This is a genomic window from Solibacillus sp. FSL W7-1324 (genome assembly GCF_038008025.1).
GTDB lineage: Bacteria > Bacillota > Bacilli > Bacillales_A > Planococcaceae > Solibacillus.
This window is the reverse complement of record NZ_JBBOYH010000001.1, coordinates 991,716-1,049,386: the sequence shown is the minus strand read 5'-3', so window position 1 is coordinate 1,049,386 and position 57,671 is coordinate 991,716. Positions and strand designations below refer to the sequence as shown.

Genomic DNA, 57,671 nt, shown 5'->3' with positions numbered 1-57,671 from the left:
TTTCCAGCACCATTTTTTTCCGTTTTCCCAATTGCCATATTTAAAAAGTTTGAAAATTGACCTTGCTGTTCTTTTAAAGTGACAGATTTTTTTCGGTATGGCTCCCATTCTCCATTTACCTGTTTCGCTCTCGTTGTATCAACATTGGCAATATTGGAGGAGATGACATCCATGCGTAAACGCTGTGATGTTAATGCAGAAGCCGTTGTATTCATGCTGTGAAAAATCGACATCACTATCTTCCTCCCTTAACAACATTATTCAATGTTGAAAATTTACTGCTGACACGATCTATAAGCGCATTATAATAAATTGTATTTTCAGCTAACTTTGCTTGTTCAGCATCCATATTTACCGCATTACCATTTGCTCTGCTGCGGAAGTTTTCATTCGAATACACACCGCTGCCCCCAATATTAATCTTGAAATCATAATGTCTCGCATCTGTGCGATATGCAGGAATCGTTGCTTGCTTAGCATCATTTAATACATCTTTGAAGCTTACTTCTTTTGTTTTGTAGTTCGGTGTGTCAACATTCGCTATATTTTGTGCAATTGTTTTATTTTTCAATGTTGCATAAGAAAGTCCTTTTTCAAGGCTACTTATTGTCCCGCCAAATAAATCCAAATTTCTCACCTCGTTCATATTTCGCTAAAATTTGCGCGCCAAAACTCAATAATACAATTGTAATTAGATTAAACCTTAGTGTCTATCGACTTTAGACCCTTTCGAATAGTCTTTAAGAACTATTTTAACTTGTAAAAAATAACAGTTAACTATATATTAAACCGAATATTTTTCGACATTGCCCTTTATCAGTCATTTTTGGCCTATCTAAACATTTTTACTATCAAAAAGTTATTATACTAATCTTAAGTCGTAATTATTAGCATCCTGAAATACTATTTATTTCCTTAAACATCATACATTAAATCCCTTTATATTAGTATTCATATACTTACATTTCATAAATTTGTAACAAATCGTTTGTCATATGAATTTTATCATCATTTAGGTATAAAAGATATTTATTTTTTCAGAACAATAACGACGATATACCTAATTATACATTCAAATTCAAAAAATTTCTCGTTTAGTGTATTTTTATTCGACATTTTTCCGCATTTCCTTAATAAAAAAAATTAAAAAAAAGCAAGGAGGAATGTCCTCCTTGCTTTACCTGAATGTCTCTTACTTCATTTTAATTTCTGCTAATGCGTTCAGGAACTTATCGTTTAATACTTTAATATATGTTCCTTTCATACCTAAAGAACGCGATTCAATAACACCGGCAGATTCTAGTTTACGTAATGCGTTTACGATAACTGAACGTGTAATCCCTACGCGGTCAGCGATTTTAGAAGCAACTAGTAATCCTTCATTGCCATCTAACTCTTCAAAAATATGCTCGATTGCTTCAAGCTCAGAATAAGATAATGAATTGATCGCCATTTGAACTACCGCTTTAGAACGTGCTTCTTCTTCAATCTCTTCTGATTTTTCACGTAAGATTTCCATACCTACTACTGTTGCACCGTATTCAGCTAAAATTAAATCGTCATCTTCAAACTGATCGCTGATACGCGCTAACATTAATGTACCTAAACGCTCACCGCCACCGATAATCGGTACAATTGTCGTTAAACCAGATGCAAATAGATCTTTATTTTCAATTGGGAATGCAGTGTGTTCATTGTTAATATCTAAATTTGAAGAAGTTTCAGTAATATTGAATAAGTTTTGTGTATATTCTTCAGGGAATTGGCGCTGTTCAAACATTTTCTTAATACGCTCATTCTCGATTTGTTGGTGAATTGAAATACCAAGTAATTTACCTTTACGGCTTACGATAAATACATTACTTTCGATAATATCGCCTAAAGTATTTGCCATTTCTTTAAAGTTAACTGGTTTACCAGCAGATGCTTGTAACAATGCATTGATTTTTCGTGTTTTTGTTAATAAATTCATTTCTGTTTCCTCCTACGGAACGTTTTAATTCACTTAATATTCTAAAGGTTTTTACAATTTAAAGATACTAATTCAACTTATACTTAAAGAATAAATTGCGATAAATCTTTGTTTTTTACTATATTCGACAATTTTTGATCGACATAGTTTGGTGTAATGTCGATATGAGCCGGAGCGATTTCCGAAGCTTCAAAAGAAAGTTCCTCAAGCAAACGCTCTAAAATCGTGTGCAGTCGGCGTGCACCGATGTTATCTGTCTCCTGGTTTACTTCCGTCGCAATTTCCGCAATTCGTTCAATCGCTTCATCTGTAAAGTTCAGCGTAACACCTTCTGTTTCAAGCAATGCTTTATATTGCAATATTAACGATTGGTCCGGTTCTTTCAAAATACGAACAAAATCGTCTTTCGTTAATTTTTCAAGTTCAACACGAATCGGGAATCGTCCCTGCAATTCCGGAATAAGATCGCTCGGTTTTGATATATGGAAAGCTCCTGCTGCAATAAAGAGCATATAGTCCGTTTTTACAGTGCCGTATTTTGTCGTAACTGTGGACCCTTCCACAATTGGTAATATGTCACGCTGAACGCCTTCACGTGATACTTCTGCCGAAGATGAACCTTTGCTTGCAATTTTATCGATTTCATCAATAAAAATAATGCCCGCCTGTTCTGCACGCTGAATTGCTTCACTTGACAACGCATCTGTATCGATCAGCTTATTGGCTTCTTCCTGTGTTAATAAACGACGCGCATCCTTCACTTGGACTTTGCGTTTTTTTGTCTTTTTCGGCATTAAATTAGATAGCATATCCTGCATACCATTTGCATTATCCATATTCATACCAGGCATTGCATCAAATAGTGATGGCGCATTTTCTGTTACTTCGATAGTTACCCATTGTTCTTCTAACTTTCCGTCTTTTAAATCCTGGGCTATTTGCGCACGTCGTGTACGAATTTCCGGTTCATCCTGGTTTGATGTTTCTTCCTGAGATGAATCTTTTTGACCGAATAGCATTTCAAAAGGATTTTGCGTAAGCTTTTCCTTCACTTTTGAAGGTACAAGTAATTTAACGAGTACATCATTTGCATTCCGTTCCGCCTGATCCTTTACCTTTTCGAACATTTCGTCCTTCACTAGACGACGTGATGCTTCTACCAGATCGCGTACCATTGACTCGACATCACGACCAACATAGCCAACTTCCGTGAACTTTGTCGCTTCGACTTTAATAAACGGAGCATTCGTCAGTTTTGCGATTCTGCGGGCAATTTCTGTTTTACCTACCCCAGTAGGCCCAATCATTAAAATATTTTTCGGAATTACTTCTGTTTTTAATTCTTCGCTTAATAAAGAGCGGCGGTACCGGTTACGCAGCGCAACTGCAACTGCACGTTTCGCTGTTTCCTGGCCAACAATATGACGGTTTAATTGTTCCGTAATTTGTCTTGGTGTTAAATTGATCGCAGTCATTACAATACCTCCAAGATAATATTATGGTTTGTAAACACACAAATATCCGCAGCGGTCGTCAGCGCAGCCTCTGCGATTTCTTTTGCCGATAAATGATCGCCCGCATGTTTTTTTAATGCTCTTCCAGCTGACAATGCGTAATTCCCACCTGAACCTATTGCTAAAATACCATCGTCCGGTTCAATTACTTCACCTGTCCCTGAAACTAGAAGCAATGTTGATTTATCCATAACAAGCAGCATCGCTTCCAATTGACGGAGCATTTTATCACCGCGCCATTGCTTTGCTACTTCTACTGCTGCTCTTTGCAGGTTACCATTATATTCATTCAGTTTTGCCTCAAACATTTCGAATAATGTAAAAGCATCCGCAACAGACCCTGCGAAACCTGCCAATACTTTCCCATTAAACAGACGTCTGACCTTACGTGCCGTATGCTTCATTACAACTGTATTTCCCAATGTTACCTGACCATCCCCGGCCATTGCACATTCACCATTGTGGTGAACAGCGAAAATCGTTGTCGCATGAATTTGACCCATTCTTTATTTCCTCCTTAACTATGCTCGCGGATGACTATTCATATATGTCTTTCTTAAAGCTTCCTTCGTTACATGAGTATAAATTTGAGTTGAAGATAAATTAGCGTGCCCAAGAAGTTCCTGGACTGTACGCATATCTGCCCCATTATTCAATAAATGCGTAGCAAATGTGTGTCGCAACATATGTGGATAAATTTTCGTATGCATACTGGCATTGTCGATCATCTCACTTAATATATAACGCACACCACGGGCAGTAAGTTCGCCACCGCGCATATTGACAAAAACTTTCTGATGATTTTCCTTCTTCATTAAAATCGGACGTACTTGATCTATATAACGTTTAAGTGCATCATGCGCATATTGGCCAAACGGAATAATCCGCTCTTTTCGGCCTTTCCCCATTACACGGACGATATTGTAATGAAAATCGATATCCGTCAGTTCAAGACTGACACACTCGCTTACACGCATTCCAGTTGCATAAAGAAGTTCCAACAGCGCCATATTACGAATCTGAATCGGCTCATCGCCTTCATTTTTCTCGAATAGTTCCTTCAATTCTTCCTCATAAAAAAAGCTCGGTAATCGCTCTTCCTTTTTCGGATGATAAAGTGAACGAAACGGAGCATCATCAATATTCTGTTCTCGATTTAAAAACCGAAAAAAAGAACGTATCGATGAGATTTTCCTGGAGATTGAAGTTCTTGCTTTTTGTTCATCATAAAGCTTTGTTACATATAGACGTGCATGGATATATTCAACTTCTGTAATTTTTTGTATACCTTCAGCATGCAAAAATGCAAAAAATTCTTCTAAGTCAGAAGTATATTCGCGAACAGTATGTAGGGAAAAGTTTTTTTCTAGATGCACGTAGCGAATAAATTGATCTAGCTGGTTTTGCAAATTTTCATCCATCGTATATACCCCCTGTGATTACAAAAGAGAAATGATGTTGTATGAATAAATATGTTTATTTTCCTACTAAAAAAACACACATATTGACACTATACCTATTATGAATACTTTTCAAGTAAAATTTACTGGAGTTATTCAACTTCTTTGTATTATTCGACAAATTTCGCAATATGATGTCAAGTAATACTTAAATTATAGTCACATATTATTAATTAACGCAAAATTAAAAGCCCCTAAAGTATAACAGTCTTTAAGGGCTTTTCGCAATTAAATTGCCTGATTATTAATAAAATTCTGAATTGCTTCCAATGCGCGGTTAGCGTGGCGTTCAGCCCGCTCCGGCTTAGATTTGATGCGCTCGCCAAGTTCCGGGAAAATTCCGAAGTTTACATTCATCGGCTGGAAGTTTTTCGCATCTGTATGTGTAATGTATCGAGCCATTGCACCTAATGCTGTTTCATGCGGGAAGTAAAGCAACTCTTGGCCTAAAGCCATGCGCGCCGCATTAATCCCTGCAATCAGACCACTGCCGGCAGACTCTACATAACCTTCAACACCTGTCATTTGACCTGCGAAGAACAGGTTTGGACGTGCTTTCAACTGATATGTCTGTGTCAGCACTTTCGGTGAATTGATGAACGTATTACGGTGCATTACACCATAGCGTACAATTTCCAAGTTCTCTAAACCAGGAATCATCGAGAAGACACGCTTTTGTTCCGGCCATTTTAAATGTGTCTGGAAACCAACTAAATTATATAGTGTTCCCGCTGCATCATCTTGTCGTAACTGAACAACAGCATATGGACGTTTATCCGTTTTCGGATCTTCCAGACCAACCGGTTTCATCGGTCCAAATGTCATTGTTTTTTCTCCGCGTGCAGCCATTACTTCAATTGGCATACATCCTTCGAAATACTTTTCTTTTTCGAATTCTTTTAGCGGTGCACATTCTGCGGTAATAAGCGCTTCACGGAAAGCATCGAATTCTTCTTTCGTCATTGGACAGTTCAAGTATGCTGCTTCACCTTTATCATAGCGTGATTTCAAATATACTTTATCCATATTGATTGAATCTTTTTCGATGATCGGTGCTGCCGCATCATAGAAGTACAAATAGTCTTCTCCTGTAAGGCCCTGAATTTGCTTTGCCAAAGCTTCAGAAGTTAAAGGACCTGTTGCGATTACTGTAATGCCTTCCGGAATTTCAGTTACCTCTTCATTGATTACTTCGATTAACGGGTGGTTTTTCACTTTTTCAGTTACAATGCCAGCAAATTCGTGACGGTCTACTGCCAAAGCACCACCGGCAGGTACAGAGCTGTTGTCTGCCGCTGCAATAATAACTGAGTCCAATCTACGCATTTCTTCTTTAATTACACCGACAGCATTTGTCAGTCCGTTTGCACGTAATGAGTTTGAGCATACAAGCTCTGCGAATTTATCTGTATGATGTGCCGGTGTTTGTTTTACTGGGCGCATTTCATATAAACGTACGTTCACACCGCGCTTCGCAATTTGCCAAGCTGCTTCTGAACCGGCTAATCCTGCACCAATTACATTTACTACTTGTTGTGTCATTTTTGTTACCTCTTCATTTTATTGTGACGGTGTTTCTTCATAATCACATTCACTGTTTGTACACTGAATTTGAACACCTTTTTTCAATTTCTTCTCTACTAATAATGCACTACATTTCGGACAAGGTCTACTAATTGGCTTATCCCATGATACAAAGTCACATTCCGGATATTGGTTGCATCCGTAAAAAATTCGCTTTGTTTTGGATTTACGTTCCACAATTTCCCCTGTCTCACATGAAGGACATTTAACGTCAATCGGTTTTACAATCGCTTTTGTATTGCGGCAATCCGGGAAATTTGAACACGCCATAAATTTCCCGTAACGTCCTAGCTTGAATACCATTGGCGCACCGCACTTTTCACAGTCCTCGCCAGCAGGCTCATCTTTAATTTCGATTTTTTCCATTACTTCATCCGCATATTTCACCCGCGGCTCAAAGTCTTTGTAAAATTCATCGATGACATTTACCCATTGTGTAATGCCTTCTTCGATTTCATCAAGATTATGCTCCATCTGTGCGGTAAACTCAATGTTGATGATTTCCGGGAAAAATTCCAATGTTGCCTGATGAACGATTTCTCCAAGTTCAGTCGGCACAAAGCGCTTCGCATCAAGTTGCACATAACCGCGCTTTTGGATAGTATCCAGTGTTGGGGCATATGTCGATGGACGGCCTATACCTAGCTCTTCCAATGTCTTTACTAGACGCGCCTCTGAATAGCGTGGAGGTGGCTGAGTGAAATGCTGCTTCGGTTCGATTTCAAGCGATTTTACTTTATCGCCGATTTCCATTTCAGGTAAAAGTTTATTCGTTTCTTCTTCCTGATCGTCTGTACCTTCAATATAAAGCTTCATAAATCCGGCAAATTTCACTTGAGACCCGTTTGCGCGGAACAGTACATCATTGTTTTGCAGATCTACTGTCACGGTATCGAGTACAGCTGGTGCCATTTGACTTGCGATAAAGCGCTCCCAAATCAGACGGTACAATCGCAGCTGATCACGGCTTAAAATGGCTTTAAGCTCTTCAGGTGTGCGCATTGCACTCGTTGGACGGATCGCTTCATGGGCATCCTGTGCATTTGCTTTTGCTTTCGCCTGTTTTTGTTCACCGGCAATGAAATCTTTGCCGTATTTCGTTTCGATATATGACTTAGCCTCTGCTTTCGCCGTATCGGAAATACGTGTTGAATCGGTACGCATATACGTGATTAATCCGACAGCGCCCTCTTTTTTGCTGAGCTCAATACCTTCATAAAGCTGCTGTGCAAGCATCATTGTTTTCTTGGCACGGAAATTTAATTTACGTGCGGCTTCCTGTTGAAGTGAAGAAGTCGTAAAGGCTGGTGAAGCATTACGCTTCCGTTCCTTTTTTACAACATTCATTACTTCAAATTCCGAGCCTTTTACACCTTTTAATATCTCTTTTACTTGCTGTTCATTTGTTAATTTAATTTTTTCTTTGCCGTTTCCATAATATAAGGCATCGAATTGTTTTTTATTTTTTTCAAAGCTTCCTTCGATAGACCAGTATTCTTCCGGCTCGAAGTTTTTAATCTCATTTTCACGGTCAATGATCAGACGCAGTGAAACGGATTGTACACGTCCTGCCGATAAGCCCTTCTTAACCTTTTTCCAAAGAATCGGACTAATATTATAGCCTACTAGACGGTCTAAAATACGACGTGCTTGCTGTGCATCGACTAAATCCATATTAATTGGCCGCGGGTGCTTGAAGCTCTCTAAAATTGCTTCTTTCGTAATCTCGTTAAATACGACACGACAATCCGAATTAATATCAATGTTTAAAGCAGTGGCTAAATGCCAGGCAATTGCTTCCCCTTCGCGGTCTGGATCGGCTGCGAGATAAATCTTTTTCACTTTTTTAGCCGCTGTTTTCAGGTCCTGTAGTACAGGACCTTTACCGCGAATCGTAATATATTTTGGATCATAGTTATTTTCGGTATCGATTCCCATTTGACTACGTGGTAAATCACGTACATGTCCAATCGAAGCTTTTACTTTATATTTTTTTCCTAAATATCGTTCAATTGTTTTCGCCTTTGCAGGTGATTCAACAATTACTAAATAATCTGCCATCTGTTGTCCTCCTTATAGAGGTATAGTTATTTTTCTTATATTTACTCACATGAAGCTATCCATGTATGTCAAAGCTTTTCCTGTTGCAAAATGTATAACAGATTGGCTAATATTGCAACTTTTTTTCAACGCAATTTTGAAAACAACTGGATTTCCTCTAAGATTTGAAAGCCGTCCCACACTGGAATCGCGCCTTCTTTTATTAATTTATTTGTCCCTCGTGACTGCTCGCTAAAAATATTTCCCGGTACCGCAAAAACATCTTTTCCTTGTTCAAGCGCAAGCTCTGTTGTGATGAGTGTCCCGCTTTTCAGTGCGGCTTCTGTTACGACAAGCGCTTCGCTTAAACCACTGATAATACGGTTTCGTGCAGGGAAATGCCATTTTTGCACACTTACATATGGTGGATATTCTGTTACGAGTAAATGTTCCTGTGCCATATATGCATTCAACTCTTTATTTTGAGGTGGATAACTATGAAAAAGGCCATGACCTAAAACACCTATTGTCTTTCCACCATATCGGATTGTTGCTTCATGTGCAAGTCGGTCCGCACCTTTCGCAAGTCCGCTCACTATGACATATTGCTCGCGTATTAGCGGTGGTAGAAGGATATTCAATACATGCTCACTATAGCTGGTTGCCGCCCTTGAACCGATGACCGCAATCATTTTCGGTCTGTTCAGTAACTGAATATCGCCTTTTGCATAGAGAACAGCAGGTGCATCGTACAATTCTTTTAAGCGTTGTGGATATAATGGATTCGTGTAGGGGATAGCGATAATATTATGTTGGTCATAATAAGCAGTCATCGACCTTGGTATGAGCTCTTTATAATGTTTGATGAGCTGTGAGGCTTTTTCTTCTTTTATATTTAGCTGAACGGCTAAAAATTTTGGCGAAATATGCAATATTTCGTCGAAATCATCTGTGATTTTCATTAAATTTCGGACTTTTTTCCAGGAGAGAGGAAGAATATAATGCAGTTTCATTAATTGTTCATTTGTTGGGTTGGTCATTACTACACTCCTTTTTAATAGAAGAAATTCAGATGACCGCGGTTTTATTTGTGAGGTAAGCATTGTGTAAAACATAGTATGGCCGATGAATTCGGGCACTTATTCGTCCATCGGTCCCAATGATGGAGACATACGAAAAAGATGTAGCGAGGCGACCGCTACATCTTTCATTTTAATGTGTTTTACAAGCTTCGTACAAGCCTTTTTCTTTGATTACTTTAATCAGTGTTTCACCGATTACAGAAGGCGTCGGAGCTACTTCAATACCTGCTGCATTCATTGCTTTGATTTTCTCAGCAGCTGTTCCTTTACCGCCGGAAATAATGGCACCTGCGTGACCCATACGTTTTCCTGGAGGAGCTGTTTGACCACCGATGAAGCCTACTACCGGTTTGTTCATGTTTTCCTGAATCCATTCAGCAGCTTCTTCTTCAGCTGTACCACCAATTTCACCAATCATGACAACTGCATAAGTTTCAGGATCTTCATTGAATGCTTTTAAGCAATCGATAAAGTTTGTCCCATTTACCGGGTCCCCACCGATTCCAACCGCTGTTGTTTGACCGATTCCCGCTTGAGACAGCTGGTGTACCGCTTCATACGTCAATGTACCAGAACGTGAAACGACGCCTACATGTCCTTTTGTATGGATGTATCCTGGCATGATACCGATTTTACATTCATCAGCTGTAATAACACCTGGACAGTTTGGACCAACTAAACGCGTTTTCTTGCCTTCCATATAGCGTTTAACTTTTACCATATCAAGTACCGGAATATGTTCTGTAATACAGATTGTCATATCCAGATCCGCATCAACTGCTTCGATAATTGCATCAGCCGCAAATGGTGCCGGTACATAAATAACAGATACGTTTGCACCTGTCGCATCGACTGCTTCTTGTACTGTATTGAAAACCGGAACACCTTCGATTTCAAGACCGCCTTTACCTGGTGTTACACCTGCAACGATTTTCGTTCCGTATTCAAGCATTTGTTTTGTATGGAAAAGGGCTGTTTCCCCAGTAATCCCTTGTACGATTACTTTTGTCTCTTGATTAATGAACACACTCATGCCGTTACCCCGCCTTCAGCTTCAACTAATTTCACGATTTTTTGTGCGCCGTCTGCCATTGAGTCAGCTGCCACAATGTTTAAACCAGATTCATTTAACAACTTTTTACCTAGCTCTACGTTTGTTCCTTCTAAACGTACTACTAATGGAACTTCTAAACCGACTTCTTTTGCAGCTGTAATAACCCCTTTTGCAATGATATCGCATTTCATGATTCCACCAAAAATGTTAACGAAAATTCCTTTTACATTTTTGTCCGATAAAATGATTTTAAAAGCTTCTGTTACTTTTTCGGCTGTTGCACCGCCCCCAACATCAAGGAAGTTAGCGGGTGATCCGCCGTAGTAACTAATCGTATCCATCGTCGCCATGGCAAGACCTGCACCATTTACCATACAGCCGATATTGCCGTCTAACGAAATATAACTTAAATCATATTTAGATGCTTCAATTTCTTTTGCATCTTCTTCATCAAAATCGCGTAATTCTACGATATCTTTATGACGATATAAAGCGTTTGCATCAAAGTTGAATTTTGCATCAAGTGCCACTACCTGGTCATCCCCAGTTACAACTAGCGGGTTGATTTCTACTGTTGATGCATCTTTATCGATAAATGCTTTGTAAATACCAAGCATTAACCCTACTGCTTTATTTACTAGCTTAGCAGGAATATTCATATTGAATGCCATACGACGTGCCTGGAAAGCATTTAATCCCGTAACCGGATCAATAATTTCTTTGAAGATTTTTTCCGGATTTGTCTCCGCTACCTCTTCAATATCCATTCCGCCTTCTTCAGAACCCATCATTACTACTCTAGAAGTTGCACGATCTAATACTAAACTTAAGTAATACTCTTTTTTAATGTCCGAACCTTCTTCTATATAAAGACGTTTTACTTCTTTACCGTCTGGACCTGTTTGGTGAGTTACTAAAATTTTGCCTAATAATTCTTTAGAGAAAGAGCGAACTTCATCAAGGTTTTTGGCAATCTTAACGCCCCCTGCTTTACCGCGACCCCCTGCATGAATTTGTGCTTTTACTACTGTTACGTTTGAACCTAGCTCTTTTGCTGCTTTTACTGCTTCTTCTGGTGAAAACGCTACACTTCCTCTTGGAACTGCTACACCGTATTGTCTTAATATCTCTTTCCCTTGATACTCATGGATATTCATGATACATCCTCCCATCGGACATTTGGAAATTATTCTACTAACATAATCTATTTTAAACAATTATTCAGATAATGTCTATATTTGTCACACAAGCATTTTTTAGTTTACTTTATGTCAAAATATTCTTTGTATAGATATTTTCTAATTTTCCGAAAGATATTCTCTACTTAAATACTGGATTTATTTTTATAAGTTAACTTTTGCTTTTCATCCAAATGATAAATAAAGGCAAATACCTCGGCAACCGCTTGATATAATTCTTCCGGGATCGACGTGTTCAAATCAAGCTGGCCTAACAGCTCCACCAGGTTCGGGTCTTCATAAACAGGTACTTCATGCATCGCTGCTTTTTCTAAAATATTTTCCGCAATTTTTCCTTTACCTTTTGCAACGACTGTCGGACCATTGCTTTTTTGAGGATCATAGGAAAGGGCAATCGCTTCTTTTCGGACATATTTTTTTTCGGTCATACGCGGATATCCACCCCTCCTTGCTCATCTTCCTGCTGATTTGACAATTTTGTGACAGTTTTTCCTGCTTGATCTCCAAAAGGCTTGATAAACAATCCGGATAAGGTATATTCCTTTTCCAGCAATCCTGTCTTTAGTGTTCCTTTCAATGAAGTCGCCAATGATTCCAAATTCGGCATATCATTATAGATATTAATTGTGACAACACGGTTCTGTACTTGCATATCAATTACTGTCTGCTGCAATGTTTCCATATTTAAATAGAATAGAATGCGCGCAAAATTGGCATCGATTTTGCCATCTTCTTTCATGCGGCCGTTCCATTGCAATGTCGCATCCATTCTCTTGCCGAAAAAATCCAGCGGCACTTGCATGACAAGCTGATGCTGATGCCCGTTTTCCCCTGACGTGAGCTGCATTCCATTTAGTCTGGACATCACCGTCTCAGCAGCATCTCTTATAGCAACCGGTGTTTGGTTATCCTGAAGAAGCGCTAATAATTGCGGCTTTATTTGCTGGGCAATTGCCTGTATATCCCCTGCCTTATTTGCCAATGCCGCCTCATAGCTGACGCCCAGCCCTTTTAACACCGTCTTTATCGCCTGTTCCATTGCACGGCTATCAACCGCAGCCTGTACTTGACCTTCTGCTTGAGTGAGGGTACTTTGCATCAATGGTTGTGGACTATCGGCCGTCACTTTTACTAAATTGCGCAACAGCTGATCGGCATTCGGTAAATTCGCATCCGGCTTCAGTAATGTAAGCAATTGATCCTTCGCGGCCTGTCCTTGATCATTTTGCATAAATAATCGCGTACTCACATTTTCACTGTATGCGTTTGTCAGTTGCTGCCGCAGTTGATTTACCAATGCTTCCACTGCCGGCTTTGAAGCGGGAATTTGTTCAAAACGTGATAATAATTGCTCTAATTGCTGTTTTTGAGTTGTAGATAGTAAGCTTTCATTACTAATCCATGCTTTTACTTGTTCTAACATCGGCTTTATTTGTTCAGGACTTGTTTGTCCGAGCTGTTGCAGCAGTTGTCCTGCCGAAGCCTGTACCGGGTTCACAGACTGCTGGTTTCCTTGCTGATTAACCGTTTGCCAATTTTGCAAAGTGGCATTTTGCGGTAAAATTCCAGCTTCTTTTAATACCGTCAGCGATTGAAGTTTCGATGCAACAGGTGAATTGTTATCCAACAAATTTTGGGTTGCCCGTGCAAGTAGGATTCCGCCTGTTTCGTTGTTCAACGGCTTTGCCAGCTGGTCAATTTGCTGTAGCAGCGATGATTTGATCGCTTCATTTCCTCCAGACTGGGTTGCCAAGAGCTGCGCTAAATTGGCTAAATTCGCTGACATCCCATCTGTTTTTACTCCTTGTGTCAATGCTTGAAATACGGTATTTGTAAAAGGCATTTTCAGCTCCACCATACGCTGCAGTGCGTGAAGTGCATTATTCTTATCTACTCCTGCAGGCAAGTTTTTCATCCAGCCTTCTGCGGCTAAGAGCTGTTCTTTTGCAAGGGGTAGCTGGGCTTTCATAAAATGTGATAGCACTTGCTGCATTTCATTCGATTTCGGTAAATGCATTGTTTCCATCAACTGTGACATTTGCTGGCCGGCTGTCATGGATTGCGACATCGGTCCTGTCACAACTTTTAATTCCGTTTGCGGATTTGTTGAAGTTACCTGGAAAAAATGCGCATCGCCTACCTTTAAAGGTACTTCCAGCTTTGCCATGAGCTTTTGATTGCCGACTTGGACTTCTGCCATCTGATTCGGGTAGAGCTGCTTGATTGACCCGTGAAATACTTGATCCTGCTTTAACGATAATGGCTGGTTTGCTGTAACTTGCTGTGAAGTATTCGATTGGATTGCATTAAACGATGAGAAGTTCATGCCGTTACTCCCTTCTTTGAAGCATTGATTTAATCGGTTCAAATGTTTTTCGATGATGATCTGTCGGTCCGTATTGGGCGATTGCCTCCAGATGCTGTTTTGTTCCGTAGCCGGCATGCTGCGCAAAACCGTATTGCGGATATTCAAGGTCCAGTTTTTCCATATAGTCATCACGTGCCGTTTTCGCTAAAATGGACGCTGCTGCAATTGCCAGGCTGCGAGCATCTCCCTTTATGATGGATGCTTGCGGAATCGATGTCGAAAGCGTCATCGCATCGGCCAATATGAAATTGGGTGTGACGCCGAGTGTTTCGATACTTTTTAACATCGACTGTCGCGTTGCTTCATAAATATTGAGGCGGTCAATTTCCTCGGCACTTTGAAAATGAACTGAATAATAAAGTGCATGTTTTTTGATCCGTTCAGCAAACTGATTGCGTTTTTCTTTTGATAATTGTTTGGAATCGTTGACGCCAAGCAGTTCCTGACAATAATTCGGCAATATAACGGCCGCTGTTACGACTGGTCCTGCAAGTGGTCCTCTTCCCGCTTCATCTGTGCCTGCGATAAAGGCATTTTCATATGGTAAATAGCTTGCGTCAAATTGCAGTTTTTCATTATGCGCTTGTTGAAGTGCTTCTATCTTTTCCAGACGCTTTTGAAATTGCATCCATGCTTTTTGAACGCCTGCCCGTTCATCCTTTACGATATCATCCATCCATGGCTCGATTTGTGCTGCTGTTTTTAATGCTTCTGTAATCTCTTTAATTGTTTTCATATAAAGTCCTCAAATCTATTACTTCCGTTTTCTTAATATAGAGTTGATTTCCATTCCGGGGCGGACGCTTTCCGCGGGCACGCTTCGAGCCTGTAGTCTCTCCCTCGGTGCTCCTGTCGCTTCGCTTTCGTCGCAAAATAAATTTTGCTGTTCCCGCAGGAAGCTTGCTTGTGACTGTCGCTAACGCTTTCGTCACAGAGAAAATCTTGTAGCGAAAGGCGCTAGCCGTCAGCTAGTGTTTTAGCAGTGCGAAAGGTGAAACCGACAGCACGAACACTCGCCCCCCTCCATTCCAATCAACTTGGCTTTTTATCTAATTTTACTTTCTCTCAATCTTACTGTTATATCGTCTACTTTTCTTATTATAAAAGAAAAAACCTTTCTCAAATAAATGAAAAAGGTTTTGACTGTCTGTTATTCCACTTTATTCGTTGCTTTCTTGCTTTTTCTGGCGATTTAGCGCAGCTGTTTTCTTACGGCGCTCTTCGTTTTCCAGGGCAATCGCTTCTTCCAATTGCTCTTTTTCAAGTTGCTCGGAAACAAAATCAAATGTGAGTTTCCCAAGATTCTGTTCACGAATGTCGCGTACAACTAATACCGACACTTGATCGTAGTCAATCTCTCCGCCTTGTCCAAACACTCGGCGCAGCTTTCCGATTGCATCAAATGTCTCAACCAGTTCTTCGGATACGGATGAAATATTATAACGTTCTTCCATGCGCGTTGGATAGTGTTTTTCTAAAAAACGCAGGCCATATACAGCCAGGTCTTCCATATTCGTAATGGTATCTTTGATTGCGCCAGTTAGAGCAAGCTTGTAGCCGACTTCCTGGTCTTCAAACTTCGGCCATAAAATACCTGGCGTATCAAGAAGTTCAATTTCCTTCCCGACTTTAATCCATTGCTGTGCTTTTGTCACACCTGGCATATTTCCCGTTTTCGCAAGGTTTTTCTTCGCTAAACGGTTGATTAGCGTTGATTTTCCGACGTTCGGAATACCTACAATCATCGCGCGAATGGCACGCGGCTTCATTCCTTTTGATTTCATGCGTTCCCATTTCTCCGCCAAAATCTCCTGAGCAGCCTTTGTAACCGCCTGCAAGCCTTTCCCTTCCAACGAGTTGATTGCTACTGCTTTAAAGCCTCTGTCGGCGAAATATTGAATCCAGCGGCGTGTTTCCTGCTCGTCAGCCATATCTTGTTTATTTAAAATGAGCAGGCGCGGTTTTTGATGGATAACTTCATCGATCATCGGATTACGTGAAGATAATGGTAATCGCGCATCAACCAGTTCAAAAACGATATCGACAAGCTTTAAACTTTCCGATACTTGGCGGCGTGCCTTTGCCATATGTCCTGGAAACCATTGAATTGTCATAATTGTATAACCTCCTGTAAATTACGTACTTCTATTCTCAACAAAAAAATGAGGAGTTTAAACTGCCCCCTCATTTTAGACAATATTTATGATAATAAATATTACTTTACAATCTCAATTTCGTTTAACGGCCAGAAAATGATGCTTGTATTGCCGATAATTTCTTTCTGGTCGACGATTCCTATATGGCGGCTGTCTTTACTGAAGCGGCGATTATCGCCCATTACGAATACATAGCCTTCCGGAATAACATCCAGTGACGGATCGATATCTTTCAGCGAGAAGTCGCCTGTTAAGTTGCCTTCGCTGATTTCGGCTTTATATGCATCCAAATACGGCTCGTCGATCGGTTCACCATTAATGTATAATTGGTCATCCTTATATTCTACAAAGTCTCCTGGAACACCAATGACACGTTTAATATAGTCCTTCTGTTCAGGTGCGTGGAATACGACGATATCAAAACGATTGGGTTCGCCGATTTTATAGCTGAATTTGTTGACGATCATGCGATCACCATTTTCAAGGGTAGGCATCATTGAATCCCCGTCTACTACAATCGGTGTAAATAAAAAGTAACGAATAAATGCGGCAATCGCAAACGCAATCAGTAGAGCTTTCGTCCATTCCCAAAGCTCATTTTTTTCTTTTTCAGTTTTTTCCACGTAGCTATCCCCCTTGCTCATCACATTTATTGTATACGAAATATGTATATCAAGCAAAAATCTAATCTAAATTATTACGTCATATTATCTATAGTTTATTGTCAAATTCACATGTTAATACACATTTTTATTTAAAGAAAGAAAGGGACTTGTATATACAAGCCCCCTCCTAAAAAGTTCTTATCGAATTTCTTTAATACGAGCAGCTTTACCACGTAAGTTACGTAGGTAGTAAAGTTTAGCACGACGTACTTTACCTTTACGTACTACTTCTAACTTAGCGATTTTTGGAGTGTGTACTGGGAAAGTACGCTCTACACCAACACCGTAAGAAATTTTACGTACTGTGAAAGTTTCGCTAATTCCGCCACCACGACGTTTAATAACTACACCTTCGAATAATTGGATACGCTCACGAGTACCCTCAACGATTTTAACGTGTACCTTAACTGTGTCACCTGGTTTGAATGTAGGTAAGTCTGAACGTAATTGATCTTTAGTGATCTCTGTAATAATGTTTGACATTGTTTTCTCTCCTTAGACAGATGCTCATGCACGCTAATTTAAGCCACAGCGGAACACCGTAATTCAGTGCTTACATTGAAGCACAAAATGAATCTTACCATAATTGTTATAGGCTTGCAAGTAGTTTTGCTTTACATTTCATTCTTAATTTTTTCGATTATTTTCTTTTGCTTGTCCGTTAATTCAAGGGCATCCAATAAATCCGGTCTGCGCTCCAATGTGCGCTTGAATGACTGTTCTTCACGCCACGCATCGATTTTCGCATGATTCCCAGATAACAGTATATCGGGCACTTTCATCCCTCTAAAATCAGCTGGACGTGTATAATGGGGATGCTCTAATAAACCTGTCGAAAATGAATCCTGAATATGTGAATCCTCTTGACCCAATACACCCGGCAATAAACGTACAACCGCATCGATTACCGTCATCGCAGGCAGCTCTCCGCCTGTTAAAACAAAGTCGCCGATCGAAATCTCATCCGTGACAAGATGTTCGCGGATTCGCTCATCATAGCCTTCATAATGGCCGCAAAGGAATACTAAATCTTCTTCTTTTGCAAGCTCCTCTGCCTTCTTCTGCGTAAAGCGCTCGCCTTGCGGACACATGAGGATGACACGTGGCTTGCGGCCTTCAGTAATGGCTTCTACAGCATTGAACATCGGTTCCGGCTTTAATACCATTCCCGCTCCCCCGCCGTATGGGTAATCGTCCACTTGTTTGTGCTTGTTCTCACTGTATTCCCGGATATCGGTTACTGCCAGTTCAACAGCACCTTTTTCCTGAGCTTTTTTTAAAATGGATGAACCGAACACACCTGTGAACATATCAGGAAATAAACTTAATACGTGAATCTTCATTCCAACAAACCTTCCATTACGTGAATTACAATTTTCTTCTCATCGACATCAATATCTTTTACGATATCTTCAATGAAAGGAATGTAATGCTTCTTACCGTTTTGCGCTTTAATTTCCCATACATCGTTTGCGCCTGTTTCTAAAATATCGGTAACAACGCCGATCAGTTCGCCTTCCTCCGAAAACACTTCACAATCTTTAATTTCAAAGTGGTAGTATTCATTATCTTCAAGCTCATCTTCCGCCAATTGGTCCATTGATACTTTTAATAGACCTTCTTTAAATGGTTCCACTAAATTAATGTTTTCCATACCTTCAAACGTCACCAAAATAAAGTTTTTATGGCGTCTTGATGAACTGATCGTTACCCAAGTCGGCTTTTTGTCATCTTTTTTAAATGCCGCCAGTTTCGAGCCTACCGCAAAACGTTCTTCTTCAAAGTCCGTTGTCGATAAAATTCGCAGCTCCCCGCGAATACCATGTGTATTTACAATACGTCCTACATTAAACCATTCCATGTATATTCCACCTCTAATATCCCGTTGATTTTAAATGAAGGTGGACGCTTTCCGCAGGCGTGAGGCCAACAGGATATTGGTCACAAAAGCGTTACCACAGGACGTGGCGTTTTAGCTTTTGTTCCTAGTCTCAGGCGTCACGCTATTCCCGCAGGAGTCGCTACCTCCATTCCAATCAACTAGTCGTTTTATTTAATAAAATACCGCTGATTGAATTATCATAACAAAAAAAGAAGGGTTAGCAAAATGCCACCCTTCTTTTACTAATCCAATATATCGACATACGTCTTTTTCTTCTGGTGGCCGCCCGCTGCTGAGTACACAATCGTACGAATTGCCTTCGCAACACGTCCTTGCTTGCCTATTACTTTCCCTCGATCCTCTGGATGAACAAAAAGCTTATAAACAACTCGATTGGAAGTTTCGTCCGTCTCAATACGAACGTCTTCCGGATAATCGACTAACGGTTTCACAATTGCTTCAATCAGCTGCTGCATAATGCCACCTCCGAATTAATCATTGAATTATTTGCTGTATTTAGCGTTATGGAATTTTTCCATGATACCTTGTTCTGAGAACAGGTTACGTACAGTATCAGATGGTTTTGCACCATCAGTTAACCATTTAAGAGCTTTCTCTTCATCGATTTGTACTGTAGCTGGAACTGTAAGTGGATTGTAAGTACCTACTGTTTCGATTTGACGACCGTCACGTGGTGAACGAGCGTCTGCAACTACGATACGATAGAAAGGAGATTTTTTAGCTCCCATACGTTTTAAGCGAATTTTAACTGCCATTTTAATAGCACCTCCGAATAAGTTTCACACAAGATATTATATTAGCAATGTCTTGATGGTTTGTAAAGTGTTTTTTCTTAACACCTTATTTTTTATTTAAATAATGAATCAAAACCAGGCATTTTCATCTTCTTTTTACCTTTACCTTGCGCCATACCTGTCATTTGTTTCATCATTTTTTTCATTTCTTCAAACTGCTTCAGCAAGCGGTTTACTTCCTGAATTGACGTCCCTGAACCTGTAGCAATACGCTTTTTGCGGCTCGCCGAAATGATTTCCGGGTTTGTCTTTTCAGTTGGTGTCATCGAATAGATAATCGCTTCGATGCGTCCCATCTGCTTTTCATCGACTTTAACATTGTCAAGGCCTTTCATTTTGTTTGCACCTGGAATCATTTTCAATAATTCATCAAGTGGTCCCATTTTCTTCACGGCTTGAAGTTGTTCGATAAAGTCATCAAACGTAAAGCTCTGTGTCATGAACTTTTCTTCCAGCTCTTTTGCCTTTTCCATATCTACATTGGCCTGTGCTTTTTCGATCAGTGACAGTACATCACCCATCCCTAAAATACGTGAAGCCATACGCTCTGGATGGAATGGTTCCAGCGCATCCATCTTTTCACCCATACCGACAAATTTAATCGGTTTCTCTGTAACAGAGCGGATTGACAGCGCCGCACCACCACGAGTATCGCCGTCGAGTTTTGTTAAGACAACGCCCGTAATGCCGACTGCTTCATTAAAGCTTTGCGCAACATTTACAGCATCTTGACCTGTCATCGCATCAACTACTAAGAATACTTCGTCCGGCTCTTTTAAACCGCGAATGTCTTTCAGTTCCTGCATCAGCTCTTCATCAATATGAAGACGACCGGCTGTATCGATCAATACAACGTCCAGATGCTCTTCTTTTGCATGCTCGATTGCCTGACGTGCAATTTCAACAGGTGAAACATCCGTACCTAGTGAGAATACCGGCAGAGATAACTGTTTCCCTAGTGTCTGTAATTGCTGAACAGCGGCTGGACGGTAAATATCTGCTGCTACTAGCAATGGTTTTTTATTATATTTTTTACGTAATACATTCGCCAACTTACCTGTAGTCGTCGTCTTACCTGCACCTTGTAAACCAACCATCATAATGACAGTCGGAGGACGGTTGCTGAATTTAATCGGGCTTTGTTCGCCACCCATTAAATTCTTCAATTCATCCTGTACAATTTTGATGACTTGCTGACCAGGTGTTAATGATTTCATGACGTCGACACCGACTGCACGCTCACTAACTTTTTTAACGAATTCTTTAACTACCTTTAAGTTTACGTCCGCTTCGATTAAGGCAAATCGGACTTCACGCATCATTTCTTTAACGTCTTGTTCCGTAACTTTCCCTTTACCTTTAATCTTTTGGATCGTACCTTGGAGTCGCTCTGCTAAACCTTCAAAAGCCAACTCGTTCGCCCCCTAATCCGATTCCTTCAGTTGTTCAACTAATGCCAGTTTCGCTTCTTTCGTAGAAGCCTCATCCTCAATCGCATCCGCCAATTGTTTTAATACAATTTGACGTTGTTGAAACTTTTCGAATAAATTTAGTTTTTCTTCATATTCTTCAAGCATCGCCTCAGTACGGCGAATATTATCGTAAACAGCCTGACGCGAAATGTTATAACTTTCGGCAATTTCTCCTAACGAGTGATCGTCCAAGTAATACAGTTCCATATAGCTGCGCTGTTTATCAGTTAATAACGCTTGATAAAAGTCGAAGAGAAAGTTCATGCGTGTTGTTTTTTCAAGTAGCATTTTTATCTCTCCAATCATAATTTGTCTATCTTATCATAATCTTGTGAGCAGTTACTGTCAAGGCAATCCCCTTGTCCGTAGGGATAACCTTTTTCTTTCAATATAAAAAAAGCAATTCGTAAAAATTATACGAATTGCTTTTGGAATATAATTGTTATTCTTCTGCTTTTTCCAGTTCTTTTTCCAGTCCTTCGGCAAATAAACCATAGACATAACGTTCTGCATCAAACGGCTGCAGGTCGTCCATTTTTTCACCAAGTCCTACAAATTTAACAGGGATGTGCAGTTTGTTGCGGATCGCCAATACGATACCGCCTTTTGCCGTACCATCCAGTTTTGTTAAAACGATACCTGTTACATTCGTTACCTCTTTGAACATTTGAGCCTGAACAAGCGCATTTTGGCCTGTTGTCGCATCCAATGCAAGGAGTACTTCATGCGGTGCATCCGGAATTTCACGTGAAATTACACGATGCACTTTTTCAAGTTCGTTCATTAAGTTAACTTTATTTTGCAGACGGCCGGCAGTATCGCAGATTAAAATATCGACACCACGTTTTTTTGCTGCACGAATCGCATCATACATTACTGCTGCAGGGTCTGAACCTTCTGACTGTGCGATAACTTCTACACCGACACGGTCACCCCATACTTGCAGCTGCTCAATGGCACCGGCACGGAATGTGTCTCCCGCTGCCAGCATCACAGATTTCCCTTCTGATTTTAAACGGTGCGCCAATTTACCGATTGTCGTAGTCTTTCCGACACCATTTACACCAACGAATAAAATAACCGTTAAATCGCCGCTCTGCTGAATATTTAACTCTGTTAAATTTTCTTCACCAGATTCATAAATTTCAACAAGCTTTTCGGAAATGATCGCCTGAATTCCGTTCGTATCTTTAATGTTTTGGCGCTGTACTTCAAAACGTAATTTATCCATTAATTCCATTACTGTTTCAAAGCCGACATCCGCTTGCAGCAGAACATCTTCCAGCTCTTCAAAGAAATCTTCATCTACTTTACGATAACGTGCAACTAAATCGTTTACTTTAGAAGTGAAAGAATTACGTGTTTTTTCCAATCCCGCTTTAAACTTCTGAGTGATCGACCAGGCAGACTGCTTTTGAGGTTGCTCCTCTACTTCTGTGTCCGATTGATTGGCAGTCTCTTCTTCAACAGGCTCCACTTCAGCAATTTCCGGCTGTTCAATTATTTCGTCTTGCTCTTTTTCGGCAATTTGTTCAGTTTCGGATTTTTCTTCCTCTACCGTTTCAATTAATTGATTTTCTTCTTGTACTTCTTGTTCTTGTTCATCAAGCGGTAACAGATCCGCCTGTTGCTCTTGTTGCTCTTGCAGTTCTTTTTGTTCACTGTTACCTGCCAGTTTTTCTTTCAGTCGCTTAAAAAAACTCATCTTCCGCCACTCCCTTGCGCTACTAATTCAGCATGTTCTTCCAGTTTTACCGATACAAGTTTCGATACACCCGACTCTTGCATTGTAATACCGTACAGAACATCTGCTCCTTCCATCGTGCCTTTACGGTGCGTAATGACGATGAATTGAGTATGCTCACTAAATTTACGTAAATATTCACTATAACGCACAACATTCGATTCATCCAATGCTGCCTCAACCTCATCCAAAATACAGAATGGAACAGGTCGTGTATTTAAAATCGCAAACAATAAAGCAATAGCTGTTAATGCACGTTCACCGCCCGAAAGCAGGCTTAAGCTTTGCAGTTTTTTCCCTGGCGGCTGGGCAATAATTTCAATGCCTGTCTCTAACATATTAGTAGGATCCAACAGCACCAGGTCAGCCGTACCGCCGCCAAACAGCTCTCTGAACGAAATGACGAACTGTTTACGAATCTGCTTAAATGTTTCACTGAATCGCTCTGTCATTTCTTCATCCATCTCGCCGATTGCTTTGTGCAGCGTATCTTTTGCAGCGACCAAATCTTCTCGTTGTTCACTTAAAAATGTATAGCGCTCCTGAACACGCTCATATTCCTCAATCGAAGTCAAATTGACCGGACCAAGTTCTTCAATCGATTGTTTCAGCAGCTTCACTTTCCGACGGACTTGTTCTTCGTCTTCAATGCTGATTGCTTCTTCTTGAGCAGATAAAACATCAAGTTCATACTGCTCGAGTAATTGCTCTTGCAAACTATTCATTTCAAATTCGATTCTGCTGCATTTCAGTTCCAGTGCACGCAATGCATCAACATAGCTTTTGTGTACACGCTGTATTTCCTGCAGGTGAATTTCGTTTTCCGTAACTTGATCATGCAAAGTTGAACGCATTGTACGGTTCTTTTGAATAATTTCTGTCAGTGCGTCTTTTTTCTCCGTCCATTCGACAATTGTTTGGGCTAATTCTTCTGCTGAAGGTCCATTTAAGCCATCTTCAGATTCTACCCAGTCGATTTCCCGGGAAATTTTTTCGACATTTCCCTGTGCTTTAGACAAATTGAGTTCTATTCCTGCAATCGATGCCTGTACTTGCGTTAATTGTTCTTGAGCAACCGCGAGTTCAGATCTCTTTTGTGCTAACTGTTCACGCAACACATCTTTTTGCGTTTCACTCTGTGCCTTAGCAAGTGTCAGTTCATCGACCGTTTGCTGAATTTCCTGTAATTCTTTACTTAACTCAGTCAATCGCGATTGTGCAGCTGACTGCTGTTCATTTAAAGACTCTTTACGTGTCGATAATGAAGTTTGCTCCGACTGCGTAATCGTTACCGTCGTCTGTAAGTTCTTCACGATCATATCGAGTTCCATAAGCTTCGAACGGTGAATTTGCTCTTGCTCACGCAATGATTCACCTTGCAGCTTCAACTCTTCCAATGAATGTCGCAATGATGCAATCTGTTCTTTTTTTGTCGCTACCGTTTGCTCAGCAGATTGGATTGTAGATTCCATACCGGCCAATGTCGTAACGAGCTTATCAAGTTCTGCTTTACGCGAGAACAATGAACTTTGCTGCTTTACGGCACCACCTGTTAAGGAACCACCAGCATTTACGATGTCCCCTTCAAGTGTAACAACGCGGTACTTAAATCCGCATAAACGGGCAATTTGACTCGCGCCTTCCAAAGAAGATGCAACTAATACATTGCCTAAAAGGTTTTCTATAATTGTTGTATTTTCCTGTGCATAATTCACTAGTTCATATGCCAGTGCAACATAGGCAGGATGTGATTGAATATCGCTCAGTTGCTGTGCATGGATTTTCCGTGAACGCATAACTGTTTTCGGTAAAAATGTTGCACGACCTGCACGTTTTTGCTTCAACCAGCCAATCGCTTTTTGGGCATGCTGTTCATTTTCTGTCACAATATGCTGCGAAGCTGCACCTAATGCTGTTTCAATTGCCTGCGAGTATTTCGCCTCAACTTGAATCAGCTCGGCTACCGCACCTTCTATCCCTTGCAGTTCTTTACGGTCCCGCGCTAAAAGAACTTCCTTAACACCATGGAAGAAGCCTGAAAAATCAGCTTCAAGTTCAGCCAATGTTTCTTTACGTGCCTTTAATTGCTGATGATGCTGATAAGCTTTATACAATAACGCTTGTTTTTCATCCAGATCGGCAGTTGCCGATTTCAACTGAACCTGCATAACATCAAAATGACTAAGCTGTTCTTTTACAGACAGTTCTGCCTGTTCAAGCGCACGTTCTGTCACTTCTTTTGCCATGAGTGCTTCAGTCAGTTCTTTTTGGATTTCAGAAGAACGACCTGACATTCGCTCTACAGATGCCTGTTCCTGTGAAAGTTGCTGATCAATATGCTTTAATTCATTTTTTACTGTCGCTTCTTCGTTAAGTAAGTTAATGTACGTATTTTTCGCATCTTCAATTTCCTGCTCGATTTCTGAAGCAGAACGTGTTAAAGCTTGCTCAACCTGCTTTAATGCCGAACGGATTTCGGTAACGATTTTTTGCTTTTCTGTAAACTGACCGCGTTTTTCACGCTCAGCCTCCAGCAATTCTTTTACCATATTGGAAGCTTCCGTTAAGCTTTCACGCAGTTGCTGAATTTGTTTTTCGGCATTTGAACGCTTTTCGTTAAAGAGTGCTTTTCGGCCTTCCCAGCGCTCTACTTCCGCACTTGCCTCAACAAGCTGTTCTTGAGAACTGTCCAGCACTTCATCAATTGCTTTTAACTCTGTACGCATTTTGCGCAATTGTTGTTCAACTGTCGCAATTTCAGCTGCCTGTTCTTTTTCGGTTGCTGTTAATTTCCGCTGTTCTTCAGTATAGCCTTGCAATACTTTCCCGTTCGCACGGATATCATGAACCATTAATGCTATATCAAAATCTTTCAGTTCTTCCGTCATTCGCACATAATCTTTCGCGCTCGACGCCTGAATTTTCAATGGTTCCAGACGCTGATCGATTTCATGCAAAATATCGAGAACCCGATTTAGGTTTTCATCTGTTTCTACAAGTTTGTGCTCTGCTTTTTTCTTGCGCTGCTTATATTTTAAAACACCTGCAGCCTCTTCAAAAATACTGCGGCGGTCATCTGGACGGCTGTTTAGAATTTCATCAACCCGTCCTTGCGAAATAATGGAAAAGGCTTCTTTCCCAAGACCCGAATCCATAAACAAGTCTGTAATATCTTTTAGACGGCATTGCTGGTTATTCAGTAAATATTCACTTTCACCTGAGCGATAAACCCGTCTTGTCACACTTACCTCTGTATAAGGTATCGCTACTTGCTCATCCGTATTATCTAAAACGAGTGTAACTTCCGCAAAGTTCAGTGCTCTTCTCGATTCACTTCCTGCAAAAATAACGTCTTCCATTTTGGCTCCGCGCAGACTTTTGGCAGACTGCTCTCCTAAAACCCACCGGATTGCATCTGTTACATTACTTTTCCCACTACCATTTGGTCCTACTACTGCAGTAACACCAGGTACAAAATCAATCCCGATACGTTCGGCAAATGATTTAAAGCCTACTACTTCGAGTCTTTTAAGGAACATGTTATTCCTCCTCTTGCTTTGACTGCTTAAGCATCAGCATGGCACTTTGTGCTGCTTGCTGCTCAGCCTCTTTCTTTGATTTTCCACGGCCAATACCTAACTCCTGGCTGTTTAACAATACGCGTGAAACGAATGTTCGATTATGCGCTGGTCCTTTTTCATCAACAATCTCATAATGTAAAAGGCCGTTGTTTGTTTGTTGAATAATTTCTTGTAATTGACTTTTAAAATCCATCACATGCGAAAAAGCACCGACTTCAACTTTAGGGAATACGACACGTTCTAAAAATGCGACAACTACTTCCAGACCTTGATCTAAATAAAGAGCTCCGACAAATGATTCAAATACGTCAGCAAGCAATGCCGGACGTTCACGACCACCTGTTAATTCTTCACCTTTACCTAATAAAACAAATTGCCCGAAGTTCAGTTCATTCGCAAAAACAACTAGTGATGGCTCACAAACGATTGATGCACGTAATTTCGTAAGTTCCCCTTCGCTCATATGCGGAAATTTTTCAAATAAATATTTTGATACAGATAACTCTAAAACTGCGTCCCCTAAAAATTCTAATCGCTCGTTATCCGTAAATAATTTGCGGCGATGCTCATTCACATAAGATGAATGTGTAAATGCTTGATATAATAAATCTTTATTCTGGAAATGAATGTTCATTTCGTTTTCTAAAACTTCAAATTGTGATTTTACTTTTTCAGGGAGTACCCCGGGTTTCTGGTTGTTCCCTTTTTTTCTATAGGTCATGTACTTTCTGCCTTCCTTCTAGTTTCTATCGTTTAGTTTACCTTGTTCTATAGCAATGTGCAAAGGGTATCAGTCAAATTCCTATCAAATTTCGTTTTATTTGTTCACTCCACTAGAAACTGCTATTTAACGCAATTTTCAGACGTAAAAAAGGCTGTACAAAAGTCGTTTTGACCTCGTACAGCCTTATGTTTTATAAATGAATTAGCTAATTTTGCTTTCGATGTATGAAATTGCATTACCAACTGTTGCAATTTTTTCTGCATCTTCATCAGAAATTTCCATATCGAACTCATCTTCAAGTTCCATTACTAACTCAACAACATCTAATGAATCTGCACCTAAATCCTCACGGAATGATGCTTCTAATTTCACTTCGCTTTCGTCAACGCCTAAACGGTCAACGACTACTTTTGAAACACGCTCAAATACTGTAGACAAATCAGTCACCTCCCCTCAATGAATCTGGCTCCGTTGATTTCCGTTCCGGGCACGCTTTCCGCGGGCGTGAGGCCAACACGATGTTGGTCACAAAAGCGTTGCCATAGGACGTGGCGCTCTTAGCTTTTGTTCCTAGTCTCAGGCGTCACGCTATTCCCGCAGGAGTCGGCCCTTCACTCCAATCAACTAGACACTGCTTATATTACAATAATCTTAAGCCATTACCATGCCGCCGTCTATTTGCAGTGTTTGGCCTGTAATGTAATTAGAACTGTCTGATGCGAAAAATACGACAGCTTTGGCGATATCTTCCGGTTGGCCCAATTTTGCCAACGGAATTTGTTTAAGCATACCTTCTTTCAAATCTTCCGGTAAGCCTTCTGTCATTTCCGTTGTAATAAAGCCTGGAGCAATAGCATTGACTAAAATATTACGTGAAGCAAGCTCCTGCGCAGTTGTTTTCGTTAAACCGATGACACCCGCTTTTGCCGCTACATAGTTTGCCTGTCCGGCATTACCTGCAACTCCGACGATCGAAGAAATATTAATGATGCGACCTGCACGCTGCTTCATCATTTGTCGCGTTACAGCTTTTGTACAAAGGAACACACCTTTTAAATTCGTATTGATGACATCATCCCATTCGTCATCTTTCATACGCATTAACAAATTGTCGCGCGTGATGCCCGCATTGTTCACTAAAATATCAATCGAACCGTACGTATCAAGCGCCGATTTCATTAAGTTCTGCACAGAATCCGCGTCTGCTACATTCGCCTGAACAGCAATTGCTTCGCCGCCATTTGCTTTAATTTCTTCTACTACTTTCTGTGCCTTTTGCTCGCTCCCGCTGTAATTGACAACGACTTTTGCACCTTCACTTGCCAATTGTAATGCGATTGCGCGACCAATGCCACGAGATGCCCCTGTTACAACTGCACATTTCCCTGTTAAACCCATTGTTTCCACTCCTTTGATGCCTCAACAACTTGTGTTAAACTCGCCTCATCATATACACAGTAAGTTTGTACATTGCGGTCGATTTTTTTCACTAAGCCTGATAATACTTTTCCAGGTCCGCATTCGATAAAGACTGTTACCCCTTCAGCAATAAGCTTTTCAATGTTTTGCTGCCATTGTACAGAGCTTGTTACTTGGGCAACCATTTCTTCTTTTATTGCTTCCACCGTTGTTAAAAGCTCTGAAGTTACATTGCTCACTACCGGAATTTTTGGTTCCTGCAATGGTAAATTTTCTACTGTATCTTTTAAATTATGTGCCGCTTTCTGCATTAATGAACTATGGAAAGGACCGCTCACGACTAATGGTAAAGCTCGTTTTGCTCCCGCTTCCTTCGCTCTTATACATGCCTCGTCAACACCTTGTTTCGTCCCTGAAATCACAATTTGGCCCGGACAGTTGAAGTTCGCCACTTGAACGACTTCTCCTTCAGCGGATACTTGTTGGCAAATGGCGTCCAGCTTTTCTCCATCTAACGCCAATATAGCTGCCATTGCTCCTTGACCTGCAGGTACTGCCTCGTCCATAAATACACCCCGCCTATGAACTGTTTGAACTGCATCTTCAAAATCAATTACTCCTGAAATGACAAATGCACTGTATTCTCCTAATGAATGTCCCGCAGTATATTGCGGTGCAATACCGGCTTCAATCAGCTTGTTTGCGATCATCACCCCTGATGTCAATAAAGCTGGCTGAGCATGGTATGTCAGTGTTAATGTTTCTTGCGGACCGTTCAGCATATAGTCCGACAGTGGAAGGTTCAACACTTCGTTTGCTCGTTCATAATACTGTTTGCTTACTTCATCATTCGCAACAAACTCCGCACCCATCCCTACAGTTTGTGAACCTTGTCCTGGAAAAATAAAAGCAACTTTTGTCATTTGATAATCCCCTTTGTGAAAAAGCTTATTCTGGCTTTGGCAATTGCTCAATTTTTTTAGTAATTGTTTCGCATACTTTATGCTCTACCATAATTGTCGCTTGACGAATTGCACTGTAAATCGCACGTGCATTCGAAGAGCCATGCGCCTTAATAACAGGTGCTTTCAGGCCGAATAAAGCCGCACCACCGTATTCAGTATAATCCATTTTATCTTTTAACTGCTTCAAGTCGTTTTTTACTAATGCAGCAGCAATCTTTGTTTTTGTTGTAGCAAATAATGCATCCTTCAACATTTTGAAAACCGTACCCGCTGTACCTTCGATTGTTTTCAGCACCATATTGCCTGTAAACCCATCCGTTACGACAACATCTGCGACCCCATTCAGTAATTCGCGTGCTTCCACATTACCTTCAAAGTTGAAATCCGCTTCTTTCATTAATGTGAATGCCGATTTAGTTAATTCATTACCTTTTTTATCTTCCGTTCCGATATTCAATAGTCCAATACGTGGTGATTTTTGACCGCGTACTTGCTTCACATAAATATCACCCATGATTGCGTACTGTAATAAGTTTTCAGGTTTTGCATCTGCATTCGCCCCTAAATCAAGCATTAGGAAGCCGTCACCATTCATCGTCGGTAATGTTGTTGCTAATGCAGGACGTGCGACCCCATCAATACGTCCTACTTTGAAAAGTCCGCCTGCCATTAAAGCACCCGTATTCCCAGCCGATAAACAAGCGTCCGCTTTTCCTTCAGCAACTGCATCCAGCATACGTGCCATTGAAGAATCTTTTTTACGGCGTACTGCGCGTGCCGGATCATCTTCTCCCTCTACAACTTCACTGCAATGAACAACCGTCAGGCGATCATGGTTCTTTAAGTAAGGCGCCATTTTCTGTTCATCGCCATACAGATCAATTGTTAATTTCGGAAAATCTTCAAGCGCCATGAAGACACCTTCCACGATTGCTTTTGGTGCGTTATCTCCGCCCATACCATCTACTGCTATTTTCATGTTGTTTCTTCACCTTTCATCCGATACATTTCAAACTCTCCTTTGAAAACTAGTTCATTATCAACAGAAGAAGTTACTTCGATAAATGTACGGTTTTTATCAGGGTTTTTCCCTTTTACAACGGCCTTCGTTACGACACGATTACCTGCTCGAACCGGTTTCACGAAAGCTACATTTGATTTTACAGTAAGGGCAAGCTCATCATCAATTACTGCAACCGCCAAAGAATTGGCCTGTGCAAATAGATGGTGACCGCGCGCTATGCCATTGCGCTGGAAAACATGCTCTTCTCCAACATCAAATATTGAAATTGCCCGGTTATCCAGCTCTATATCAATAATTTCACCGATGACTTCATCGAGTGGCAACGATTTTACTTCATCATATTTTTTAGCAGCAACATCTTTAATACGTTCACGCAATTCCGGAATAGCGAGTTCCATGCGATCCAATCGAATTGTTTGAACGCTCACATTAAATTCAGCTGCTAATTGTTCATCTGTCACGAAAGGATTGTCTGCGATCTGCTCAGTCAATAACGACTGTCGCTCTTTTTTGGAACGCTTCATCGTATTTGTTACCTACCTTTAATTTTCTAAAAGATTAGTATTAGCACTTGGTACTAATATCAATATACATGTATAAAAAAAAGAACGCAACAACTTTTTGTCGCGTTCTTGAAATCTTATGCTTCAAGGCTTAGCTGCCACAGCACCCCGAACTTGTCTTTCACCTGACCATAGCACTTGCTCCAAAAGGTCTCCTGTAACTCCATTACAACCTTTCCGCCTACTTTTAAACCATCGAAAATATACCGGATTTCCTGCTCGTCTTTTGATGTATAGGCAATGCTAATATTATCCCCTACCGTTACTTGCGGAGAGCCCGGATACGTATCGGAAAACATCATTTGACCTTCCTGCAATTCAATTTGCGCATTCATGACCAGATCTTTTGCTTCTGGTGGAATAGGGTTCTCAGGGTTTGGCGGTAATTCTCCAAATGTTGAAATCGTTACACTTTTGGCGTTAAATAATTCTGCATATAACACCACTGCCTCTTTTGCTTGTCCATTTAGTACAAAATACGGATACATGTTTCCCATCTTATAACCTCTTTTCAGCATTTTTAAGTAGCTTAAATAGTTTTCCACCAAATACAGGTTCTAATCGTTTAATCGATCCGTTCTCCTTGCAGAACGCCGGAAGCCGTTAAATCCTCCCGTAAAAATTCATATTCCGGATCTTGCCAGAATGCTTCATCATAGAGCATTTTTTCGGCATCCTGTCTTGCTGTTTCAAGTGCCCGGTAATCATGAACAAGATCTGCCAGTTTAAATTCCGGCAACCCGCTTTGTCGTTTACCGAAGAAATCCCCTGAGCCGCGCAATTCCAAATCTTTTTCAGCCAGGCGGAAACCGTCATTCGTCTCGGTCATACTCATCATACGTTCTTTTCCTTCATCTGTTTTCGGATCAGCAATCAGTACACAATAAGATTGATGTTCTCCCCGGCCAACACGTCCGCGCAGCTGGTGAAGCTGAGCTAAACCAAAACGCTCGGCATCATAAATTGTCATGAATGTCGCGTTTGGAACGTTTACCCCAACTTCGACAACAGTTGTCGATACAAGTACATGAATTTCTCCATCACTGAACGCTCGCATGACCGTATCTTTTTCGTCCGAATGCAATCGACCGTGCATCAGGCCGATTTCAAAACGGTTGCCGAAATATGCCTTTAATTGTTCATAAGCTTCCACTGCATTTTGTACATCGAGTTTATCGGATTCTTCGATTAATGGAGCAATGACATACGCTTGGCGGCCTGCTTCAAGTTCTTGGGTCATGCGCATCAGCACACTGTTCAGCTGTTCTTTTTTCAGCCAATGCGTTTCAATTTCTTTCCTTCCTGCAGGCAATTCATCAATAATCGAAACATCCATCTCGCCAAAAGCTGTAATGGCTAACGTACGAGGAATAGGTGTTGCGGTCATGAAAAGCACATCCGGATTTTCACCTTTTTCACGCAGTACACGACGCTGTTCTACACCAAACCGGTGTTGCTCATCCGTAATGACAAAGCCTAATTTTTTGAATTCGACATCTGGCTGGATAAGTGCATGTGTCCCAATGAGAATATCGATTTCTCCTGCTGCGAGCTGCGCTAACAATTCACGGCGTGCCTTTGTTTTTGTGGAGCCCGACAATAATGCGATCTTAACACCGATCGGATCAAACCACATATGCAGGTTTTCAGCATGCTGCTCGGCTAAAATTTCGGTCGGTGCCATTAAAGCCCCTTGATAACCTGCCGTTACAGCGGCATATAGACCGATTGCCGCAACAACCGTCTTCCCTGATCCAACATCCCCTTGAAGTAGACGATTCATACGTTGCGGCAGCAGTAAATCTTTGCATATTTCATTGACAACCCGCTTTTGGGCCCCTGTTAATTCATACGGCAGAGTTGAAATAAATTCCTTTAATTTTTCCAGGTCAAAGCGGACGGATATCCCTTTTTCATTTTCCTTATTTGCTTTTCTCAATGCTTGAATACGCAGCTGGAACTGCAGTAATTCCTCATAAACGAAGCGGCGGCGCGCCTGTTTTGCATGGTCTGCACTTTGCGGGAAATGTACCCCTTCGAGCGCTTCTTGAATATTCAATAACTGGTAGTTATCGCGCAGATAGTGCGGCAATGTTTCAGGTAATTGATCCTTCACGGTATCCAATGCTTGGCGCATATATTTACGGAAGCGCTTTTGCTGAATATTCCCTTTTAAGCTGTAGACAGGCTCAAAATCAACTTGTTCTGTTTTCGGTCCGAACGTCACGGACGAACCGACAATCACTTGGCGACCGCGATCCCATTTCCCGGTAACCGTAATGATGCCGCCGGTTGAAATTTTTTGCCGTAAATAATTTTGATTGAAAAACACAACTTTAATTAAATGTCTTCCTGCAAGAGCCGTAAATTGCAGTCGTGACTTGTTTTTCCCTAAAAACAATACGGTCGGTTCACTTTCGACACGTGCTTCAATCGTTACACGCTCATTATGCGGTGTTTCAGTCAAATCTTTTAATCGAAAATCTTCATGGCGGTATGGAAATGTCCAAATCAAGTCATGGATTGTCTCGATGCCAATTTTCATTAAATTTTCGGCTGTTTCTTTTCCGATTCCCTTTAATTGTGAAACTGGCTCATGAATCATTGTTGACACTTCCTTCCTTTACGAGTTTTAATAATTTAACAATATCATAAAATGGGTGCATACGTTCCCTCATAAACTAAAAAAGCCAAGGCAAACCCAAAAATAACATTTTTCTCTATGAGAAAAATGTTATTTTTTCGCTGTGCGTAAAAATTGATTTCCATTCCGGGGACGCTTTCCGGGGGCGTGAGGCCAACACGATGTTGGTCACAAAAGCGTTGCCACAGGACGTGGCGTTCTTAGCTTTTGTTCCTAGTCTCAGGCGTCACGCTATTCCCCCAGGAGTCGCCCCTCCATTCCAATCAATTTTATAAATTATCCGTTTCTTAATACAGATTTTCAGCTTGTTCTATGAAATTTCTACTTCTGCCCGCCCGATTTTTGAATATCTCATTAGATTAATTAGTTACTGCCTACACGCGATTTCAGCAGGCTTTTCAGGTCTCCGCCTTCAAAGATTGCATGGGTAATGGCTTTGCCTGTAGGTGTTGCAGCTAAACCGCCACGTGCTGTTTCTTTCAAGTTCGGGCTCATTGCCTGACCGATTCGGTACATTGCGCCGATTACCTCATCACATGGAATACGGCTTGTCACACCTGCTAAAGCCATATCCGCTGCTACCAATGAGTTGGATGCACCCATTGCATTCCGTTTAACACAAGGTACTTCAACTAAGCCTGCAACAGGGTCACATACTAATCCAAGCATATTTTTCAATGTGATGGCAAATGCTTCCGAACTTTGCTGTGCTGTTCCGCCAGCCATTTCGACAATCGCAGCAGCGGCCATTGCCGATGCACTGCCGACTTCCGCCTGGCAGCCGCCTTCAGCACCCGAAATAGAAGCATTGTTCGCCACGATAAATCCGAATGCTCCGGACGTGAATAAATAGCGAATCATTTGTTCACGTGTCGGATTTAATTTATTTTGAACGGCAAACAATGTCCCCGGAACTACTCCTGCTGAACCAGCAGTTGGTGTCGCACAAATTGTACCCATTGCCGCATTCACTTCGTTTGTTGCAACCGCCTTGCTGACAGCATCAAGTAAAAGGTCTCCGGCTAATGTGTTGCCTTTTTTAATATAATTTTGAATAAGTACAGCATCGCCACCCGTTAAACCTGTTACGGATTGTACACCTTTTAAGCCGCGCTCTACCGCTTCTTCCATAATCGTTAAGTTGCGATCCATCTGTGTAAAAATTTCTTCACGCGAGCGACCTGTAATTAACATTTCCTGTTCGATCATCAATTCGGAAATCAGCTTTCCTTCTCTTTCGGCTAACTCCACCAGCTCACGAACACTGCGGAATAAAACATCCATATTTGCCACCCCTTAGTTATTAATTTTCGATACTTTCGTAATATGCGGAATGTATGAAATTTGCTCTAACAGACGCTGATCAATGTTTTGATCGACTTCAATTACCATTAAAGCGGTTAAACCACGTTCAATACGCGATACTTCCATATGTCCAATATTAACATCATGCATGGCTAAACAATTCGCCACGTTTGCAATACAGCCTGCACGGTCATCATGCACAACTAAAATTGCCGGCATTCCGCCTGTCAGACGCAGCTTGAATCCGTTCACTTCACTAATTTCAATTTTACCGCCGCCGATTGAAATACCTTCAACGCTCATTTCCGATTCGTCATCGCCCATCAATATCCGAGCAGTATTTGGATGTTCTTTATTAGCTGTTTCCGGAATGAATTCAAATTGCAAGCCTGCTTTTTCTGCTTCGGCAAAAGAAGTTTTAATACGTTCATCATCTGTATCGTAATCTAGTAAGCCACCGATAATCGCCACATCTGTTCCATGGCCGCGGTATGTTTCGGCAAAAGAACCGTATAAATAAATTTTCGCCCATTTTGGCTGGCGTCCAAACAAGTCGCGTGCAACACGTCCAATTCGTGCTGCCCCTGCTGTATGTGAAGAGGATGGACCAATCATAACAGGTCCAATAATATCAAAAACCGATGTAAATTTCATAAAGTTATCCCCCCATATTCTTTCATACTTTCATTTACTCCTAGTGTACTCATTTTCTCTGCAATTAACAAACTTCTTGTTGTAAAAACAGAATAATAACCAAATTGAGGATGATCCTCCATAACTTTACGCAGACGTGTAAGAAGTAAGGGGGCAAAGTGATGGAAATATTCCCCTAAACTAACTTTATACAGGAAAACCGACTGAATACAAGGGAACTATACAGCCTTCCAATTCAACCTTTTTCACTCTACTCAAACGTAATGAAAGCAGTGCATACATGAATGTACACACTGCTTTCACTATTGATTTTATTCTACAGATAAAATGAACGGATACAGGGATTGCTTGCCTTCAACAATTTCCACTTCAGCATCCGGATAATTTTCTTCGATAAAGTTTTGTAATTCATCGGCTTGTTCTGCTGTCGCATCTTCACCATAAATGATTGTGATGATTTCTGAATCTTCATCCATTAACCCATCAAGCACTTTTTTCGCTGCATCCATCATTTCAGGAGTCGATAAAATAATTTTACCTTCAGCCAATGCCATATAATCATCTTTGCGAATTTCAACACCGTCAATCGATGTATCACGTACCGCAAATGTTACTTGACCAGTTTTCACATGTTCAAAGCCTTGTGTCATGTTTGCTTTATTCGTTTCAACCGATTCAGCAGGATTGAATGCTAAAATAGCTGCCATTCCTTGAGGGATCGTTTTTGTCGGCACAACCGCTGCTTCAATTTCCAGAAGTTCAGCCGCTTGCTCTGCCGCCATAATGATATTTTTATTGTTCGGTAAAATCAGTACTCGCTCTGCACCAATTTCTTTAACCGCTTTTACGATATCTTCTGTAGAAGGGTTCATCGTCTGTCCGCCTTCAATTACATAAGAAGCACCGATTGAGCGTAGAAGATTGGATACACCTTCACCCATTGCAATCGTTACAATCGCATAAGGTACTTTTGCTTTTTGCTGTTTTGCAGGTGCTTGTGGTGTATCGTTAACAATCGCAGAATGCTGTTCACGCATATTGTCTACTTTAATTTTAATTAAGCTACCATATTTTTGACCCGCTGCAAGTACGGCACCTGGAGTTTCCGAGTGTATATGTACTTTTGCAATTTCATCGTCCGAGATAACTAATAATGAGTCACCCATCGGATTCAGTTCTTGGCGGAACTGCTCTTCGTCAAATGGTGATTTATCTTCCTCGAAGCGCACCATGATTTCTGTACAGTAACCAAATTCAATGTCAGATGTGTCCATGAAGTCTTGTACACGGTGATGTTCTGCATTAATTAAATCATCCAGTGAAGATTCATTTTTTTCCGGTAGTGGCTCGCCTTTCATAGAAGCAAGGAATCCTTCGTATACGAACAGTAATCCTTGGCCGCCGCTATCAACAACACCCACTTCTTTTAATACAGGTAAAAGATCCGGCGTACGGTTTAATGATTGTTTTGCTTCCTCGATGAATGCTTCCATAAGAACAATCATATCTTCTTCTGTTTCAGCAACTTCCACACCTTTTGCTGCGGCTTCACGAGCAACCGTTAGGATTGTCCCTTCCACTGGTTTCATAACGGCTTTATAGGCAGTATCTACACCAGCCTGGAATGCATTCGCTAAGCCTTTCGCATCGATTTCAGCTTCTTTTTCAATCGCTTTACCGAACCCGCGGAATAACTGTGATAAAATTACGCCTGAATTTCCGCGTGCACCCATTAGTAAGCCTTTTGATAACGCCTGAGCTGTTTTACCGATATGTGCACTTACATTGGCTTCTGTTTCATCTGCACCAGATGTCATTGATAAATTCATATTTGTTCCCGTATCACCATCCGGCACAGGGAATACATTTAGCGAATCTACATAAGCTGCATTTTGGTATAGGTGATGTGCACCCATTTGTACCATTTCAGCAAATTTAATTCCGTCTAAAGACTTCATTCGATTCATTTCCTCCTCTTACACATTCGCAACACGAACGCCTTGAACAAAAATATTAACTGATTTAACGCTCATACCTAATGTTTTATTTACTGTATATTTTACTTTGGATTGTACTTGATAAGCGATTTCAGAAATTTTCGTACCATAGCTTACAATAATGTACATATCAATATGTAAGTCATCACCTTCTTGGCGAATGAGCACACCTTTTGCGAAATTCTCTTTTCGTAAAATATCTGTTAAACCATCACGAATTTGATGTTTTGATGCCATGCCTACAATGCCATAGCATTCAATCGCTGCTCCACCAGCAATTTGAGCAATAACATCATTGGATATATCAATATGACCGAATTCGTTATTTAATTCTACTGACATAGTGAATGCCCCCTTGGCTCTATTTGACTAATTTATATTGTACTACACAAAAGTCGATTATAAAAGAAAACGTTCATCTACGTCTAGCCTGAAGTCGTTTTTTAAAATTTCTCTTAATTAAACTGCTCTTTATTTTTAATCAGACCAACATCATATTATAATAATTTTTTAGTACAATCTAATTAGAGTATTTGACTATTTCCGGTTGTTATACAAAGAAGCATTCATGAAATGAATCACGATGGTTTATTTTGTATAAAATTCGAGATGATTATGCAAAATCGAGATTTTCGCCGGAAGTTGGCTGATTAAATCACCGTCAACATTCAGCGGAAGTGCTTCATTCGCGTTAACATGCATTTCCTGTGCATTGAATTTAATAATATTATCATCATCCTCATAATTGCCTGTCAGCAGGTTTTTAGCTGTGCCTACCACTTGTAGCGTGTTCGTACTTTTAATAATAAATCCGTGCAGGAGACCGTCAGATTTATCAGCTTCTTCATTCATGTGACGGAAGCTTCCGACTGAATCGGTCAAAACACATATGAAGAGCATCATATCTTCTTTATACGTTTTTCCGTCTGCTTTAACTTCCATTTCATAAGTATCATTTTGTATAGCCGCTTTTACACCTTCAAATAGGTAAGCGAGCGAACCAAGCGACGTTTTTTGTTCCAACGTCACATCGCCGACCGCTTCTGCCAATAATCCGATTGCAATGACATTCGTGAAGTAATAATCATTCACTTTCCCGATATCTGCTTTTGTTGTTTTCCCGCCGAGTAACGCAATCGCCTCATCCGGATCAAGCGAAATATCCAATGCACGGGCAAAATCATTGACCGTCCCCAATGGAATGATCCCTACAACAGGGCGGTGGGGCTGTTCTGCAATGCCGTTGATCCCTTCATTTACCGTACCGTCTCCCCCGACTAAAATAACCTCATCATATTTCTCGTCGCATGCCATTTTAGCAAAACGGGTTGCATCCTTTTCACCTGTAGTTTCTTTTACGACAACTTCATAATTATGTAATTGTGCGATAATTTTCTTTTCGTAGTCACTTGCCTTTTCTTTTCCTGAAGTAGGATTGATGATGACCATACATTTTTTCATAATTGCTTCCTCCTAAGCAATTCGTTTATAGTGTACATTACCTTTTCCAGGAAGTTTTTAATCCCGAATAAGCAAAATGGGGTGTAAAGGTTTTTTTCTTGAAAGGTTGTGCAAAATGTCTTGCACTCATTGCCTCTGTATGTTAAATTATTATGGTATGTGAAATAACGAACTGAAATAAAGATTTCAGATTCAGCTGTAAGGAGGAATTTTACAATGCCAAAACAATGCGTAATTACTGGCCGTAAAGCTCGTACAGGCAACAACCGTTCACACGCTATGAACGCTAACAAACGTACTTGGGGTGCTAACCTTCAAAAAGTTCGTATCTTAGTTGACGGTAAGCCAAAACGTGTATGGGTTTCTGCTCGTGCTTTAAAATCAGGTAAAATCGAGCGCGTATAATCGCGTATAGAGTATCAGCAATTGCTGATACTCTATTTTTTTGCAAATAATAAAAAATGCACTAAAGTGCCCGGTCAAGGTTCCCCACTTTTGCACGGAGGGACTGAAATGTCCATGGAGCTGGCGCTTTAGCCTGGACGTGGACAAATACTTATTTCCAGGTTATCCATATGCGATTGGATATACTTTCCTGAATAACAAAAAAATACAGCCCATAATCGCTATGAGCTGTAGCCAGGATCTTTATTTTTCTTTTTTATCTCTACGAAACAACTTCACGCAGCCTCTTGCCACACCGCTTAACCACTTAGGCATTTGGAATGTATATACTTTCAGCGTTGTTCCTCCTTAATCTTTACTCTTTATCATTAAACATATGCCTTCCTCAAATGAAATAGACCCTGTACCTATTATTTCATTGCTTGTGAAACGCGTTGTCCCCTGCTCAATCACTTCATCTGTTGTTTCATATTTAACCCCGCGCAATGTTACGTTCTGAAGCGTCTTTCCATAGGCAAAAAACGAAACATAGGTATGATGATCTTCTGTCAAAATATGCGTACCCGGCAGTAAAAATTGAATGATATTATGAGAATTCATGATTTTAAAAGTAATTTGAGGATACTGCTGTTGCATAAGGAAAACAGACCTTAACGAAGCTTCGTAATGATCTAAGCGTCCGCCTGTAACACCGGTCAAAAAGACTTCCTGCGGTTCATATGTAAGAGCCTTCAGCAAGGCTAGGTCTGTATCCGTCTCGTCTTTTTCAGCCTGAAACTGTTCCACATGGTCTACTGCTTCGGAAATCCGCGCAAATTCCTCCGCTGTAATAGAATCAAAATCGCCGACAATGCTATGTGGCCGTATCCCTTTGTCCACTAAATACAATGCACCCCGGTCGACTCCAATCCATATATCCGGTGTTAAAGAAAAGGCGACCTCATGTACGGGGCCGCCTGAGCAGATGGCAACAATCATTGAATTGCCGCTAATCCTGCTTGTTTAATTTCCTGTAAAGCCTGTGCGCGATCTTCTTTACTGTAAATAGCTGAACCCGCAACAAACACCGTTGCCCCCGCTTTTGCACAAGGTACGATTGTTTCAGCGTTAATGCCGCCATCAATTTCGATTTCGATATTCAGGCCACGTTCTTTAATGATTTTCGATAGTGCTTCTACTTTCGGCACAACGGATTCAATGAACTTTTGCCCGCCAAAGCCCGGGTTAACTGTCATAAACAGCACCATATCAACATCTTCCAAAATATGCTGAATCGTTTCAATCGGCGTATGCGGATTTAATACAACACCCGGTTTAACACCAAATGAACGGATCAGCTGGATTGTACGATGCAAATGTCGGCATGCTTCAACATGTACCGTAATGTAGTCTGCTCCCGCTTTCGCAAATTGTTCAATATACTGATCAGGATTTTCAATCATTAAATGTACGTCCATCGGTAATGTAGAAAGGGGACGAATTGCTTCTAATGCAATCGCACCAAATGAAATATTCGGAACGAAATGGCCGTCCATTACGTCGATATGGATCAATTCTGCTCCTGCTGCTTCTACTTCTTTTACCTCTTGTCCTAGCTTTGCAAAGTCTGCTGCTAAAATTGATGGTGCAATTTTAATCATGTCTAATACCTCGGCTTTCGGTCAATAATTTCTTGTAAAATTTGTTCATAGTGCTCATAGCGGTACGAACGGATTTCACCAGTTTCCACCGCTTGTTTTACCGCACATTTCGGTTCCTTTATATGCAGGCAGCCACGGAACTTACAATTCTCGCTAATTCGCTCGAACTCTGGTAAACAAGATGTCAGCTCTTCCTTTTCTATCATTTCAAAATCGAAAGAACTGAAGCCTGGCGTATCTGCCAATAGCCCTCCACATACTTCAATAAGCTCTACATGACGTGTCGTATGTTTTCCTCGTCCTAAACTTTTTGAAATAATCCCTGTTTTTAAATCTAGTTCAGGAAGCAATGTATTTAACAATGTAGACTTTCCGACACCTGACTGTCCGGCAAGCACCGATGTTTTTTCCTGCAAATAAGGTTCAATCTTTTCCAGCAATGTTGGATCATCAATATAAGTTTCGATAATGTCATAGCCGATTGCCCTATAATCGTCAATATAGTTTTGTAAATGTGCCCGTTCAGCATCATTCAATAAATCCATTTTCGTTAAAATAATGATCGGCTGTACATGGAACGACTCAAGCACGACTAAAAAACGGTCGAGCAGGACTGTATTAAAATCTGGTTCTTTTGCGGAAAACACTAGTAAGGCCTGATCTACATTCGCAATAGGAGGCCGAACAAGTTCATTTTGGCGTTCCAGAATTTTATCGATTGAACCATCTGATTCACCGTCATACGAATATTCCACAAAATCGCCGACAAGTGGAGATTCTCCGCGATTACGGAAAATCCCACGAGCGCGACATTGAATTAAATCGCCGTCTTTTTCAACATAATAATAGCCGCTTAATGCTTTTCGAATTTGGGCTTGCGCCATCCAATTCCTCCTTATTCCGCCAATTCTTCATAAGTAATTGTTTTATTTTCGATTACGTTGTTATCCCGTACAATCTGATAGGCTGCTTTATCCCCTTCAACAATAACCAACTTAATTGTATATAAAGTATCTTCAGTAATTGTGATTGTTTCTACTGGCTCTGCCATCGTACGTGTTTTGTCCTGAATGTAAATCGATACCTCTTGTTCTATTCCTTCTTCAAAAGGCTCATACGGAATTTCAATTGTGTTTGTATAGAACTTTTCCTGCTTAGCTTTCGGTCCTTTAGAGATGACAACGTTGATTGTGCCACCTTTTTCGAGCTTTGTACCTGCTTTTGGTGTTTGACTGATAACTTCACCGGCCGGTTTTTCCGAATATTCCTCACCTGTCACATTCACTTTAAATCCTGAGCTTTTTTCATATTCTGAACGGTTTGCTTCATTAAATGCCATTAAGTCACGTACCGTTACTTGCTCCTGACCTCTGCTGACTGTTAACACAACATCCGTTTCATTGACGTGAATTTCCTCTCCGGCTTCAGGTGTTTGAGCGATAATTTCGCCTGCTGGATGCTCTGTAGAATATTCTTCTTTGAAATCATAGTCGTTAAATTCTTCTAAAGCATCCATTACCTCATCACGCTGCTTACCGACGAAATCTTCCATCTTCGTCATTTCCCTACCGATGCTGACAATTAAATCAACTGTCGTGCCTTTTTCACGTTCCCGACCTGCCTGCGGGTTCGTTTCGATGACATTTCCGGATTCAATCTCTTCATTGTTGCGTTCTTCCTGTTCTCCTATCACGAAGCCCTGCTCTTCCAAAATTCGAATCGCTTCTTCAACCGTCATATCTGTCACATCTTCTACAACGACTCTATTTGGAGTCAGGAGGACAGCTGCTACTACAGCACCAATTGTTAAAAGAACTAAAAGCCCAACAATTAGCGGCCATTTCTTCTTTTTCTTTTTCTTTTTTGGTTTTGACGGCTTCGGTTCTTCTTCGACCGGCGGATTTGAATCAATCCGGACTGTTTGTTCTGTTAGATTGGTAGACGGCTCCTTCACTGGGATAGGAACAGGCTTTGGATCTTTTATAATCGGAATCAGTTTTGTCGCTCCGTCATCTACCGGCGGCATAAATTTAGGCTCATTCACCCGCTGTATTGATAAACATGTATTTAAATCTTCTTCCATCTCTTCTGCATTGCTGTAGCGGTGGTTTTGATCTTTTGCTGTAGCCTTTAATACGATATTTTCCACACTTTGCGGAATGCTTGCATCGAGTTCACGTACTGAAGGTGTTTCCGCCTGCAGATGCTTTAACGCAATAGATACAGCAGATTCCCCTGAAAATGGTAATTCTCCTGTTAATAGCTCATAAAAGACAATCCCAAGTGCATATATATCAGACTTCATTGTTGCTAAACCGCCGCGCGCCTGCTCCGGCGATAAATAATGAACAGTTCCGATGACTGAGTTCGTTTGCGTGAAGCTCGTTGCTCCAAGCGATGTCGCAATCCCGAAATCAGTAATTTTTACGTTGCCTTCTTCGTCCATCAATATATTTTGTGGCTTAATATCTCGATGAATGATGCCGTTTTCATGTGCATGGGCAATCGCCGATGTTAGCTGCTTCATAATATGGACGCTACGTGCTGCAGATAAAGGTGAAAACTCTTGTATGTATTGTTTTAATGTTTTCCCCTTAATGTATTCCATGACAATGTAGTGCATATCCTCATCTTCGCCAACATCATAGATGCTTACGATATTTGGATTAGTCAGACTTGTTGCAGACAATGCTTCACGCTGGAAACGACGGTGCAATTCTTCTTCATTTGATAAATCATAACGCAATATTTTAATTGCGACGTCACGACTTAAAATAATGTCGTGTGCCAAATAGACATTTGACATCCCGCCTCCGCCAATTAACTTTAAAATTTTATATCGGCCACCTATATGTTTTCCTACTAGCATTGTTACACCTCCTGCACCGTTGTCATTAAGATAAGGGAAATATTATCTTCTCCGCCACGATCATTTGCAATTTGAACTAATTTTTTTCCTTTTTCCTGAATGGTAACCGGCATAGTAATAATTTGGCCCATTTCCTCTGTAGAAAGTTTATTACTTAACCCGTCAGAACAAATGAGTAAAAAGGCCTCATTTGATAAAGTCATTTCATAAAAATCAGGTTCAATTGAAATTTCTGTACCGAGTGCTTTTAATATAAAGTTCCGTTGAGGATGATTTTGTGCCTCTTCTTCACTAATTTCTCCATTTTCCAATAAAATATTTACATAAGAATGATCTCTCGTTACTAACTTTACTGTTTCGTTTGTAATATGGTATACACGACTATCGCCGACATGGCTTATCGTGCAATCATTCCTGTCAAGCAACACCGCAATCATTGTCGTTCCCATACCTTGACAATTTTCATGTGTTAATGAGTAATGATATATTTTCTGATTAATATGTGACACCGCATTACGCAACCATTCCAGCTTTAACTGTTTTGTTGCAAAACTTTCTGCATTTTCCTGTTTAAAGAGTTCATGCATTTCGGTAATAACCATTTCACTCGCTACATCACCAGCATTATGACCACCCATACCATCTGCTAAAATCGCAAGCTTAAAATGATCGGGGCGCTCAAAAAACGCGGCCCGATCTTCATTTATTTTTCGCTTTAACCCAATATCACTTTCCACTGTAAAGTTCACTATAGTCCACCTACTTTGTTTCGTGTGATCGTTCCTGTGCACGTAACTGGCCACATGCAGCTGCAATATCTGCACCTTGCTCACGACGGATTGTTACGTTAATCCCCTGCTCTTTAAGCGTTCTTTCAAAAGCAAAAATTTTACTGCGTGATGTACGAATATAATCACGCTCCGGCACGTAGTTAATCGGAATTAAGTTAACATGACACTTCACATTTTTAATCAGCTTCGCCAGTTCCAATGCTACTTCTTCTGTATCATTTTGCCCTGACATTAAACCGTATTCAAATGTGACACGACGTCCTGTTTTCTTTGTATAGTATTTTACTGCTTCCATCAATTCTTCTAATTTATATGCTTTTGCAATCGGCATTAATTTCTGACGCGCCTCTTGGTTTGGTGCATGTAGTGAAACCGCAAAGTTAATTTGCATACCTTCATCTGCGAATTCGTAAATTTTTGGTACAATCCCTGAAGTCGAAACCGTAATATGACGGGCACCAATATTTAATCCTTTGTCATCATTCATGATTTTAAGGAAGTTCATCATTGCATCATAATTATCAAACGGCTCGCCGATTCCCATAATTACGATTGATGATACACGCTCGTCTGTTTCATCAAGCTGTTGCTGTACTTTTACGACCTGCTCGACAATTTCTCCTGCCATTAAATGACGTTTCAAGCCACCTAAAGTAGATGCACAGAATGTACAGCCAATACGGCAACCTACTTGTGTTGTTACACAAATTGAATTTCCGTAATCATGACGCATCAATACTGTTTCAATTGAATAGCCGTCCTGCAGCTGGAATAAAAACTTGATCGTACCGTCTTTTGATTCCTGTTTAATAATTGTTGAAAGTGTTGTTAAAGCAAACTCCGCTTCCAGTTTTTCGCGTAATGCTTTCGGTAAGTTGGACATTTCTTCAAACGTTTGAACACGTTTTTCATAAAGCCATTCATAAATCTGTGCAGCACGGAAAGCCTTTTCTCCATTTGCTGTCAGCCATTCCTTCATTTCATCCAGACGTAATGAATAGATCGAAGGTTTTAACTGAGGTTTTTCTTTTTTCGCACGACGTACTGGCTTATCTGCTGTTTCTTCCACTAAATCCTGAATTCGTTCATCAAATTGTTTTAATTGTTCTTGCTCCATTAGTTAATTGGACGCTCCTTTTTTTACGAATGCAGCTACGAAAAATCCGTCACTGCCTATATCTTGCGGGAATACTTGCAGCATCCCGTCCTGTTGCTTCGCTTCTAGTTGTGTCGGTAAATTTTCAATTGGCACCAAGTTCATTTCAGGGTGCTCTTTTAAGAAGGCTTGTACCGTACCTTCATTTTCACTGCGGTCTACTGTGCATGTTGAATACACTAATCGTCCGTCTTGTTTCAATAGCTGGACTGCATTATCTAAAATAGAAAGCTGAATTGTTTGCAGGCTCTCTAAATCTTCTTCGCGCTTCGTATATTTAATATCCGGCTTGCGTCGCATTACGCCCAAGCCTGAGCATGGTGCATCGACCAAAATCGCATCATAGCCTTCCTTTTGTAAAAAGCTTGCGGCTTTTCTTCCGTCAAGAGGGGCTGTTTCGATAATATCCAATCCTAGACGCGCAACGTTTTCCTCGATTAAATCCAATTTTTTAGGATGTAGATCGGTCGCTAAAATCGAGCCTTCATTTTTCATCACTTCTGCAAGATGTGTTGTTTTTCCGCCTGGTGCTGCACACATATCGAGTACTTTCATGCCAGGCTGCGGATTCAGCACTTTTGCCGGCAGCATCGAGCTTTCATCCTGAATTGTAATAAGTCCATTGCGGAACGCTCCTGTACGTGCTGCCTGACCGTTTTCAAGATGCAGACATTCGGGTATAAATTCACTGCGGCGCGCTTTTACACCTTCACGTTCAAGTGTCGTCAAAACTTGTTCGACAGTCGCTTTTGTCGTGTTGACACGTACTGTCTGCAATGGTGCAATATTATTCTCAAGAAGCATTTCACGTGTTTTATCATAGCCGTAGCTTTCCACCCAGCGGTCAACGAGCCACTGCGGATGACTCGTTTCCACTGCCAGACGCTCATTTGCATCTTCTATTAAATCGGTCGAACGAACACCTTCACGTAAAATCGAACGTAAAATCCCGTTCACCATTGAGGCAATCCCTTTATGGCCGCGGCGCTTTGCAATTTCCACTCCTTCATTTACTGCAGCATGTGCAGGAATACGTGTTAAATACTGCATTTGATAGAGTGACATACGCAACAGCCAGCGCACCCAAATATCCACCTTCCCGCGGATAAATGGCTCCAAATAATAATCCAGTGTCAGTTTATGCTGCAATGTTCCATATGTGAGCTCTGTTAAAAGGCCACGGTCTTTCGCATCGATTTTATATTTCTCAATTGTTTGGTGTAATAATAAATTGCTGTATGCCTGGCTTTTGTCGACTGTCAATAAAATCGTTAAAGCGGCATCCCGAACATTACCGTCCCAAATCACTTGTTTCTTTTTACTCATTCAAAACGGTCCCCAATCTGTAATTTCGAGCCCGTACCACGTAAAAACTCTTCTGCTGTCATGCGCTTTTTACCTGCTGGTTGTACATCATACAGCGCTAATGTACCACCATCTCCTGTCGCTACTTCAAAGTGATCTTTTTCGATTTTCACGACTTCTCCTGGTACAGCGTTTGTTGAAGTTTCTCCAACTTTTGCCGCCCAGACTTTAAAGTTAGCCCCTTCAAATGTCGTATAGGCGACAGGCCAAGGGTGCAATCCACGCACTTGATTATACAATGCACGTGCTTCATTATTCCAATCAATCAACTCCTGTTCACGGCTAATATTGCGCGCGAATGTTACGAGTGACTCATCTTGTGGAATGCGGGCATTTGTTCCATTAATAATCGATGGCATTGTTTCTTTTAATAATTCACGGCCAACCGCACTTAATTTCTCAAACATTGTGCCTGTATTGTCCGTATCCTCAATGGCAATTTCCTTTTGTGAAATAATATCACCAGCATCCAGTTTTTCCGCCATATACATAATTGTTACACCTGTTGTTGCCTGGCCATCAATAATTGCCTGATGAATCGGTGCACCGCCTCGGTATGCGGGCAATAATGATGCATGGACATTAATACAGCCTAATCGTGGAGCATCAAGCAGTTCTTTCGGCAAAATTTGTCCAAATGCCGCTGTTACAACAAGGTCTGCATTTAACGCTAAAATTTCTTCCAGCTCCTGTGAACCGCGCAGCTTTTCAGGCTGAATAACCGGTAAACCTAGTTGTAATGCTTCCTCTTTCACAGGTGGTGGCGTTAATACTTTTTTACGACCAACTGGACGGTCAGGCTGAGTTACAACTGCTGCGATGTCATAGCCTTCTTCATGAAGCATGCGCAAAATCGGTGCTGAAAAGGCAGGTGTTCCCATAAATACGATTTTTGTCATCGATTACTCCTCCTCAGCGTCCGCGTATAGCTCTTCTATTTCTTCCTCTGTTAATACACGCGTCATTTTAGAATCAAATAAAACGCCTTCTAAATGATCGATTTCATGCAAAATACAACGTGCTTCAAAGTCTTCAGCTTCAAGTTCATAAACACGGCCTTCACGGTCGGATGCTTCAATTTTTACGTAATTTGGACGCTTGACCATTCCGAACAGGTCCGGAAAACTTAAACAGCCTTCCACATCTTCTTCTTCACCACGTGTTTCAATAACGATCGGGTTGATCATTTCTAAAATATCTTCGCCTAATTCTACGATTGCTACACGTAAATCAACATTAATCTGCGGTGCAGCGATTCCTACACCGTCATTTTCTACCATCGTGTCATATAAATCATCTAAAAGTTGAATGATATTTTCATCGATTACTTCAACTTCTCTCGTTTTTTGTGATAATACTTTTGCTGGGTTTTTCACTACTTCTTTAATTGCCATTTTAATACCTCTTTCTATATGCATTAGATCATTGTCGGATCTAAATCAACTGTTAGCACAATGCCTTTTTTTATCCATTCCGATCGATACAGTTTTATAAGCTGTAAAAGAACGGGAATCAAATTTGGCTCTACTTTATATTTTATCAAACATTGATAACGATATCTATTTTGGAGGCGGGCGATACTGGCTGTTGTCGGTCCAATAACAGATACATTGAATGATAAATTGGAACGCAAATACTCCGCGACCCGCCCTGCATATTCTGCAGCAAACATGACGTCTTCATGTGTTACTTGAACTAGCGCAATATAATAATAGGGCGGATATCCGGCAAGATGTCTTGCATGCATTTCACGTTCATAAAACGGTGTATAATGCTGATCCTTTGAAAGCTGGATTGCATAATGCTCAGGAGTATACGTTTGGATGTATACTTCACCAAGCTTATTATGGCGTCCTGCCCGTCCGCTCACTTGCGTCATAAGCTGGAATGTTTTTTCTGCAGCCCGGTAATCCGGTAAATGAAGCGATGTATCGGCACTTAACACGCCGACTAGTGTAATATTCGGAAAATCAAGTCCTTTAGCGATCATTTGTGTACCGAGCAGAATATCTGCTTCGCCCCGACCGAACGCATCGAGCATTTTTTCATGTGCCCCTTTTTGTTTGGTCGTGTCGACATCCATACGCATGACACGTGCCTCAGGAAACAGCTTGTAAATTTCTTCTTCTACCTTTTGCGTACCGGTACCGAAATAACGGATGTTTTCACTTTGGCATTCAGGACATGTTTCCGGAATGTATTCATCATGACCGCAATAATGGCATTTCAGCTTTTCCTGATAGCGGTGATATGTCAACGAAATATCACAGTTCGGACATTGCACCGTTGTCCCGCAATCCCGGCATAATACAAACGATGAATAGCCGCGACGATTTAAAAACAGGACGGTCTGCTCTTTTTTTTCGAGACGGTCACGTAACGCTTCCATAAGCGGTTCGGAAAACATCGAGCGGTTTCCAGCCTGAAGCTGTTCACGCATATCGATAATCTGAACAGACGGCAATGCCTGATTTTTGGCCCGTTGAGACAACGTCAGCAATGTGTATACACCTTTTTTTGCACGCGCAAACGATTCTAATGCAGGTGTCGCACTCCCTAAAATAACAGGGCAGTTATAATAATTACCACGCCAGATTGCGACATCCCGGGCATGGTAGCGCGGTGAATCTTCCTGTTTGTATGTTGACTCATGTTCTTCATCCAATATAAGCAGACCGAGATTTTTAAACGGTGCAAAAATTGCTGATCGGGCGCCTACAACTACTTTTACTTTCCCTTGCTGTACTTTTCGCCACTCATCATATTTTTCACCGACTGACAAACCGCTATGCATAACGGCTACTTCATTGCCGAAACGCGATTTGAAACGCTCTGTCATCTGTGGTGTCAATGAGATTTCAGGCACGAGCACAATTGCTTCTTTGCCGTCTGCGATTGTACGCTGAATCGCCTGTAAATACACTTCTGTTTTCCCGCTGCCTGTAATGCCGTGGAGAAGAAATGTTTCTTGACGCTTATCATCGATTGCTTCCGTAATTTTTTTCAGTGCCACATCTTGCTCATCTGTTAATTGTAAAAAGTCCGTTCTTACAACTTCCTTCGTAAACGGATCACGGTAAACTTCTTCTTGTATATACGCTGCTGCCCCTTTTTCAATGACACTGTTTAGTACACTGCTTGTCACTTGAACGGCTTCGTATATTTGTTCCGGTAAAACAACGGCTCCTGCATGTTCCTTCATCCATTCCAATATTGCCCGCTGCTTCGGTGCCCGTTTCCCCATTTGTTCGATTATATCTTCTATTTGTTCGCGTGAATAAATTTGCACTTTACGCACTTGTTTTACTTGGCCCTTTTGTTTCACTACATTTTCTATAATGAGCAGACCGTCTTTTACGGCGCGTTTTACCGGTCTCAATAAATTGGCCTTTTCAAATTGGGCTAGATTCACTTTTTCCGTTTTCTCGAAATAGGACTGCAGCATTTGCGGTAATTGCGATACTTCACCTTGCAAAACTGCATACTTTTCATACTTCGCCCGCAATGCACCCGGCAGCATTACTTGTAATGCATCTATTTCGTAACAGATTGTTTGACGCTTCAGCCATTTTGCCAAGCTCAGCATTTCTTCAGTTAAAATAGATTCCAAATCAAGTATTTCCGAAATCTGCTTTATTTTTTCTGCCGGTACGTCCGATTCAGCTGTAATGCCGACGACAAATCCAAGCACATTACGCGGACCGAATGGGACTTTGACGCGACTGCCAATGTCAATCAGCTCTTCCCAATCTTCAGGTATTAAATAATCGAAAGGACGGTCAACTGGGTATGCGGAAACATCAACGATTACTTGTGCGAATCTCATTGTCCATCGCTTCCAGTTAGTTCACGAAAATACTTTTCTACAATGGCCGTAATTTTTTCCGGCTCTTCCAGACGTCCTTTTCCTACATAGCCGCATGCCAAAAATCCTTCAGACGGTTCGATAAAGCGGATGCCATCTTCATGAAGTTGTGCAATATTCCGTAAAACGGCCGGGTGCTCATACATATGTACATTCATCGCCGGTGCCACCCATACAGGTGCAGTTGTTGCTAGTAAAGTCGTTGTCACCATATCATCCGCCATACCATGTGCCATTTTCGCAATCATATTGGCAGTGGCAGGAGCGACGATCACTAAATCCGCCCAATCCGCCAAATCAATATGCGCAATAACATTGGAATCTTTTTCATCGAAAGTATCAAAAAATACGTCGTTTTTAGACATCACCTGGAAGCTTAAAGGAGTAACGAACTTCTGTGCAGAAGCTGTCATGATTACTTTTACATTAAAGCCTGCCTGAGACAGTTTGCTCACTAACGCAACCGCTTTATATACGGCAATCCCGCCCGAAACACACAATAGTATATTGTTTTTTTTCATTATTTTACCGTCCTTTCAAAGGATAAGCTCCCAAAGAAAAATTCTTAGGGAGCTTCTACTCAGGGAGTATTCTTTTTACATTACCAACTAGATTTCGTCTTCGTAAACAGTTGAAGCGTCTTGTTGAACTTTGCGAAGCTTTCCGGCAGCTACTTCTTCCAATGCTTTTCCTACTGGCTTGTAAGAAATGTATGAGTTTAAGTGCTCGCCGCCCTCTTCTTGCATTTGGCGCGCGCGTTTTGATGCTAAGCTCACTAAAGAATACTTAGAATCGATTTGTTTTTTCAAATTATCTACTGATGGGTATAACATGGTTTCATTCTCCTCTCAACATTGACAAATAGCGTTTTTCAACACGTTCACGACGGCAGTGTTCTGCTATTATGATAGCATTTATTTTATCACATGCATTTTGAACTTGGTCGTTTTCTACAACGTAATCATACAAACTCATCATTTCAACTTCTTCACGAGCAGTAGCGATACGACGGGCGATTACGTCTTCTGTTTCCGTACCACGACCAACCAAACGTTGTTCCAGTTCGGAAATGCTTGGTGGTGCTAAAAAGATAAACAACGCATCTGGTGCTTTTTCACGAATTTGTGCTGCTCCTTGGACTTCAATTTCCAAAAATACATCGCGTCCTGCTTCTAGCGTTTCCTGTACATATGCAAGTGGTGTACCGTAATAATTGCCGACAAATTCTGCATGTTCCAGTAAGCCTCCCTGCTCGATTAACGCTTCGAATTCCTCACGTGTTCTAAAGAAATAGTCTACACCATCTTCTTCCCCTTCGCGAGGATTACGTGTTGTCATTGAAATCGAATATTCGTAATTCGTATCCGGTTGTGAAAAGAGCTCTTTTCGTACTGTCCCTTTACCCACACCTGATGGACCAGATAAAACAATTAATAATCCACGTTGTTTTTTCATAAGTAACTCCTTTATATCATTCAATATTTTGAACTTGTTCACGCATTTTTTCTAAAATCGTCTTCGCCTGCACTACTGCAGCTGAGCATTGTGTAGACTGATTTTTTGAACCGATTGTATTAATTTCACGGTTCATTTCCTGCATAATGAAATCAAGTTTACGTCCAATCGCAATGTTTTCAGTTAAAGTTTCGGATAACTGATTAAAATGACTCTCTAAACGGTCGAGCTCTTCTGTAATATCAATACGCTCTGCAAAAATCGCAACTTCCGTAAGTAGTCGATCGTCCAATGATTGACCGCTTATCACTTCTTCTAAACGATTCATTAAACGTTCTCGGTATTTTTCAACTGCGAGCGGAGCATATCGCCGAATTTCAGCTATTTGCGCTTCCAGGTCCGCTTTGTACTGCAGCATCACTTGCTGCAATCCTTGCCCTTCACGAGTACGCATTGCAATAAGGTTCTCGATTGCTTCTGCCAAAGCATTTTTAACAGCATCGATAATTTCATCCTGCATGAACTCAATTTTTTCAACTTGCAACACTTGGTCCAAACTTACAATTTCCTGCATTGTCCACTTTTCCTCCATCGGAACTGTTTGGGACAATTCCTTTTTTGCCTGGAGAAAAGCATTGAGCAGTGACCAATTAATTTGAATCGTCTGTTCAGTGTCATGAAGCTCCTTCAGAAAAATGATAACATCTATTTTCCCACGAGAAACTGCATCCGACAACATTTTTTTTGCTATTACTTCAGATTCCATCCATTCTTTTGGAAACTTAGTATTAATTTCTAAAAAACGATGATTCACAGCACGAATTTCAACAGTGAGTTGAAAGTGTTTCGTTGTTGTGACCCCCCTGCCGAATCCGGTCATACTACGTACCAAGGTTCGTCACATCCTTCTTTACTTAATTGTTTCAATTATAGCATATGTGTGATCGATTTTGCGTTAACGTCTATTATCCAAATATATATTTTATCATAGATAGGAGGTAATAAAATACTTTTTATTTTATGTAAGTAGGAAAGAATTGGCCCCCTTTTTCGAGAGTAGTTATCTTTCATATAAAAAATATTTCATTAATAGATAGTCATTTGCGATAACTACAGGTTTGTACGAAAAAATGATATGATTAAACAATCTAAAAGACTTATTTAATGAAAGAGGCATAAAGATGGCATTTGACGGACTATTTACACGTTCGATGAGCAAGGAGCTACAAAGCCTAACATCCGGACGTATCACCAAAATTTATCAGCCGAATGCACTTGAAGTTGTATTGCAAATTCGTGCAGCAGGCCAGAACAGTAAACTATTATTTTCTATCCACCCTTCTTATTCCCGTGTTCACATAACAGATCAATCGATTGAAAATCCGGCTGACCCGCCAATGTTTTGTATGCTGTTGCGTAAACATATCGAAGGGGGTTTTATTTCATCTGTTGTTCAGGACGGCTTTGAACGTGTGATCACATTTGAAATCGACAGTAAAAATGAAATCGGCGATGCGGTAAAGCGTAAGCTCGTCATCGAAATTATGGGGCGTCATAGTAACCTGCTATTAATCGATGCTCAAAATGATATCATTATTGATAGTATCAAACATCTGCCGCCATCGATGAACAGCTACCGGACCGTTTTGCCGGGGCAGCAATATATCGCACCGCCACAACAACAGAAAATTGCACTGACAAGTTTATCCGATGTAGAGTTGAAAGAAGTATTTTCAAAACAACCTACTACTAAAGATATTGTCGATCAGTTTGCCGGTTTCTCCCCATTGCATGCAAATGAGTTGCTGCACCGTATCACAACAAATGATGCTGTAACAGCTTGCAGACAGCTGATGAACGAAATCGCAACGAGCGCAAATCCGACCTATGTTGAGCAGGAAGGGAAAATCTATTTCTCGCCAACAGCATTAACACATTTGTCAGGAGCAGTTACGAATTATAAGACTCTTGGCGAGCTGCTTGACCGTGTATTTTTTGCCCGTGCAAAACGTGATCGAGTGAAACAGCAAGCGGGTGATCTTGAACGCTGGCTGCAAAATGAACTGAATAAATTAAAACTGAAACAAAAAAAGCTTCAAAAAGATTATGAACGCGCTCAAAATCTGGAGCAGTTCCAACTTTACGGTGAGCTTTTAATGGCGAATCTTTATAATTTCGAAAAAGGCGCTGAATACGTAGACGTTGAAAACTATTACAGCGAAAATGCCGAAACAGTAAGGATACCGATTAGCCCAAGAAAAACACCGATCGAAAATGCGCAAAGCTATTACACAAAGTACAATAAAGCAAAAACAGCGTTAGTTATGATTGAAGAACAACAGCAAAAAGCAACAGAAGACATCAACTATTTGGAAATGCTTACACAGCAAGTGCAGCAAGCGTCCACTAAAGATATCGAGGAAATCCGTGAAGAGCTGGCAGAACAAGGTTTACTTCGAATCCGCCAGGCAAAACGAAAAAAGAAACCGGCAAAACCGGAACCGGAAAAATTCATATCATCTTCCGGTATTTCAATTTCGGTCGGTAAAAACAATAAACAAAATGACTATTTGACATTCAAAATTGGAAAACGTAACGAAGTATGGCTACATACGAAAGATATTCCGGGATCACATGTTGTCATCCATTCGGAAAACCCTGACGAGCAAACTTTGACAGAAGCCGCTGTGTTAAGCGCTTATTTTTCAAAAGCACGTGACTCTTCTTCGGTTCCGGTAGACTATACGGAAATTCGCCATGTGAAAAAACCGAATGGCGCAAAACCAGGATTTGTGATTTATTTTGAACAAAAAACACTTTATGTTACACCAGACGAAGCAGTTGTTATGCAGCTGAAAAAGTAAACAACGAAAAACCGCTTAGAAATTTTCTAAGCGGCTTTTTGTTGTTACTGATTATTTAATTGGTGCATCAGCAGTTAATTCAATTTCATGTAATTCAGTTGGATTACCATAGTCAACATTGTAGTTTTTCACACGTTTGTTAACTGGAATGATTTCTGTACGGAAGTATGTTGGAATTGTTGTTGCTTGTTCGAACATGTACTCTTCCCACTTACGGAATGCATCCGCACGGTAATCTGCGTCAACCGCTTCTTTAGAGTCGATATCAGCTAATAATTTTTGTAATTCAGGTGTTACGAAACGGCTGTAGTTGAATGAAGCACCTTCACCGTATAAGCCAAGTGGAGATGGGTTTGTACCAGTACCCCATGCAGCCATGAACATATCGATTTCAGGATCATCAGCTTGTACTTTATCATAGAAGCTGTTGAACTCGATTAAACGGCCAGTTGTTAACTGTACATCTAAACCAACATCTTTCCAGTTTTGACGGAAGTATTCAACGATTGCTTCATCAGTGTCAGAACCTGACATACCTGCCATACGGATTTCGAATTTTTCACCGTTTTTATCTTCACGGATACCATCGCCATCAACGTCTTTGTATCCAGCTTCATCTAATAATGCTTTCGCTTTTTCAGGATCATAGTTGAATCCTTCTAAAGAGTTGTCATGGAATGAAGCGAATGCTGGCGGAATTAATGAAGTTGCACGTGAACGTAAGCCTTGGTAGAAACGCTCTGTTACTTGCTCGATATCCATTGCGTAAGCAACAGCTTTACGTAAGTCAGCATCATTCATTTTTGCATTTTCATCTGTAACGTTTACACTTGCAGTTGCATCCCATTTACCAAGCTTGAAGCCAAGGTAAGAGTATGCTAACTCAGGACGAGCTAATACTGTTAAGTTTTCAAGATCTTTTACGCCATCATATTGGTTTGTAGGGTATGAAGACGCCATGTCATATTTACCTGTACGTAATGCTTCACCGATAGAAGATGAAGGAACTACTTGTAATACTACTTTATCTAGTTTTGGTTTACCTTTCCAGTAGTTCTCGTTCGCTACGAACTGAACAGATTCACCGTCAACTAATTTATCTAATTTAAATGGTCCTAAAGTTACAGGAGATTTACGTACTGCATCAGAAGAGATTAAGTCCTTAACAGGAATATCCTTCAATACGTGCTTAGGTACTGCATAACCCCATAAACCGTCACCTAAAGAATAGATAGCTGGAGAAACTTTAGTCATTGAAATTTCAATTGTTTTGTCATCAATCTTTTTAATACCAGAGATTGAATCCGCTGTACCTGCTTTATATTCAGCAGCACCGATAATGTTTTTGAAGTCATCATCATAACGGATACCTGTATAATCAGGGTGACCGATAATTTCGTAAGCATAAATGATATCGTCAGCAGTCATTGGCTGACCATCAGACCATTTTACTTCGTCAGGTTGGATAGTGATTGTTACTTTGTTGTTATCTGCATCAACATCTAACTTCGCAATCCCTTCATCCGTTACAAGGAAGTCACCGTCTGTATCAAAAATAGAGTTTGTCATGAAGTCTAAAATATCTGCATCATAACCATCTTCATATAATTCATATGAGAATACACCTTGGAAAGGAGAATCTGTTACTAAAGCGAATTGTAAAGTACCGCCTTCGATTGCATCTCCATCATTTGTAACTTCAGATGGTAATGTTGGAGATTCCGCAGTAGTAGAACCACCGTCATTTGTATTTTCTTCTGTTTGATTACCATCTTTTTCAGCTGGTTTTTCAGTAGACGTTTCGTCATCTCCTCCACAAGCTGCTAATACTAATGCCGTAGCAAATACTGATGACAGCATTAAACCTTTCTTTTTCTTCATCTGTTTTTCCTCCCTTATTATCCTAAACGTTGTTTT

55 protein-coding genes and 1 pseudogene (2 of these 56 cut by a window edge) are annotated in these 57,671 nt (G+C 40.8%); 2 read left to right on the top strand and 54 right to left on the bottom strand.

Going from position 1 to position 57,671, the window contains the following annotated elements; genetic code table 11:
- The 38 genes from flgC to MKY71_RS04765 all read right to left on the bottom strand — a co-directional run.
- Nucleotides 1–233 carry the 5' portion of a flagellar basal body rod protein FlgC gene (flgC, locus tag MKY71_RS04950; protein WP_340731765.1) on the bottom strand. The gene continues 232 nt to the left of window position 1, outside the view, so the window shows 233 of its 465 coding nt (coding positions 1–233); it begins with the start codon at nt 231–233; its stop codon lies beyond the left edge, outside the window.
- A 2-nt stretch (nt 234–235) separates the two neighbouring features.
- Entirely contained in the window at nt 236–628 is a 393-nt protein-coding gene (gene flgB, locus MKY71_RS04945; protein WP_339198131.1) for a flagellar basal body rod protein FlgB, read from the bottom strand.
- A gap of 564 nt (nt 629–1,192) precedes the next feature.
- Nucleotides 1,193–1,972 carry a GTP-sensing pleiotropic transcriptional regulator CodY gene (codY, locus tag MKY71_RS04940; RefSeq protein WP_339175541.1) on the bottom strand — a complete coding sequence of 260 codons (780 nt, stop codon included), beginning with the start codon at nt 1,970–1,972 and terminating at the stop codon, nt 1,193–1,195.
- 83 nt (nt 1,973–2,055) lie between these two features.
- On the bottom strand, nt 2,056–3,447 hold the full coding sequence (gene hslU, locus MKY71_RS04935; RefSeq protein WP_339198127.1) for an ATP-dependent protease ATPase subunit HslU: 1,392 nt from the start codon (nt 3,445–3,447) through the stop codon (nt 2,056–2,058).
- Nucleotides 3,447–3,989, bottom strand: a complete 543-nt coding sequence (gene hslV, locus MKY71_RS04930; RefSeq protein WP_340731764.1) for an ATP-dependent protease subunit HslV — start codon at nt 3,987–3,989, stop codon at nt 3,447–3,449. Before hslV ends, hslU begins: the two co-directional genes overlap by 1 nt.
- 18 nt (nt 3,990–4,007) lie before the next feature.
- Entirely contained in the window at nt 4,008–4,907 is a 900-nt protein-coding gene (gene xerC / locus MKY71_RS04925) for a tyrosine recombinase XerC (RefSeq protein ID WP_339198124.1), read from the bottom strand.
- A 267-nt stretch (nt 4,908–5,174) separates the two neighbouring features.
- On the bottom strand, nt 5,175–6,488 hold the full coding sequence (gene trmFO / locus MKY71_RS04920; RefSeq protein ID WP_339175537.1) for an FADH(2)-oxidizing methylenetetrahydrofolate--tRNA-(uracil(54)-C(5))-methyltransferase TrmFO: 1,314 nt from the start codon (nt 6,486–6,488) through the stop codon (nt 5,175–5,177).
- Between the two features lie 18 nt (nt 6,489–6,506).
- Nucleotides 6,507–8,591 (bottom strand): type I DNA topoisomerase, encoded by a 2,085-nt coding sequence (topA, locus tag MKY71_RS04915; RefSeq protein WP_340731763.1) that lies wholly within the window; start codon nt 8,589–8,591, stop codon nt 6,507–6,509.
- A 125-nt stretch (nt 8,592–8,716) separates the two neighbouring features.
- Nucleotides 8,717–9,610 (bottom strand): DNA-processing protein DprA, encoded by an 894-nt coding sequence (dprA, locus tag MKY71_RS04910; protein WP_340731762.1) that lies wholly within the window; start codon nt 9,608–9,610, stop codon nt 8,717–8,719.
- Nucleotides 9,611–9,782: 172 nt separating this feature from the next.
- Complete coding sequence (sucD, locus tag MKY71_RS04905) at nt 9,783–10,685, bottom strand: succinate--CoA ligase subunit alpha (protein WP_079525181.1); 903 nt, start codon at nt 10,683–10,685, stop codon at nt 9,783–9,785.
- Nucleotides 10,682–11,863, bottom strand: coding sequence for an ADP-forming succinate--CoA ligase subunit beta (gene sucC / locus MKY71_RS04900; RefSeq protein ID WP_339175534.1), 1,182 nt, complete (start codon nt 11,861–11,863; stop codon nt 10,682–10,684). Before sucC ends, sucD begins: the two co-directional genes overlap by 4 nt.
- Before the next feature lie 167 nt (nt 11,864–12,030).
- A complete protein-coding gene (locus MKY71_RS04895; RefSeq protein WP_339175533.1) occupies nt 12,031–12,333 on the bottom strand; it encodes an EscU/YscU/HrcU family type III secretion system export apparatus switch protein in 303 nt (100 codons plus the stop codon).
- Complete coding sequence (locus MKY71_RS04890; protein ID WP_339198113.1) at nt 12,330–14,231, bottom strand: hypothetical protein; 1,902 nt, start codon at nt 14,229–14,231, stop codon at nt 12,330–12,332. The genes MKY71_RS04895 and MKY71_RS04890 overlap by 4 nt, the downstream gene beginning before the upstream one ends.
- Nucleotides 14,232–14,235: 4 nt before the next feature.
- The gene (locus MKY71_RS04885) at nt 14,236–15,009 is read right to left on the bottom strand and encodes a ribonuclease HII (protein WP_340731760.1); all 774 of its coding nucleotides are present in this window, start codon (nt 15,007–15,009) and stop codon (nt 14,236–14,238) included.
- 424 nt (nt 15,010–15,433) lie between these two features.
- Complete coding sequence (gene ylqF / locus MKY71_RS04880; protein WP_340731759.1) at nt 15,434–16,387, bottom strand: ribosome biogenesis GTPase YlqF; 954 nt, start codon at nt 16,385–16,387, stop codon at nt 15,434–15,436.
- A gap of 101 nt (nt 16,388–16,488) precedes the next feature.
- Nucleotides 16,489–17,052, bottom strand: coding sequence for a signal peptidase I (gene lepB, locus MKY71_RS04875; protein ID WP_339175529.1), 564 nt, complete (start codon nt 17,050–17,052; stop codon nt 16,489–16,491).
- A gap of 180 nt (nt 17,053–17,232) precedes the next feature.
- Nucleotides 17,233–17,577: a 50S ribosomal protein L19 gene (gene rplS, locus MKY71_RS04870; RefSeq protein ID WP_008403308.1), complete on the bottom strand. Its 345-nt coding sequence runs from the start codon at nt 17,575–17,577 to the stop codon at nt 17,233–17,235.
- Nucleotides 17,578–17,708: 131 nt separating this feature from the next.
- A complete protein-coding gene (trmD, locus tag MKY71_RS04865; RefSeq protein ID WP_339175528.1) occupies nt 17,709–18,437 on the bottom strand; it encodes a tRNA (guanosine(37)-N1)-methyltransferase TrmD in 729 nt (242 codons plus the stop codon).
- The gene (gene rimM / locus MKY71_RS04860) at nt 18,434–18,955 is read right to left on the bottom strand and encodes a ribosome maturation factor RimM (RefSeq protein ID WP_339175527.1); all 522 of its coding nucleotides are present in this window, start codon (nt 18,953–18,955) and stop codon (nt 18,434–18,436) included. The genes trmD and rimM overlap by 4 nt, the downstream gene beginning before the upstream one ends.
- A gap of 263 nt (nt 18,956–19,218) precedes the next feature.
- The gene (locus tag MKY71_RS04855; RefSeq protein WP_008403311.1) at nt 19,219–19,452 is read right to left on the bottom strand and encodes a KH domain-containing protein; all 234 of its coding nucleotides are present in this window, start codon (nt 19,450–19,452) and stop codon (nt 19,219–19,221) included.
- 27 nt (nt 19,453–19,479) lie between these two features.
- Entirely contained in the window at nt 19,480–19,752 is a 273-nt protein-coding gene (gene rpsP / locus MKY71_RS04850; RefSeq protein ID WP_008403312.1) for a 30S ribosomal protein S16, read from the bottom strand.
- Nucleotides 19,753–19,844: 92 nt separating this feature from the next.
- Complete coding sequence (gene ffh / locus MKY71_RS04845) at nt 19,845–21,203, bottom strand: signal recognition particle protein (RefSeq protein ID WP_339175525.1); 1,359 nt, start codon at nt 21,201–21,203, stop codon at nt 19,845–19,847.
- Between the two features lie 12 nt (nt 21,204–21,215).
- Nucleotides 21,216–21,551: a putative DNA-binding protein gene (locus MKY71_RS04840; RefSeq protein WP_339175524.1), complete on the bottom strand. Its 336-nt coding sequence runs from the start codon at nt 21,549–21,551 to the stop codon at nt 21,216–21,218.
- A 154-nt stretch (nt 21,552–21,705) separates the two neighbouring features.
- On the bottom strand, nt 21,706–22,968 hold the full coding sequence (ftsY, locus tag MKY71_RS04835) for a signal recognition particle-docking protein FtsY (RefSeq protein WP_340731757.1): 1,263 nt from the start codon (nt 22,966–22,968) through the stop codon (nt 21,706–21,708).
- Complete coding sequence (gene smc / locus MKY71_RS04830; protein ID WP_340731756.1) at nt 22,965–26,546, bottom strand: chromosome segregation protein SMC; 3,582 nt, start codon at nt 26,544–26,546, stop codon at nt 22,965–22,967. Before smc ends, ftsY begins: the two co-directional genes overlap by 4 nt.
- 1 nt (nt 26,547) lies before the next feature.
- Complete coding sequence (gene rnc, locus MKY71_RS04825; RefSeq protein WP_339175521.1) at nt 26,548–27,309, bottom strand: ribonuclease III; 762 nt, start codon at nt 27,307–27,309, stop codon at nt 26,548–26,550.
- Between the two features lie 204 nt (nt 27,310–27,513).
- Nucleotides 27,514–27,750 (bottom strand): acyl carrier protein, encoded by a 237-nt coding sequence (gene acpP / locus MKY71_RS04820; protein ID WP_008403327.1) that lies wholly within the window; start codon nt 27,748–27,750, stop codon nt 27,514–27,516.
- Nucleotides 27,751–27,963: 213 nt separating this feature from the next.
- Nucleotides 27,964–28,710 carry a 3-oxoacyl-[acyl-carrier-protein] reductase gene (gene fabG / locus MKY71_RS04815; RefSeq protein WP_340731755.1) on the bottom strand — a complete coding sequence of 249 codons (747 nt, stop codon included), beginning with the start codon at nt 28,708–28,710 and terminating at the stop codon, nt 27,964–27,966.
- The gene (gene fabD, locus MKY71_RS04810; RefSeq protein ID WP_340731754.1) at nt 28,701–29,654 is read right to left on the bottom strand and encodes an ACP S-malonyltransferase; all 954 of its coding nucleotides are present in this window, start codon (nt 29,652–29,654) and stop codon (nt 28,701–28,703) included. Before fabD ends, fabG begins: the two co-directional genes overlap by 10 nt.
- 25 nt (nt 29,655–29,679) lie before the next feature.
- Nucleotides 29,680–30,675, bottom strand: coding sequence for a phosphate acyltransferase PlsX (gene plsX, locus MKY71_RS04805; RefSeq protein WP_339175519.1), 996 nt, complete (start codon nt 30,673–30,675; stop codon nt 29,680–29,682).
- Nucleotides 30,672–31,244, bottom strand: a complete 573-nt coding sequence (gene fapR / locus MKY71_RS04800; RefSeq protein ID WP_339175517.1) for a transcription factor FapR — start codon at nt 31,242–31,244, stop codon at nt 30,672–30,674. Before fapR ends, plsX begins: the two co-directional genes overlap by 4 nt.
- A gap of 116 nt (nt 31,245–31,360) precedes the next feature.
- A complete protein-coding gene (locus tag MKY71_RS04795; protein ID WP_340731753.1) occupies nt 31,361–31,780 on the bottom strand; it encodes a VOC family protein in 420 nt (139 codons plus the stop codon).
- 68 nt (nt 31,781–31,848) lie between these two features.
- Nucleotides 31,849–33,888, bottom strand: a complete 2,040-nt coding sequence (gene recG / locus MKY71_RS04790; RefSeq protein ID WP_340731751.1) for an ATP-dependent DNA helicase RecG — start codon at nt 33,886–33,888, stop codon at nt 31,849–31,851.
- 402 nt (nt 33,889–34,290) lie between these two features.
- On the bottom strand, nt 34,291–35,211 hold the full coding sequence (gene sdaAA / locus MKY71_RS04785) for an L-serine ammonia-lyase, iron-sulfur-dependent, subunit alpha (RefSeq protein WP_251689411.1): 921 nt from the start codon (nt 35,209–35,211) through the stop codon (nt 34,291–34,293).
- 12 nt (nt 35,212–35,223) lie between these two features.
- On the bottom strand, nt 35,224–35,886 hold the full coding sequence (gene sdaAB / locus MKY71_RS04780; protein ID WP_339175514.1) for an L-serine ammonia-lyase, iron-sulfur-dependent subunit beta: 663 nt from the start codon (nt 35,884–35,886) through the stop codon (nt 35,224–35,226).
- Nucleotides 35,887–36,197: 311 nt separating this feature from the next.
- Entirely contained in the window at nt 36,198–37,844 is a 1,647-nt protein-coding gene (locus MKY71_RS04775; protein ID WP_339175513.1) for a DAK2 domain-containing protein, read from the bottom strand.
- An 18-nt stretch (nt 37,845–37,862) separates the two neighbouring features.
- On the bottom strand, nt 37,863–38,225 hold the full coding sequence (locus tag MKY71_RS04770) for an Asp23/Gls24 family envelope stress response protein (protein ID WP_008403339.1): 363 nt from the start codon (nt 38,223–38,225) through the stop codon (nt 37,863–37,865).
- A gap of 246 nt (nt 38,226–38,471) precedes the next feature.
- Nucleotides 38,472–39,344 carry a diacylglycerol/lipid kinase family protein gene (locus MKY71_RS04765; RefSeq protein ID WP_340731750.1) on the bottom strand — a complete coding sequence of 291 codons (873 nt, stop codon included), beginning with the start codon at nt 39,342–39,344 and terminating at the stop codon, nt 38,472–38,474.
- Nucleotides 39,345–39,560: 216 nt separating this feature from the next.
- On the opposite strand from MKY71_RS04765, the gene rpmB reads away from it, so the two are divergent.
- Nucleotides 39,561–39,749, top strand: a complete 189-nt coding sequence (rpmB, locus tag MKY71_RS04760; RefSeq protein ID WP_004227417.1) for a 50S ribosomal protein L28 — start codon at nt 39,561–39,563, stop codon at nt 39,747–39,749.
- Between the two features lie 348 nt (nt 39,750–40,097).
- Here rpmB and MKY71_RS04755 read toward each other — a convergent pair whose 3' ends face one another.
- From MKY71_RS04755 to MKY71_RS04690, 14 genes and pseudogenes are all read right to left on the bottom strand, one after another.
- Nucleotides 40,098–40,727 (bottom strand): thiamine diphosphokinase, encoded by a 630-nt coding sequence (locus MKY71_RS04755; protein ID WP_340731749.1) that lies wholly within the window; start codon nt 40,725–40,727, stop codon nt 40,098–40,100.
- Nucleotides 40,724–41,389: a ribulose-phosphate 3-epimerase gene (gene rpe, locus MKY71_RS04750; RefSeq protein ID WP_340717597.1), complete on the bottom strand. Its 666-nt coding sequence runs from the start codon at nt 41,387–41,389 to the stop codon at nt 40,724–40,726. The genes MKY71_RS04755 and rpe overlap by 4 nt, the downstream gene beginning before the upstream one ends.
- A 2-nt stretch (nt 41,390–41,391) precedes the next feature.
- Nucleotides 41,392–42,273 (bottom strand): ribosome small subunit-dependent GTPase A, encoded by an 882-nt coding sequence (gene rsgA, locus MKY71_RS04745; RefSeq protein ID WP_340731748.1) that lies wholly within the window; start codon nt 42,271–42,273, stop codon nt 41,392–41,394.
- An 11-nt stretch (nt 42,274–42,284) separates the two neighbouring features.
- Nucleotides 42,285–44,258, bottom strand: coding sequence for a Stk1 family PASTA domain-containing Ser/Thr kinase (pknB, locus tag MKY71_RS04740; protein WP_340731747.1), 1,974 nt, complete (start codon nt 44,256–44,258; stop codon nt 42,285–42,287).
- 2 nt (nt 44,259–44,260) lie between these two features.
- Nucleotides 44,261–45,007: a Stp1/IreP family PP2C-type Ser/Thr phosphatase gene (locus MKY71_RS04735; RefSeq protein ID WP_339175504.1), complete on the bottom strand. Its 747-nt coding sequence runs from the start codon at nt 45,005–45,007 to the stop codon at nt 44,261–44,263.
- A 10-nt stretch (nt 45,008–45,017) separates the two neighbouring features.
- Nucleotides 45,018–46,166, bottom strand: a complete 1,149-nt coding sequence (gene rlmN / locus MKY71_RS04730) for a 23S rRNA (adenine(2503)-C(2))-methyltransferase RlmN (protein ID WP_339175503.1) — start codon at nt 46,164–46,166, stop codon at nt 45,018–45,020.
- Between the two features lie 3 nt (nt 46,167–46,169).
- Nucleotides 46,170–47,531: a 16S rRNA (cytosine(967)-C(5))-methyltransferase RsmB gene (gene rsmB, locus MKY71_RS04725; RefSeq protein ID WP_340731746.1), complete on the bottom strand. Its 1,362-nt coding sequence runs from the start codon at nt 47,529–47,531 to the stop codon at nt 46,170–46,172.
- Nucleotides 47,528–48,469, bottom strand: coding sequence for a methionyl-tRNA formyltransferase (gene fmt, locus MKY71_RS04720; protein WP_340731744.1), 942 nt, complete (start codon nt 48,467–48,469; stop codon nt 47,528–47,530). Before fmt ends, rsmB begins: the two co-directional genes overlap by 4 nt.
- 3 nt (nt 48,470–48,472) lie before the next feature.
- Nucleotides 48,473–48,964, bottom strand: coding sequence for a peptide deformylase (gene def / locus MKY71_RS04715; RefSeq protein ID WP_340731742.1), 492 nt, complete (start codon nt 48,962–48,964; stop codon nt 48,473–48,475).
- A gap of 23 nt (nt 48,965–48,987) precedes the next feature.
- A complete protein-coding gene (gene priA / locus MKY71_RS04710) occupies nt 48,988–51,396 on the bottom strand; it encodes a primosomal protein N' (protein ID WP_340731740.1) in 2,409 nt (802 codons plus the stop codon).
- Between the two features lie 20 nt (nt 51,397–51,416).
- Nucleotides 51,417–51,956, bottom strand: a pseudogene (coaBC, locus tag MKY71_RS04705) (bifunctional phosphopantothenoylcysteine decarboxylase/phosphopantothenate--cysteine ligase CoaBC); the annotation flags it as partial.
- 87 nt (nt 51,957–52,043) lie between these two features.
- Nucleotides 52,044–52,268, bottom strand: a complete 225-nt coding sequence (gene rpoZ / locus MKY71_RS04700; RefSeq protein WP_079525096.1) for a DNA-directed RNA polymerase subunit omega — start codon at nt 52,266–52,268, stop codon at nt 52,044–52,046.
- 4 nt (nt 52,269–52,272) lie between these two features.
- Complete coding sequence (gene gmk / locus MKY71_RS04695; RefSeq protein ID WP_339175496.1) at nt 52,273–52,890, bottom strand: guanylate kinase; 618 nt, start codon at nt 52,888–52,890, stop codon at nt 52,273–52,275.
- 16 nt (nt 52,891–52,906) lie between these two features.
- Nucleotides 52,907–53,782: a YicC/YloC family endoribonuclease gene (locus tag MKY71_RS04690; RefSeq protein ID WP_339175495.1), complete on the bottom strand. Its 876-nt coding sequence runs from the start codon at nt 53,780–53,782 to the stop codon at nt 52,907–52,909.
- 289 nt (nt 53,783–54,071) lie between these two features.
- On the opposite strand from MKY71_RS04690, the gene MKY71_RS04685 reads away from it, so the two are divergent.
- Complete coding sequence (locus MKY71_RS04685; RefSeq protein WP_340731737.1) at nt 54,072–55,754, top strand: Rqc2 family fibronectin-binding protein; 1,683 nt, start codon at nt 54,072–54,074, stop codon at nt 55,752–55,754.
- Between the two features lie 51 nt (nt 55,755–55,805).
- Here MKY71_RS04685 and opp4A read toward each other — a convergent pair whose 3' ends face one another.
- Together opp4A and MKY71_RS04675 are read right to left on the bottom strand one after the other, a co-directional pair.
- Nucleotides 55,806–57,635: an oligopeptide ABC transporter substrate-binding protein gene (gene opp4A / locus MKY71_RS04680; RefSeq protein WP_339175492.1), complete on the bottom strand. Its 1,830-nt coding sequence runs from the start codon at nt 57,633–57,635 to the stop codon at nt 55,806–55,808.
- A 17-nt stretch (nt 57,636–57,652) separates the two neighbouring features.
- Nucleotides 57,653–57,671 carry the final stretch of an ABC transporter permease gene (locus tag MKY71_RS04675; RefSeq protein WP_339175491.1) on the bottom strand. Its footprint extends 896 nt past the window's final position, so the window shows 19 of its 915 coding nt (coding positions 897–915); its start codon lies off the right edge, out of view; the stop codon is at nt 57,653–57,655.

What these genes read in the sequence shown, in the direction of transcription:
- rnc (WP_339175521.1), bottom strand. Translation starts at nt 27,309, where the DNA reads ATGACCTATAGAAAAAAAGGGAACAACCAGAAACCCGGGGTACTCCCT.
- trmD (WP_339175528.1), bottom strand. Translation starts at nt 18,437, where the DNA reads ATGAAGATTCACGTATTAAGTTTATTTCCTGATATGTTCACAGGTGTG.
- MKY71_RS04770 (WP_008403339.1), bottom strand. Translation starts at nt 38,225, where the DNA reads ATGTCAGTAGAATTAAATAACGAATTCGGTCATATTGATATATCCAAT.
- gmk (WP_339175496.1), bottom strand. Translation starts at nt 52,890, where the DNA reads ATGAAAAAACAACGTGGATTATTAATTGTTTTATCTGGTCCATCAGGT.
- rpe (WP_340717597.1), bottom strand. Translation starts at nt 41,389, where the DNA reads ATGATTAAAATTGCACCATCAATTTTAGCAGCAGACTTTGCAAAGCTA.
- rpmB (WP_004227417.1), top strand. Translation starts at nt 39,561, where the DNA reads ATGCCAAAACAATGCGTAATTACTGGCCGTAAAGCTCGTACAGGCAAC.
- plsX (WP_339175519.1), bottom strand. Translation starts at nt 30,675, where the DNA reads ATGAAAATAGCAGTAGATGGTATGGGCGGAGATAACGCACCAAAAGCA.
- MKY71_RS04685 (WP_340731737.1), top strand. Translation starts at nt 54,072, where the DNA reads ATGGCATTTGACGGACTATTTACACGTTCGATGAGCAAGGAGCTACAA.
- sdaAB (WP_339175514.1), bottom strand. Translation starts at nt 35,886, where the DNA reads ATGAAATTTACATCGGTTTTTGATATTATTGGACCTGTTATGATTGGT.
- sdaAA (WP_251689411.1), bottom strand. Translation starts at nt 35,211, where the DNA reads ATGGATGTTTTATTCCGCAGTGTTCGTGAGCTGGTGGAGTTAGCCGAA.
- fabD (WP_340731754.1), bottom strand. Translation starts at nt 29,654, where the DNA reads ATGACAAAAGTTGCTTTTATTTTTCCAGGACAAGGTTCACAAACTGTA.
- topA (WP_340731763.1), bottom strand. Translation starts at nt 8,591, where the DNA reads ATGGCAGATTATTTAGTAATTGTTGAATCACCTGCAAAGGCGAAAACA.
- hslV (WP_340731764.1), bottom strand. Translation starts at nt 3,989, where the DNA reads ATGGGTCAAATTCATGCGACAACGATTTTCGCTGTTCACCACAATGGT.
- hslU (WP_339198127.1), bottom strand. Translation starts at nt 3,447, where the DNA reads ATGACTGCGATCAATTTAACACCAAGACAAATTACGGAACAATTAAAC.
- rpoZ (WP_079525096.1), bottom strand. Translation starts at nt 52,268, where the DNA reads ATGTTATACCCATCAGTAGATAATTTGAAAAAACAAATCGATTCTAAG.
- rsgA (WP_340731748.1), bottom strand. Translation starts at nt 42,273, where the DNA reads ATGGCGCAAGCCCAAATTCGAAAAGCATTAAGCGGCTATTATTATGTT.
- MKY71_RS04765 (WP_340731750.1), bottom strand. Translation starts at nt 39,344, where the DNA reads ATGAAAAAATGTATGGTCATCATCAATCCTACTTCAGGAAAAGAAAAG.
- rlmN (WP_339175503.1), bottom strand. Translation starts at nt 46,166, where the DNA reads ATGGAGCAAGAACAATTAAAACAATTTGATGAACGAATTCAGGATTTA.
- smc (WP_340731756.1), bottom strand. Translation starts at nt 26,546, where the DNA reads ATGTTCCTTAAAAGACTCGAAGTAGTAGGCTTTAAATCATTTGCCGAA.
- MKY71_RS04890 (WP_339198113.1), bottom strand. Translation starts at nt 14,231, where the DNA reads ATGAACTTCTCATCGTTTAATGCAATCCAATCGAATACTTCACAGCAA.
- def (WP_340731742.1), bottom strand. Translation starts at nt 48,964, where the DNA reads ATGGCAATTAAAGAAGTAGTGAAAAACCCAGCAAAAGTATTATCACAA.
- rsmB (WP_340731746.1), bottom strand. Translation starts at nt 47,531, where the DNA reads ATGAGTAAAAAGAAACAAGTGATTTGGGACGGTAATGTTCGGGATGCC.
- sucC (WP_339175534.1), bottom strand. Translation starts at nt 11,863, where the DNA reads ATGAATATCCATGAGTATCAAGGGAAAGAGATATTAAGACAATACGGT.
- rimM (WP_339175527.1), bottom strand. Translation starts at nt 18,955, where the DNA reads ATGGAATGGTTTAATGTAGGACGTATTGTAAATACACATGGTATTCGC.
- sucD (WP_079525181.1), bottom strand. Translation starts at nt 10,685, where the DNA reads ATGAGTGTGTTCATTAATCAAGAGACAAAAGTAATCGTACAAGGGATT.
- rplS (WP_008403308.1), bottom strand. Translation starts at nt 17,577, where the DNA reads ATGTCAAACATTATTACAGAGATCACTAAAGATCAATTACGTTCAGAC.
- xerC (WP_339198124.1), bottom strand. Translation starts at nt 4,907, where the DNA reads ATGGATGAAAATTTGCAAAACCAGCTAGATCAATTTATTCGCTACGTG.
- MKY71_RS04855 (WP_008403311.1), bottom strand. Translation starts at nt 19,452, where the DNA reads ATGCAGCAGCTGATTGAAGCAATTGTGAAACCGTTAGTCGATTATCCG.
- MKY71_RS04795 (WP_340731753.1), bottom strand. Translation starts at nt 31,780, where the DNA reads ATGGGAAACATGTATCCGTATTTTGTACTAAATGGACAAGCAAAAGAG.
- dprA (WP_340731762.1), bottom strand. Translation starts at nt 9,610, where the DNA reads ATGACCAACCCAACAAATGAACAATTAATGAAACTGCATTATATTCTT.
- MKY71_RS04895 (WP_339175533.1), bottom strand. Translation starts at nt 12,333, where the DNA reads ATGACCGAAAAAAAATATGTCCGAAAAGAAGCGATTGCCCTTTCCTAT.
- pknB (WP_340731747.1), bottom strand. Translation starts at nt 44,258, where the DNA reads ATGCTAGTAGGAAAACATATAGGTGGCCGATATAAAATTTTAAAGTTA.
- MKY71_RS04755 (WP_340731749.1), bottom strand. Translation starts at nt 40,727, where the DNA reads ATGATTGTTGCCATCTGCTCAGGCGGCCCCGTACATGAGGTCGCCTTT.
- trmFO (WP_339175537.1), bottom strand. Translation starts at nt 6,488, where the DNA reads ATGACACAACAAGTAGTAAATGTAATTGGTGCAGGATTAGCCGGTTCA.
- recG (WP_340731751.1), bottom strand. Translation starts at nt 33,888, where the DNA reads ATGATTCATGAGCCAGTTTCACAATTAAAGGGAATCGGAAAAGAAACA.
- MKY71_RS04775 (WP_339175513.1), bottom strand. Translation starts at nt 37,844, where the DNA reads ATGAAGTCTTTAGACGGAATTAAATTTGCTGAAATGGTACAAATGGGT.
- priA (WP_340731740.1), bottom strand. Translation starts at nt 51,396, where the DNA reads ATGAGATTCGCACAAGTAATCGTTGATGTTTCCGCATACCCAGTTGAC.
- fmt (WP_340731744.1), bottom strand. Translation starts at nt 48,469, where the DNA reads ATGACAAAAATCGTATTTATGGGAACACCTGCCTTTTCAGCACCGATT.
- fapR (WP_339175517.1), bottom strand. Translation starts at nt 31,244, where the DNA reads ATGAAGCGTTCCAAAAAAGAGCGACAGTCGTTATTGACTGAGCAGATC.
- rpsP (WP_008403312.1), bottom strand. Translation starts at nt 19,752, where the DNA reads ATGGCAGTTAAAATTCGCTTAAAACGTATGGGAGCTAAAAAATCTCCT.
- fabG (WP_340731755.1), bottom strand. Translation starts at nt 28,710, where the DNA reads ATGGGTTTAACAGGGAAATGTGCAGTTGTAACAGGGGCATCTCGTGGC.
- codY (WP_339175541.1), bottom strand. Translation starts at nt 1,972, where the DNA reads ATGAATTTATTAACAAAAACACGAAAAATCAATGCATTGTTACAAGCA.
- opp4A (WP_339175492.1), bottom strand. Translation starts at nt 57,635, where the DNA reads ATGAAGAAAAAGAAAGGTTTAATGCTGTCATCAGTATTTGCTACGGCA.
- ylqF (WP_340731759.1), bottom strand. Translation starts at nt 16,387, where the DNA reads ATGACAATTCAATGGTTTCCAGGACATATGGCAAAGGCACGCCGCCAA.
- MKY71_RS04840 (WP_339175524.1), bottom strand. Translation starts at nt 21,551, where the DNA reads ATGCTACTTGAAAAAACAACACGCATGAACTTTCTCTTCGACTTTTAT.
- ftsY (WP_340731757.1), bottom strand. Translation starts at nt 22,968, where the DNA reads ATGAGTTTTTTTAAGCGACTGAAAGAAAAACTGGCAGGTAACAGTGAA.
- MKY71_RS04885 (WP_340731760.1), bottom strand. Translation starts at nt 15,009, where the DNA reads ATGAAAACAATTAAAGAGATTACAGAAGCATTAAAAACAGCAGCACAA.